Raw genomic sequence first — 56,112 nt, 5'->3', positions numbered from 1 at the left:
GCGGCGATGGGCGACTGGCTCACCTGCTTCCCCGGCTTCGCGATGCTGACCACGGCCGAGCCCGGCGCGGCGCCCCCGCCCGCCGGTCCGGCGGTCAGTGCGGTCTGCGGACGGCTGCGGGAGGGCACCGGCGTCCGGCTGCGGTGGCCGGACGGCGAGCACACGGACGCGATCGGCGGCCCGGTCACCGGCCTGGGCGCCACCCGGAAGGACACCCCATGACCGAACTCGTGCTCGCGGCCGCGGCCGCGAACTTCGACCGGGACCTGGAGCGCTGCTTCGAGCGGATCGGCAACCTGATCACCCAGGCCCGGCGGCAGGGAGCGCGGCTGCTCGCGCTCCCGGAGGCCGCACTCGGTGGCTACCTCGCCGACCTCGACGGCGCGCAGCCCCCGCCGCCGGCGTTCGAGATCAGCTCCCCCGTGATCGCGCGCCTGGCCCGCATGGCCGGCGACATGGTCGTCACCGCCGGGTTCTGCGAGGCCGACGGTCCGGTGCGCTACAACAGCGCGGTCGCGGTCTGCGGGGACGGCGTCCTCGCCGTCCACCGCAAGGTGCACCAGCCGCTGCGGGAGAACGCGACCTACGCCGCCGGCGACCGGTTCGTCGCCTTCGACTCGCCGATCGGCCGGATGGGCATGCTGATCTGTTACGACAAGGCGTTTCCCGAGTCGGCGCGGGCGCTCGCGCTCGACGGGGCGCAGATCATCGTGTGCATGTCGGCGTGGCCGGCGTCGCGGACCGCCCCGGCGCGCAACCTCGCCGACGACCGCTGGAAGCGCCGCTTCGACCTGTTCGACCAGGCCCGGGCGCTGGAGAACCAGGTCGTCTGGGTCTCCTCGAACCAGGCCGGGTCGTTCGGCTCGCTGCGGTTCGTGTCCGGAGCGAAGGTCGTCGGACCCGGTGGGGACGTCCTCGCCGACACGGGAATCGGGCACGGACTCGCGATCGCGCGGGTGGACGTCGCGGGCTCGGTCGAGGGCGCGCGCCGTGTGATGGGGCACCTGCGGGACCGGCGTCCGGACGCCTACGACGTCCCCGCCGCCGCGGTCTGACCCACCGTCATGACGACGATCGGGATCGCCGCGGTCGCGGCTGCCTTCGGGCGCGACCTCGACGCGTGCCTCGAGCGGATCGCGGTGATCCTCGACCACGCGCGGTCCGGGGGCGCGGACCTCGTCGTGCTTCCGGACGCCGCGCTCGGCGGGTACCTGACCGACTTCCGCGGACCTGACTCGGCATCACTCCCGCCGGCGCTGGAGGTGGGCAACCCGTGGCTGCGGAAGGTCGCGGGTCTGGCCGGCCCGACGGTGGTGTGCGTCGGGTACTGCGAGTCCGACGGGGAGCGCCGCTACAACAGCGCGGTCTGCCTGAACGGCGACGGCGTCCTCGGCACCCACCGCAAGGTGCACCAGCCGCCGGGTGAGCAGTCGTTCTACACGGCGGGCGACCGGTTCGACGCGTTCGACACCCCCGTCGGACGGATCGGGATGCTCATCGACTACGACAAGACCTTTCCGGAGGCAGCGCGCGCGGCGGCGCTCGGGGGCGCGCAGATCCTCGCCTGCCTGTCCGCGTGGCCGACCAGCATCACCAACCGCGCACCGCGGATGGTCGACGACCGGCAGTCGCGGCTGTTCGACCTCTACGACCGGTCGCGGGCCGCGGAGAACCAACTGGTGCTGGTCTCCTCGAACCAGACGGGGTCCTCGGGCGGTCTGCGCTTCCTCGGCCAGGCGAAGGTCGTGGGGCCCGGCGGTGACGTCCTCGCCCGGACGTGGAGCAAGGCCGGCATCGCGCTCGCGCAGGTCGACGTGGCCGAGGAGATCGCCGCCGCCCGCCGGACCCTGCGGCACCTGGAGGAACGACGCCCGGAGACGTATCGGCCATGACGCTGTCCGTTGCGCTGCTGACCTACTCGACCCGCCCCCGGGGCGGGGTCGTCCACACCCTCGCGCTGGCGGAGGCGCTGGCGGACCTCGGGGTCGACGTCACGGTGTGGGCCCTCGCCCGCGGCGGCGACGAGACGTTCTTCCGGCCGGTCGACCCCCGCGTCCGGCTGCGGCTGGTGCCGGTCGCCGACCGGGAGGGCGAGGAGTTCGGGGAGCGCGTCGCGCGGTCGATCGAGACGCTGCGGTCGACCTTCGAGCCGGCGGCGTACGACGTCGTCCACGCGCAGGACTGCATCACCGCGAACGCCGCCGGGCGGTGCGTCCGGACCGTGCACCACCTGGACCGCTTCACCACCCCGCAGCTCGCGGCCTGTCACGAGCGGGCGATCGTCGAGCCGTACGCGCACGTGTGCGTGTCCGCGGCCGTGGCCGGCGAGCTCGCGGCGGGGTGGGGTCTGACGGCGACGGTGATCCCGAACGGCGTCGACGCGGCACGGTTCGCGCGGGCGGCGTCCGCGGACCCGGTCGCCGTCGCCGCTCGGAAGCGGTGGCGGGAGCGGTTCGGGCGGTACGTGCTGTCCGTCGGTGGGATCGAGCCGCGGAAGGGCTCGCTGGAACTGCTCGACGCGATGGCGGAGCTGCGCGACGGCACCGGCACCGAGGTGCCGCTCGTGATCGCCGGGGGCACGACGCTGTTCGACTACCAGGCCTACCGGCGCGAGTGGGAGGCCCGGGCGCACGAGCTCAAGATCGAGCCGCACGTGCTGGGTCCGGTGCCGGACGACGAGCTCCCGTCGCTGGTGGCCGGTGCGGCGGTGTTCGCCTTCCCGTCGACGAAGGAGGGCTTCGGGCTCGCCGCGATGGAGGCCCTCGCCGCCGGCGTCCCCGTCGTCGCGTCCGACCTGCCGGTGCTGCGGGAGGTGTTCGGCGGTGCCGTGGCCCTCGCCGACTCCCCCGGCACCTTCGCCGACGCCCTCGACGCGGCGCTGCGATCCCCCGACCCGAGCCGGGTCGCCGCCGGCCGCGACCTCGCCGCCCGGTACACCTGGTCCGCCGCCGCGCACGCTCATCTGAGCCTGTATCAGTCCCTGCTGACTGCGCCGGCGAAGGCGCTCACGCTCGGCGTCCCGTGACCGTCAGCCTGCCGCCTCGGCCTGCTGGGCGCGGAGCTTCGCGAGCTGCCGGGCGCGGATCCGCCGGTTCCACGAACCGGTCGAGAAGAACGGGATCCGCGCGGGCGGCGTGGAAGCGTCGTACACGGCCCACCACTCGGTGAGCAGCAGCTTGTGCTCCTGGACGGTGAGACCCTCAGCGGCCGCCATCGCCTTGCGGAACGTCGGCCGCTCCGTCGGGTCAAGTCGGCCCATCACCTCCGCCAGGGCGGGGGTGACGTGGATCGTCTTCCTCGACCTGCGGAAAGCCATGTCAATACCCCCCCAAACCCGGCCACCGGCCCCGACAGCCCACCTCTGACGATACGCCGCCGCCGGCAGCCCTCCCCAGCCCGGACACCGGCATGACGGATCGTCAGAGATCGTGGCCCCTCCTGACTGCGAGCGCTCCCGCGGTGCCAGTTACGCTCGGCGTGCCGTGACCACCGCTCGCCTGCCCGCCGCCGTCCTCTGGGACATGGACGGCACCCTCGTCGACACCGAGCCGTACTGGATCGAGTGCGAGTACGCGATCGTCGAGTCGTTCGGCGGGACCTGGTCGGACGAGCTCGCGCACAGCCTGGTCGGGAACGACCTGCTGGAGTCCGCCCGGTTCATCGCGGAGGCCGGGGGTGTTCCGCTGGAACCGGTCGAGATCGTCGAGCAGTTGCTGGACGGGGTCATCGAACGCGTGCGCACCCGCATCCCTTGGCGGCCGGGGGCCCGGGAGCTGCTGGAGGACCTGCACGCCCGCCGCGTCCCCTGCGCACTGGTGACCATGTCCTGGCGCCGCTTCGCCGAGGCGATCGTCGACGCGGTGCCCGACCGCTTCGCCGCGCTGGTGACCGGTGACGAGGTCGACCGCCCGAAGCCCTACCCCGACCCGTACCTCGTCGCGGCCCGGCTGCTGGGCCAGAACCCCGCGGACTGCGTCGCGATCGAGGACAGCCCGAAGGGCGTCGCCTCCGCCGTCGCTGCCGGCGTCCCGACCCTCGCGGTCCAGAACGTCGTCCCGCTCTCCCCCGGCCCGGGGCTCACCCTCGTCCACACCCTCGAGGACTGGACCCCCGAGCGCCTCGCGACCCTGCTCCCTCCGCCGGCTCCCGGCCGATAGCGGTCGCCCAGAATCCACAAGGGGTGACACCCCTTACTCCGCAGTAAGGGGTGTCACCCTTTCTTCACACGACCTGCACTGGAGATGACATCTCTTGTGCAGGCCCGACGCGCACTGGAGATGACATCTCTTGTGCAGGTGCCGGTGGTGCTGATGAGGTGTCAGAGACGTTGCGTCGCCGGGGATCCAGGGCCGCGGCGGACCCAGGCGTCGACGAAAACGGACTGTCGGTGGTGCCGTCTAGGTTCATCAGTGATGACGGGGACATCGACAGCAGCAGGGTTACCCACGCCGAGTGCGTGGGGCATCTCGTTGGGCATCGCGCCCGGCGAGGGCGAGTGCGCGTCGATGACCGGGGCCGAGTCGGTCGCGCTGCTGCGCGCCGCCCAGCGGCAGCTCAACGCCGCCCACGCGGTCTGGCTGGGCATGGTGGCCGAGGTCGGGACCCGCGGACTGGATTCCGCTGCCTTGGATTCCGCGGACGAGATCGTGCGCCTGACGGCCCCGGACCGCTGGGGCGCCGACGAGGTCCGCACCGCGCTGCGGATCTCCGCGTACTCGGGCAACGAACTGCTCGACTTCGCCTGGGCGATCGTGCGGCGCTTCCCGAAGTTGCATGCCGCCATGGCTGCCGGCGAGTTGAGCATCGAACGCGCGAAGGTGATCCACTTCTGGGTCCGGGACATGAGCGACGAGCACGCCAACACCGTCATCGACGAGGTCCTCGGGCACTGCTCGATCGACGCCGACCGCCCGTGGACCAGTGAGCAGATCGGGGCCCGGTGCCGCACACTCGGCATCCAGCTGGACCCGGACTGGGCCCAGCGCCGGTTCGCCGAGGCCCACCGGGACCGGCGGGTGATCTCCTGGCGCAACGAGGACGGCACCGCCACCCTCGCCGCGCAGAACCAGGACCCCGCCCGGGTCGCCGGTGCGATCGCCCGAGTCCGCAAGCTGGCTGATGATGCGAAGCGGGACGGTGATCCGCGGCCGGTGGATCACCTGCGCTCGGAAATCGCGCTCAACCTGCTCGACGGCACCTACGCCGACCTCACCGACGGCCAGATCCTGGCCCACCTCGCCACCACCCGCCCCGCCGACGCGGAGATGGGTGAGACCGACGTGCCGGAGCCCGAGCCGGAGGCAGAGCGGGATCCGGCGCCGGCGCCGGCGCCGGTGGCGCGGTCGCCGCACCACGGGGTGCAGGTGACCGCGAAGCTCTCGACCCTGCTCGGGATGGACCGCGACCCCGCTGAGCTCTCCGGGCAGGGACCGGTCCACGCCGAGTACGCCCGCGACCTGGTCCGCCAGCTCTCGGCCGGGCAGTGGCGGTTCGCGGTCACCGGCCCCGACGGGTACGCGGTCTCCTCCGGGCTCGTCGCCGCGCGGCCGGTCGACTGGGAACGGCGCCGGACCAGTGACCACGGCATCGTCGACCTGCTCATCCCCGCCGACCTGCTGCAGGCCCTGCTCGAGCAGACCATCAGCAGCCCCGCGGTCGCGCTCTGGCGCCCGGTCCTGGTCGAGATCGGCCGCCACCACCTGCTCGCGACCGCCGGCGCCGAGAAGGACAACCCGGACGGGCAGCCCGCCCCGGAAGACCCCGACGACGCCCGGCGGCGGTTCCCCCGCCAAGGGCTACGCCGGGACACCCAACTGCGGATGACCACCTGCCAAGGCCCCGGCTGCCGCCTCCCCGCCGCCCGGTCCGAGATCGACCACACCCTCGACCACGCCCGCGGCGGCCTGACCCTCGCGGGGAACCTCGGCCCCCTCTGCGAGCACGACCACGACCTCAAAACCAAAGGCGGCTGGCAACTTCTCCGGCTCGGCCACGACCGAGTCCGCTGGATCACCCGCCTCGGCGCCGTCTACGACGTCGAAATCCCACCCCTGATCGAACCCGAGCGACATCGACCCCGCCCCGCACCCGACGAGCCAGCAGTCTGAGGCTCCCGGGGCGATCAAGGCCGCCCCGGGAGGGCTCAGAGGTCCTAGCTCAGCGGCGGCCCTTCTTGCGGGCCCGGCGCTCGGCGCGGTTGCCGCGGCCGGCGCCGTTGGAGTCGGCGTCGGAGCCGTCGGAGTCCGCACGCTCGGTGTGGATCTCCTCCTCGCCATCGGCGCCGGGAGCGGTGAAGGTCAGCTCGCGCGGACGCTCGGGCGCCTCGAGGCCCTTGGCCAGGAGGTGGGCCTCGCCGTTCATGGACTCGTCGTCCTCGCCGGCGCCGCTCTCGTCGATCTCGACCTCGACGTTGAAGATGTAGCCGACCGACTCCTCTCGGATGGCCTCCATCATCGCCCGGAACAGGTCGTAGCCCTCGCGCTGGTACTCGACGAGCGGGTCGCGCTGGGCCATCGCGCGCAGGCCGATGCCCTCGCGGAGGTAGTCCATCTCGTAGAGGTGCTCGCGCCACTTGCGGTCGAGGACGGAGAGGACGACGCGCCGCTCGATCTCGCGCATGACCTCCTCGCCGACGGCCTCCTCACGCTCGTCGTAGCGGTCGAAGGCGTCGTCCTTGAGCTTCTCCTTCAGCGTCTCGACGTCGCGCGCGTCGACGTTGTCGGGGTCGTCCCAGATCTCCTCGGGGGTGATCTTGACGGGGTACAGCTGGCGCAGCGCGTTCCAGAGCTTCTCGAGGTCCCAGTCCTCGGCGAAGGTGTCCTTGGTCTCCGCGTCGACGTAGGCGTCGATCGTGTAGTCGATGAACTCCAGCACCTGGTCGCGCAGGTCCTCGCCGTGGAGGACGCGGCGCCGCTCCTCGTAGACGACCTGGCGCTGCTTGTTCAGCACCTCGTCGTACTTGAGGACGTTCTTGCGGATCTCGAAGTTCTGCTGCTCGACCTGCGACTGCGCGGACTGGATCGCGCGGCTGACCATCTTCGACTCGATCGGCACGTCCTCGGGGACGTTCAGCCGCGTCAGCACCTGCTCGACGACGCCGGCCTTGAACAGCCGCATCAAGTCGTCGCCCAGCGACAGGTAGAACCGCGACTCGCCCGGGTCACCCTGACGGCCGGACCGACCACGCAGCTGGTTGTCGATACGGCGCGACTCGTGGCGCTCGGTGCCGAGGACGTAGAGCCCGCCGAGCGAGGCGACCTCGTCGTGCTCGGCCTTGGCCGCCTTGGTGGCCGCCTCGAGCGCCTCGGCCCACGCGGCCTCGTAGCCCTCGGGGTCCTCCTGCGCGTTCAGGCCGCGCCGCTCGAGCTCCTCGTGCGCGAGGAACTCGACGTTGCCGCCGAGCATGATGTCCGTACCGCGACCGGCCATGTTGGTGGCGACGGTGACGGCGCCCTTGCGCCCGGCCTGCGCGACGACGGCCGCCTCACGAGCGTGCTGCTTCGCGTTCAGGACCTCGTGCGGGATGCCCTGCCGCTTCAGCAGGCCGGACAGGTGCTCGGACTTCTCGACCGACGTCGTACCGACGAGGACCGGCTGGCCCTTCTCGAAGCGCTCCGCGATGTCCTTGACGACCGCGGTCCACTTCGCGTCCTCGGTCTTGTAGACGAGGTCGGGCTGGTCGATGCGGATCATCGGCTTGTTCGTCGGGATCTGGACGACGCCGAGCTTGTAGATCTTGTCGAACTCGGACGCCTCGGTCATGGCCGTACCGGTCATGCCGGAGAGCTTCGAGTAGAGGCGGAAGAAGTTCTGCAGGGTGATCGTGGCGAGCGTCTGGTTCTCGTCCTTGATCGGGACGCCTTCCTTGGCCTCGATCGCCTGGTGCATGCCCTCGTTGTAACGACGGCCGGCGAGCACGCGACCGGTGTGCTCGTCGACGATCAGCACCTCGCCGTCGACGACGATGTAGTCCTTGTCGCGGCGGAACAGTTCCTTCGCGCGGATGGCGTTGTTCAGATAGCCGATCAGCGGCGTGTGCACCGACTCGTAGAGGTTGTCGATGCCGAGCCAGTCCTCGACCTTCGCGATGCCGGCCTCGTGGACGGCCACGGTGCGCTTCTTCTCGTCGACCGAGTAGTCGCCGGTCTCGGGAACCTTGCCCTCGCGGATCGAGTCCTTCGCGGCCTCGCCCTTGCGCAGCATCTGCACGAGCCGTGCGAACTCCGAGTACCACTTGGTGGCCTGGTCCGCGGGGCCGGAGATGATCAGCGGCGTCCGAGCCTCGTCGATGAGGATCGAGTCGACCTCGTCCACGATCGCGAAGTTGTGCCCGCGCTGGACGAGCTCGTCGGCCGTCCACGCCATGTTGTCGCGCAGGTAGTCGAAGCCGAACTCGTTGTTCGTGCCGTAGGTGACGTCGCAGGCGTACTGCTCACGGCGGACGGCCGGCGTCTGCTGCGCCAGGATCGTCCCGACGGTCAGGCCGAGGAAGCGGTGCACGCGACCCATGAGGTCGGCCTGGTAGCTGGCGAGGAAGTCGTTGACGGTGATGACGTGGACGCCCTTGCCTTCCAGGGCGTTCAGGTACGTCGGACCGGTCGCGACGAGGGTCTTGCCCTCACCGGTCTTCATCTCGGCGATGTTGCCCATGTGCAGCGCCGCGCCACCCATGATCTGGACGTCGTAGTGCCGCTGGCCCAGCGTGCGCTTGGCGGCCTCGCGCACGGTCGCGAACGCCTCGGGGAGGATGTCGTCGAGGGTCTCGCCGTCGTTCAGACGCTTGCGGAACTCGTCCGTCATGGCGCGCAGCTCGCCGTCGGACATCTTCTCGAAGTCAGGCTCGAGGATGTTCACCTGTTCGGCGATGCCGGCCAGCTTGCGCAAGGTCTTGCCCTCGCCGGTACGCAGCATCTTGTCGAGGAGATTGGGCACCCGCGGAGCTCCTGCCTGGTCGTGCTGCCGAATCGTGCGGTCGAACGTGGAGCCCATCGTAGGCGTCCGGCGATCTCCGCACGTCCGCCGCGTGGCCGGTGCGCCGCAGGTCGGCCGCGGGGGGCGCGGTGGGACGGGTCCGCAGGTGGGGGACGTAATGACCCAGTCGGCGCATTAGCGCCCGGAGGGGACGTGCGCTGAGTTTGAATAGTCTCTGTGACCACTCCCGACCCACACGCACCTCCAGAGCTGCCGCCGGAGCCGATCGAGATCGCGGCCGGCACGCTCCAGCTGCGTCCGTGGGAGCACCGGCTGGTCCCGGAGCTGCTCGCCGCGATGCGGGACCCGGTCTGGCGCGAGTGGGCCGTGGCCAAGGTCCCCGAGACCGAGGAGGCCGCCGGCGCCTGGATCGACGCCCGCCTCCGGGCGTGGCGGGAGGGACGCGTCCTCTCCTTCGCCGTCCAGGACGCCACGACCGCCGAGCTGCTGGGCTCGGTCACGCTCCGCTCGTTCGGGATCTGGCCCCGCGCGGCCGACATCGGGTTCTGGACCGCCCCGGCCGCGCGCCAGCGCGGCGTCGCGGTCGCGGCCGTCAACGTGGTCACCCGCTGGGCCTTCACCTCGCTGGAGCTGAACCGTCTGACGCTCTACCACGCCCTGCAGAACACGGCGGCGTGCCAGGTGGCCACCGCGGCGGGCTACCTGCTGGAGGGCGTCGCCCGCGGGGCGCTCCCCCGCGCCGGCGGGGGCTGGTTCGACATGGAGATGCACGCCCGCCTCGCCGGGGATCCGGCCCCGCGCCCCGCCGCCCCGACCCCGTAACTCCCGGGGCAACCCCCCTGCGTAGAGTGAGCGCCGCACATTCGACGTACGGCTCGAGGAGGGCACCGGTGGCGCACGGCGGTCAGGGACGCCCGATCTCGTGGATCGCGGTCCTCGTCATCTGCGTGGGATTCACCGTGGCCGGGGTCGCGCTGTGCATGGACCCGACCTGGTGGCTGTTCTGGACCGGGGTCGGCATCACCGGCGCCGGCGGCATCTTCGCCCTCGCGGTGGGGATCATGGAGGACTACTCCACCGAGGGTCACTGACAGGTTGTTGTCCCGGGTAACTGTCCCGGGGTAATTGTCGGACCCCTCCGGCAGTATCTGCGGGGTGGACTCCCTCTCCGCCGCTGACGCGCGCCGTCTCGCGCTGCGGGCCCAGGGTCTGCTCGGACCACGGCCCCGCAATCCCGCGGCGGTCCTGCGCGGAGTCGGGGCGGTCCAGCTGGACACGATCTCGGTCCTCGCCCGATCCCACGAGCTGGTGCCCTACGCCCGGCTCGGGCCGGTCGGACGCGCCGCCGTCGAGCGGGCGTTCTGGAGCGGCGCCTGCGTGGAGTACTGGTCGCACGCGGCCTGCATCCTCCCGGTCGAGACCTGGCCGCTGTACTCGTTCCGGCGGCGGCACTTCCGCGACCGCGGGATCCGCTGGCACGAACGCCCGGCCGAGTCGGTGTTCGCGGAGGTCCGAGCCCGCCTCGCCGCGGGCGGTCCGGTGACGACCGGCGACATCGGCGGGGCCAAGAAGGGCGGCCCGTGGTGGGACTGGTCGGGCCAGAAGATCGCCATCGAGTTCCTGCTCGACACCGGTGAGGTGGTCTGCACCCGCCGCGTCGGGTGGCGCCGGGTCTACGACCTGGCCGAGCGCGCGCTCCCGGCCGAGGTGCTGGCCGCCGACACCCTGGACGACGCCGAGTGCCACCGCCGACTGGTGGCCGCCGCCGGCGCGGCCATGGGGGTCGCGACCGTCGCCGACCTCGCGGACTACCCGCGGATCTCCCGGGCGGACGTCGAGGCCGTCCTGCCGGACACCGGGCTGGTCCCGGTCGAGGTGGAGGGCTGGCCGGCCCGCGCCTGGGCCGACCCGGCCGCGCTGGCCCAGCTCGACGCTCGCGGCCGTCACCGCACGACGCTGCTCTCCCCGTTCGACTCCCTGATCTGGGACCGCAAGCGCACCCAGCGCGTCTTCGGGTTCACCCACGCCCTGGAGGCGTACAAGCCGGCGGCGAAGCGGGACTACGGCTACTTCACGATGCCGCTGCTCTCCGGCGGCCGTCTGCTCGGCCGCGTGGACCCGAAGCGGGTCGGCACCACGCTCGCGGCGCAGGCGGTCTTCCTCGACACCTCGGCGGCCGTCGCGCCGATGGCCACCGCGCTCTGGGAGGCCGCGGCCTGGGTGGGCTGCGACTCCGTCTCGATCGACCGGGTCGAACCGGTCGGTCTCGCCGACCGCCTGCACGACGCCCTGCTCGCCGCTGCCTGAGGAGCCGCCGATGTACGAGACCCCCGAGGACCTGACCGCCCTGCAGGAGCTGCTCGACCGGAGCCGGGCCGGCGCCGGCAGCCACCTCGCGGACATCTTCACCGCGGACCGCTGGCTCGACGCCAAGGCGCTGACCGAACGACTGCAGGGCATGTGCCTGCTCTCCCTCGCCACCGTGACCGCCGACAACCGGCCGCTGGTCGGGGCCGTCGACGCGTTCTTCGTCCGCGGCTCGTTCTGCTTCGGCAGCTCCCCCACCTCGGTCCGGGCCCGGCACATCGCCGCCCGGCCGCAGGTGAGCGCGCAGCACCTGCCCGGCGAGCACCTCTCGGTCACCGTCCACGGGCGGGCGATCCCGATCGACTGGACGGGCGGGGACCCCTGGGCCGCTCCGCTGCTCGACGCGTTGCGCGACAAGTACGGGCCGGACAACTTCGGTGACCAGGGTTACCCGTACTGGCGGATCGAGGCGGAGAAGATCTTCGTCTTCCACATGGATCCGGAGCCGTCCGCCGCGCCCTGACCCGGACCGCGTGCCGCGGCCGGGGCCCGCGACCGGCAGAATCGCCCCATGGCCACTCGCTACACGCACACGTTCACCTGGGACGCCCCGCCCGCCGCCGTCCATGCGATGGTGACCGACCCGGGGTACCAGGAGCAGCGGGCGCAGGCCGGCTCCCCGATCAGCGCCGAGGCGTCGGTCACGAAGGCCGCCGACGCCACGACGATCTCGGTCCACCGGCTGATGGCCATCGACCCACCGGGCTTCATCAAGAACTTCGTCGGCGACAAGATCGGCATCCAGGAGACCCAGACCTGGACCAGCCCGACCGAGGCGACCCTGCTCGTGGAGATCCTCAAGCAGCCCGGTGACGTGCGCGGCACGATCCGGCTGGCCGAGTCGGGGGCGTCGACGGTCGTCACCGTCGAGGCGTCGATCGCGGTGAAGGTCCCCCTCGTCGGGGGCAAGGTCGAGGGCTACGTCGCGAGCATCGTCGACCGGCTCCTCGTCAAGGACGAGGAACTCGGCAAGGCCTGGCTCGCCGGCGGGGGTCGCTGACCCCGCACCGCCATCCCTGACGGAAGGTCAGGTGATGTCGAGCAGCTTCTCGCGGACCGCGTAGAAGACCGCTTCCATCCGGGAGTGGAGCTGCAGCTTCTCCAGGATGTTGCGGACGTGGTTCTTGACCGTGTTCTCGCTGATGAACAGCTCGCGCGCGATCTCGCGGTTGTTGCGGCCGCGGGCGACCAGGCGCAGGACGTCGAGCTCACGCTCGGTCAGGCGCGGGGCCGGGACGCGATTGCTGCTGCGCGGGTCCTTCTTGATCAGCGAGGCGAACTCGTTGAGGAGCTTGGACGCCATGGCCGGGCTGATCAGCGACTGGCCCTCGTGGACCGCGCGGATGCCGGTGGCGACCTCCTCGATGGAGATCTCCTTGAGCAGGTACCCCGTCGCGCCGGCCTTGACCGCCTCGTAGAGGTCGCTCTCCTCGTCGCTGATCGTCAGCATGATGATCTTGGCGACGGGCGCGACCTCCTTGATCGCCGCGGCCGCCTCGATGCCCGAGAGCTTCGGCATGCGCACGTCGAGCAGGACGACGTCGGGGAGCAGGTCGGCGGCCTTGCGCACCGCCTCCTCGCCGTCGGCCGCCTCGCCCACGAGGGCGAAGTCGGACTCCTGCGAGAGGACCATCTCCAGACCACGGCGGAACAGCACGTGGTCGTCCGCGATGAGGACGCGGATCGGTTCGTTGGGGGGCCCGGACTGACGCGGGATCTCGGCGCCGCCCACCTCGCTGCCGGGGTCGCTCATGCCCGCAACCTAACCCGGACGGGCCCCCCGTGTGGCCCGATTGGAAATGTTCGGAGTAGCCACACGGGGTGGTCCCGTTCGACTTGACCCGTTGTGTACCGAAAAGTGCCGGGTCGTCAGTTGTCGCGGGTCAGACCCTCCTCAGGTCTGCAGGCGGATGACGCCGTAGTCGTAGCCGTGCCGGCGGTAGACGACGCTCGGGAGGCCGGAGTCGGCGTCCACGAACAGGAAGAAGTCGTGACCCACGAGCTCCATCTGGTAGAGCGCCTGGTCCAGCGTCATGGGTGCGGCCTGGTGGGTCTTCTCGCGAACCACCATCGGGCAGTCGCCCTCGACGTCGAGGCCGCCGTCGCCCCAACTCATCATGTCCTCGTCGACCTCGAGAACGGCGGCCGCGGCCTTCGCGGACGAGCCGTTGGCGGAGGCGAGCGGAGCGGTCGCCATGGCGACCGAGACCGGTGTGCGGGATCCGTGGTGGACGCGGCGACGGTCAGCGGCCTTACGCATGCGCACCTCCAACTTCCCGAAAGCCAGATCCAGCGCGGCGTAGGGGTCCGCGGCTGCAGCCTCGGCGCGAACGGTCGCGCCGCGGGTCATCACGGTGATCTCGACCCGCTCACACACGTCGGTGAGTCGGGGGTTGCGTTCTCTCGACACCTCCACGTCGACACTGATGATCTTGCCGTCCCAGCGCTCGAGCTTGGCGAGCTTCTCCTGGACGTGCCGGCGGAACCGCTCCGAGACATCGGTGCGGCGACCCTTGACCACAATTTCCACGCCTACTCCCTTGCTACAGGCAACGGACGCAAGGCCCGTTGTGTTCGGGGATGCGACTAACCCACCGCTCTCGGTGGGTGGTCGGGGGGAAACCCCCCGACTGAGATGACACCTGCCCGGCCGACCTGGTCTTCTACCCCACATTCGCCTGCTGAGGGTCTCGCAGCCAGAGCCACTACTCCCCTTCTCCCGGGACGAAAGCCATCTGGACTTTCGGCGGGGCAGGACTTACTTCTAAACCGCACCGTGATCGGACGACGAAGAGTCGCCTTACGTGGGCCGCTTCGCCTGCGGCTGGCCTCGGCTAGCCGGCTTGCACCGGCGCAACCACGGACCCGGGCAGGTGCCATGCAGACGACGGTAACCCGTGTCCGCTCCGGTGCACAGGGTGAATCGTCGTCGGCGTGATTTGCTCAGGCTCGCTTAAGGACCGCCGCCACGACAGCCCCGCCCAGAACGGGAATTCCGGCCTCGCGCAAGGCTCGTGCGGCCTCGCTCAACGTCGCGCCGGTGGTGAGGACGTCGTCGATCAAAACGACCGCCGCGCCCGGCATCGCGGCGGACGCACCGCGCCGCGCGACCAGTGCGCCGGCCAGGTTTCGAGCGCGTTGCGTCGAGCTCAGGCCGGCCTGGTCGCGTACCGTCCGGGCGTGGCGCAGGAGCGGCAACGCGTGCGCCGTGCGCCCCTGGGCACGCAGTGCCGCCGCGGCGGCGATCGCGGTGCGCCCAACCGGGTCGTGGCCGCGGGAACGTCGCACGCCGGGTCGGCTCGGGACCGGAACCAGCAACAGCGGACCCGGCCCCGCCGGGGCCACCGCGGGCGCCAGCGCCCGCCCGAGCACGGGCGCGAGCTCGGTCCGCCCCCGCTCCTTGTGGGCGAGAACCAGGTTCCGCGCGATGCCCTCCCACTCCGCGAGACAGCGCACCGGCGGCAACCCCGCCGGGTGCACCGGCTGCGGCGGCACGAGGCGCGGAATTCCCAAGCCGGCCAGACAATCCGGACATATCGGCACGACGCTGTCGCCCCCGCACCCCGCGCACGGCGTCGGCAGCACGAGGTCCGCCAGCGTGCTCCGCAGGCCCGCCAGACGCGTCGGCCCGATCCACCGCCCCACGCCCCGAGCCTGCCGCGTTCGACCACCTCCCGGCATCCGGTCGCCGGTGCCTGTGGACAGCCGCTCCTGTGGAAAAGAAAGGGTGACACCCCTTACTGCGCAGTAAGGGGTGTCACCCTTTTTTGACGCGGGCGGGGGCGGGGCTCAGCCGGGATAGGTGACCGCGGTGCCGGGGCCCTCGGGGAGCCAGGCGCCGTCCTCGCGGAGGCGGTAGATCTGCTTCTTCGTCGCGGCCATCAGCGGCTGGCCGTAGGCGGCGGAGACCTCGGTGATGCCGGGGAGCGTGCCGGCGAGGGCGCGGACAGGTCCGCCGAGCTGGACCTCGAACGGCTGGAGCTGCCCGTCCGGGAGCGAGCCGAGGACGACGAGGCGGCCGGAGTCCATCCAGTCCACCGAGCGGAGCCCGGTCAGCTGGCCCGCCATGCGCCGGGGGCCGGAGATCTCCAGCCCGTCGGTGTCCTCGGTGGACTGGGCGACGTAGACCTGCGTCCCGCGGACCGTGTCGAGGACCAGGGCGAGCCGGACGCCGTCGGCGGCCACGCGCAGCCGGAGGATCTGCCGCGGCTCGAAGCCGTCGACGCGGACGCGCTGCGGCGGGCCACTGGGCGGGTAGCGGAGCACGACCGTGCCACCGCCCTCCCCGGAGAGCACCCAGAGGTTGCCGTCGCCGTCGAAGGACAGCGAGCGCAGGTTCGTCCCCTTCGCCCGGGAGACCAGACGTTTGGGGTCGTCCGCACGCCCGGTCACCAGCGTCGTGCGGTCGCTCGAGACGCCGGCGAGGAGGCCTCCCCCGGGCGAGACCGCGATCTCGACCAGCTCGGCGTCGGTGGCGATCGGGCCCTGCACCATCTGCTCGCCGGAGATGTAGGCCGAGCCGTCCCGAACGAAGTACGCGGGCGCGGGCGGCGGACGCTGGTCGGCCGGCAGGTACGGGACGACGTCCGCGCGCCGCAGCACGGTGTTGCCGGCCCCGCCGAACGAGAGCGGCGGCTCGGCGAGCGCCCGGACCTCCACCTGCGAGACCTCCGGGTCCTGCATCAGGGTCATCACGATCTGAGCCAACATCAGATCCCGCTGGACACCCTCGATCGGCAGCGACTCCGGCGTCAGGCGCACGAGCGCGACGCCGGAGAGGACGTTGACGGGCTCGGCGAGCGCGGCCCCGGTCGGCACCGCGGTCATCGCGACCGCGTCCAGCCACCGGGACGGCCCACGCAGCAACGCCTCCAGCCGCGCGGTGGGCGAGGTCGAGGCGCGCGGGAGGTAGACCGGGTCGGGCACGAGGACCGACGTGCGGGGCGGGCGCGCGACGAAGTAGTTGTCGACCTTGAGGTACTCGCGTTCGAAGTCCTGGCGTGAGACCAGCAGCCCGGTCGGCGGTTCATCGATGCGCCAGTCGCCGCCGGTGCGGACGAGCTGGAACGTGAACTGGACGCTGCGCTCCCCCGGCTCGGCGGTGTAGACGCCCTGGTCGTCGACGCGGCCGACGGCGACGGTGCTGAGCACGACGCGGTCGCCGCTGCGCTCGCCGAGGGAGAAGCGCGCCTGGTCGTAGATCGTGATGCCGCGCGCGTTCCACCGGGTCGAGCTGGCCGGGGTGAGGAACTTGCGCGCGGTGGCGAAGCCCTCCTCGGTCGTGCCGGACGCCTCGAGGAACCCGGACACGATCGAGATCGGGCTGTCGCCCGGCCGCGGCCCCTGCGCGATGACGCGCACCTCGGCGTCGGACTGCGCGGGCGCGCCTTCGGCCTTGACGATCTGCGGGTCGCCGGAGGTCGGGATCGCGGCGCACCCGGCGACGACCGCGAGGGCACTCGCAGCGGCGGACACCCGCAATGCGAAGTGGCGGCACAGCTCGGACCGGCGGAGCTCAGACATCCGGCCCCCTCCCCGCACGCTGGAGATCCTCGCCGGTCTCGGGCTCGGCAGGCAGCGGCGGGACGACGTGCCGGTCGGGCGGTTCGAGGGGCAGCGGCGAGGTGGTGAGCACGGTCCCGGCGATGCGCGGGACGGTCAGGCGGAACTGCGCGCCGGCCCGCGGTTCGCCCCAGGCCTGCAACCACCCGCCGTGCAGCCGCGCGTCCTCGCGGGAGATCGACAGTCCGAGCCCGGTGCCGCCACTGCGCCGCGCCCGGGACGGATCGGCCCGCCAGAACCGGTTGAACGCCAGCGACGCCTCCCCCGGCCGCAGCCCGACGCCGTAGTCGCGCACGGCGAGCGCGACGGCGGTCTCGTCGGCCGCGACCCGGACGAGGACGTCGCGCCCCTCCCCGTGCTCGAGCGCGTTGAAGAGCAGGTTGCGGACGATGCGCTCGATCCGGCGGGTGTCGACCTCGGCGATGCACTCCGTGTCGGGCAGGTCGAGGCGGAAGCGCGTCGAGTACTGCTCGGTGGCGATCGGCTCGACCGCCTCGACGACGCGGCGCACCACGTCGCGCAGGTCGACGGGGTCGGGCTCGAGCACCGCGGCCCCGGCGTCGAAGCGGCTGATCTCCAGCAGCTCGGTGAGCATCGCCTCGAACCGCTCGACCTGAGTGTGCATCAGTTCCGCCGAGCGGGCGACGGGCGGCGCGAAGTCCTCCCGGGCGGAGTGCAGGACGTCGGCGGCCATCCGGATCGTCGTCAGCGGCGTCCGGAGTTCGTGCGAGACGTCGGAGACGAAGCGCCGCTGGAGGCGCGAGAGATCCTCGAGCTGGCGGATCTGCCGGGCCAGCGCGGAGGCCATCTCGTTGAACGAGGACGCGAGCCGGGCGAGCTCGTCCTCCCCCTTCTCGGTCATCCGCTCGGAGAGGCGTCCCGCCGCGAGCCGCTCGGCGACCTTGGCGGCCGACTGCACCGGCCGGACGACGCTGCGCGCGACGAGGAACGCGATCGCCGCCAGCAGCAACGTCATCGCCGCGCCGCCGAGGATCAGGCGGCCGCGGACGAGGCTGACGGTCTTGGCCTCCTCGGTGAGGGGGAAGACGAAGTACAGCTGGTACGACCCGGTCCCCAGACGCAGCTGCTTGCCGACCGCGAGACCGGGCCCGGCGTCGCGGCCCGGCTCCGGGCAGGGCTCCCCCGGCTCGCCGTAGCAGAGGGCGACGAAGCGCGAGATCGTCTGCTCGGGCCGCTCGGACAGGGCCCGGACGAGCTCCTCGGGGATCGTGTTCACGCCGACGCCGGTGGTCCGCAGACCGCGACCGGCCGGCGTCGAGGTGTCGGTCGCGGGCGGCGGCATCAGGACGATCTCGTAGAGGTCGGTGCGCCCGGCCTGGTTGCGCAGGTCGGTGACGACCTGCGTGAGCAGCTGCCCGACGTCGGCCGAGCTCGCCTGCTCACTGGTCAGCTGCGTGCGGGCGCTCTCGAAGCCGACCTCGGCGCGGGCGAGCGAGGCCGCCACCTTCGCGTCGACGAGGCCGTCGCGGACGCCGGTGAGGACCAACTGCCCGACGAGGACGAGCACGAGCACCGACAGGACGAGCGTCCCCGCGACGACCCGGAACAGCAGGGAGCGGCGCCAGGCGCGCAGCACCCGGCGGATACCCAGGCGGACGCCGGCCCAGATCCGTCGCAGAGCTCCGGCCGCCGCGGCCGTCCCGTACATGCGCTACGCAGGCCCGGCCTTGTACCCCACGCCACGGACGGTGACGACGATCTCCGGGTGCTCCGGGTCGTGCTCGATCTTCGAGCGGAGGCGCTGCACGTGCACGTTCACCAGGCGGGTGTCGGCGGCGTGGCGGTAGCCCCACACCTGCTCCAGGAGCACCTCACGGGTGAAGACCTGCCACGGCTTGCGGGCCAGGGCGACGAGGAGGTCGAACTCCAGCGGCGTCAGCGCGATCGGCTGGCCGTTGCGCTTGACCGAGTGCCCGGCGACGTCGATCTCGAGGTCGGCGATCGTCAGCGACGCCGGCGTGGGGTCCTCCTGGCGGCGCAGGCGCGCCCGTACGCGGGCGACCAGCTCCTTGGGCTTGAACGGCTTGACGACGTAGTCGTCGGCCCCGGACTCCAGCCCGAGCACCACGTCCACGGTGTCGGTCTTCGCCGTCAGCATCACGATCGGGACTCCGGACTCCGCCCGCAGGGCACGGCAGACGTCGATCCCGTCCCGCCCCGGCAGCATGAGGTCCAGCAGGACCAGGTCCGGCTTGAACTCACGGAACGCGGCGAGCGCCTGGTCGCCGTCCCCGCACACGTGGGGCTCGAAGCCCTCGCTGCGCAGGACGATGGTGAGCATCTCCGCCAGGGCCGTGTCGTCGTCCACGACCAGTACGCGACCTTTCATGCGCCCATCGTTGCACCCGAGCCGGGGTTTTGCGCTGGTCAGCGCGCGCGCCTGCGTCCTCATGTCTCCATGACGCGCGCCAGGCCGTTCCGGTTGACCGGGCGTACGACCCCGACCTCGGTGACCAGCGCGGTGACCAGATCCGGGGGCGTGACGTCGAAGGCCGGGTTGAACGCGGCGGTCCCGGGCGGGGCGACGGCGGTCCCCGCGTGGTGGGTGACCTCCTCGGCCGCCCGCTGCTCGACGGGGATGCCGGCGCCGTCCGCGGTGCCCAGGTCGACGGTGGTCCGCGGGGCGACCACGACGAACGGGACGCTGTGGTGGGCGGCGAGCACGGCGAGGGAGTAGGTGCCGACCTTGTTCGCGACCGCACCGTCGGCGGCGACCCGGTCCGCGCCGGTGATCACCAGGTCCACCTGGCCCGACGCCATCAGCGCCGCCGCCGCCGAGTCGGGCAGGACGCTGTGCGGGATCCCGTGGCGCCGCGCCTCGTAGGCGGTCAGGCGGGAGCCCTGGAGCAGCGGGCGGGTCTCGTCGACCCACAGGTGGGCGAGCCGCCCGGCCCGGTGGGCCGCGAGGGCCACCGCGAACGCGCTGCCCGTCCCCCCGACGGCGAGGGCGCCGGTGTTGCAGTGGGTCAGGATGCGGGCCCCCTCCGGCACCAGCGTCAGGCCGTGCTCGGCCATCCCCGCGCTGGCCTGCGCCTCGTCGGCGGCCAGGGCGTCCGCAGCCACCAGTGCGGCCTCGGCCGTGCGGCCGCCGTCCGCCCAGGCCGCGAGGACGCGGGCGACGCCGGTCGCGAGGTTGACCGCGGTCGGCCGGGCCGTGGCGAGGGCCTGCGCGGCCGCGGGGACGTCGTCGCCGCGGGCGGCGGCCAGGGCGACGCCGTAGCCGCCGGCGATCCCGAGCAGCGGCGCGCCGCGGACCGCGAGCTGCTGGATCGCCGTGACCAGGGCCGGCACGTCGGCGCAGACCCGCTCGACCTCGGCGGTCGGCAGGCGCGTCTGGTCCAGCAGCACGACCGCGGGCACGGCGGCGTCGAACCGGAGCGGGGCGGGGGCGCTCATGGGCCCCGATCCTGACACGATGATCACTGCCAGACGGACGGGCCCGGGAGGAGGACGATGACCAGCGAGCCGCCGGGCTGGTCCTCGCCCGCGTCCGGGGAGACACCCGCGTCGGGCGGCTGGTCCGCCCCGGCCCCCACCGCCACGTACGGCGGTCCGGGCTACGGCGCCCCCGGCTACGGCCCGGGCTACGCACCGCGCCCGCTCGAGGTCCGGCCCGGTGTCGTGCCGCTGCGGCCGCTCGGGGTCGGCGAGATCATCGACGGCGCGATCTCCACGATGCGCCGGCACTGGAAGCTCCAGCTCGGGCTGTCGGCGGCGGTCGTCACCGTCGTCTCGCTGCTCCAGGCCGGGGCGCTGTACCTGCTCTACCGGAACACCTCCGGCATCTCGGGCGGCGAGATCACCGGCCCCGAGAGCGAACCGAGCGCGGCGGCGAACGTCGCGCAGGTCGTCACGATCGTCATCGGGCAGCTCGCGCAGATGGTGCTGCTCGGGATCCTGGTGTTCATCGTCAGCCGGGCCGTGCTCGGCCAGGATGTGACGCCCGCTCAGGCGTGGGCGGCGGTGCGCCCGCACCTCTGGAAGCTGATCTGGCTGTCGGTGCTGATCATGCTGCTGATGGGCGTCGTGATCGGCATCCCGATCCTGATCACGATCGCGGTGGCGGTCGCGGACGCCTCGACCCCGGTGATCGTCACGGTCGCGGTGGTCGGCGAGGTGATCGCTGTCCCCGTCGCGGTCTGGCTCTGGGTGCGGCTCGGCGTCGCGGCCCCGGCGCTCGTGCTCGAACGGACCGGGATCGCGGGCGCGATGCGCCGCTCGGCGCGACTGGTCCGGCGCAGCTGGTGGCGGGTGTTCGGCGTCCTGCTGCTCTCGACGGTCGTGTCGACGATCCTCGGCGGCATCATCCAGACGCCGTTCACCTTCGGCGCCGTCCTCACCGGCTTCGACCTCGACGGCACCGAGGCGCCCGGCGTGTGGTTCTACGTCCTGACGACGATCGGCACCTCGATCGCCGGGACCATCACCTACCCGTTCACCGCGGGCGTGGCCGCCCTGCTCTACATCGATCTGCGGATGCGCCGGGAGGCGCTCGACATCACGCTGGTCCGGTCGACCCGGACCGGCGCGGGCCCGCGCGCGTGAGCGGGTTCGCGACCGGCGCCCTGACCGTGCCGGTGGTGCCCGACCCCGCCGCGGCCCGCGAGGCCGCCGAGCGGGAGCTGTCCGACCCGACGTACCGCAGTCAGGAACCCACGCTGTTCGAGCGGATCACCGACGAGATCCTCGACCGGCTCGGCGATTTGTTCAACCGCACCGCGGACAACGCCCCCGGCGGGCGCTGGTCGCTCGTGCTGCTCACGCTGCTGATCCTGCTCGCGCTGTGGGGCCTGCGGGCGCGGCTCGGGAAGCTCACGACCTCCGGTCGGCGCACCGCGGAGGTCTTCGGGACGACGGTCCGCACCGCCGCCGAGCACCACGCCGAGGCCGACCGCGCCCTCGCGGCGGGGGACCTCTCCGCCGCGGTCACCGAGCGGTTCCGCGCGCTGGTCCGCGGTCTGGAGGAACGTGGCCTGCTCGACCCGCGGCCGGGCCGGACCGCCAACGAGGCCGCGGAGGAGGGCGGGCGACTGCTGCCCGGCTGCGCCGCTCCGCTGCGCGCCGCGGCCCGCGTGTTCGACGAGGTCCGCTACGGCGGACGGACCGCGACCGTCGTCGGGCACGACACCGTCGCCGACGCCGATCGCGCCGCCCGGGCCGCCCGCCCGGTGGCGAGGGCCGCCGCCGCCCCCGACACCTGGGTCGCCCCGGGGAGCGGGTCATGAGCGACACCGCGACCGTCGAGAACGCGGTGCCGACCACCTCCGCGGCCCCGGGCGCGCGGACGGTCTGGCAGTCGGTTCGGGTGCCGGTGATCGCGGTAACCGTCCTGCTGCTGGTCAGCGTCGGACTCGCGGTGCTCGCCGGCCGCGGCGCGACCGGTGAGCTGGACGCGGAGTCCTACGAGCCGGCCGGCAGCCGGGCGATCGTTCAGTTGCTGCGCGACGAGGGCGTCACGGTCCACGTCGCGCGGACGGTCGCGGAGGCTCGCGCGGCCGCCGAGGGCGCCACCGTGCTCGTCACCCACCCGGCGCTGCTGCCCGCCGACCGGCTGACCGCCGTCACCGCGGACGCCGCCGGCGTCGTGCTGGTGCAGCCGACGAGCGCCGCCCTCGAGGCGGTCGCCTCGGACCTGGTCCCGTTGGTCAAGGACGACGTCGAGGACCGCGACCCCGGCTGCGCGCTGCCGATCGCGCAGCGGGCCGGGCGGGCCGAGGTCGGCGGCGTCGAGTACGGCCGCTTCGCTCCGCGGCCGGACGCGCCGCCCGTCGCGCTCTGCTACCCGCGCGCCGAGCAGGAGCGGATCCCGTCCGCTCCGCTGGCCCGGGAGGGCCGCGTCACCGCGCTCGGCGCCGGCAACTTCCTCACCAACGACCGCCTCGACTCCGACGGCAACGCCGCCCTGGCCCTGGGCCTGCTCGGCGAGCGCGCGGACCTCGTGTGGTTCCGCCCGTCGCTGGACGACCCGGCCCTGGAGGGCGGGTCGAAGCCGCTGCACGTGCTGCTGCCGGACTCGGTCAAGGTCGCGCTGCTGCAGCTCGCGATCGCCGCGCTGGTCGTCGCCGCCTGGCGCGCGCGCCGGCTCGGGCCGGTGGTCGCGGAGCCGTTGCCCGTCGTCGTCCGCGCGGCGGAGGCGACCGAGGGCCTCGCCCGCCTCTACCGCCGGGCCGAGGCACGGCACCGGGCCGCGACGTCGTTGCGCGACGCGGCCGTCCGCTCGATCGCGCCGCGCTTCGGACTGCCGCCGGTCGGGGCCGACCCGCGCGCGGTCACCGAGGCCGTCGCCCGGCACACCGGCCGGCCCTCGCACGAGATCGGCGAACTGCTCTACGGCGAGGCCCCCGACGGCGACGCCGCTCTCGTCGACCTCGCCGACTCCCTGGACACCCTGGCCGCGCAACTGCGGAACGGGAAAGCGCGGGAAGGTCACCCCCCGAAAGGAACACCGTGACTGAGAACCTCACCGGAGCCTCCACCTCCCCCTCCGCGGAGGAGGTGGCTCGCGCGCACGCCGCTCTGGTGGCGCTCCGCGCCGAGGTCGGCAAGGCCGTCGTCGGGCAGGACGCCGCGGTGACCGGGCTGGTGATCGCCCTGATCTGCCGCGGGCACGTGCTGCTCGAAGGCGTGCCCGGTGTCGCCAAGACCCTGCTGGTGCGCTCGTTCTGCCGCGCGCTGAACCTGCGCACGACGCGCGTGCAGTTCACCCCCGACCTGATGCCCGGTGACGTCACCGGGTCGCTGATCTACGACGCGCGCACCGCGGAGTTCTCCTTCCGTCCCGGGCCGGTGTTCACCAACCTCCTGCTCGCGGACGAGATCAACCGGACGCCGCCGAAGACCCAGGCCTCTCTCCTGGAGGCGATGGAGGAACGGCAGGTCTCCGTCGACGGCACCCCGCGGCCCCTGCCCGAGCCGTTCCTGGTCGCCGCGACCCAGAACCCGGTCGAGTACGAGGGCACCTACCCGCTGCCCGAGGCGCAGCTGGACCGGTTCCTGCTCAAGCTCGTCATGCCGCTGCCCGGCCGCGACGACGAGATCTCGGTACTGCAGCGGCACGTCTCCGGCTTCGACCCGCGCAACCTCGAAGCCGCCGGCGTCACCCCCGTCGCCGGGCCGGCCGACCTCGCCGTCGCCCAGGCCGCGGCCCGAGCGGTGACGGTGCGGGACGAGATCGTCGCCTACGTCGTCGACCTGTGCCGCGCGACGCGCGAGTCGCCCGCCGTGCGGCTCGGCGTCTCGCCCCGTGGTGCGACCGCGCTGCTGGCCGCCAGCCGCGCCTGGGCCTGGCTGTCCGGTCGGGACTACGTGCTGCCCGACGACGTCAAGGCGCTCGCGCGCCCCGCGCTGCGGCACCGTCTCGGTCTGCGGGCCGAGGCCGAGCTCGAGGGCGCGACCACCGAGGGCGTGTTGGACCAGGTGCTGGCCAACGTGCCGGTGCCGCGGTGACGGTCCGGGGGGCCTCTCGATGGCGTTGACCGGACGCGCGGCGCTGATCGCGGTCCTCGCAACCGTGGTCGCGTACGCGGCCGCGACACCGGTCGCCGTGCTCGTCGTGGACCTCGCACTGCTGGCGGCGATCGGGCTCGACCTGGTCCTCGCGGGCCGGGTGAAGGACCTCGCGACGACGCGGTCGGGCACCGGCACGGTCCGCCTCGGTGAACCGACCGAGGTGACGCTGACCGTGGCCAACCGCGGCTCGCGGACGGTGCGCGGCGTCCTGCGCGATGCGTGGCCCCCGAGCGCAGGGGCCACGGTGACCCGGCATCAGATCTCAATCCCGCCCGGGGAGATCCGGCGCGTGGTGACGCCCCTGCACCCCACCCGCCGCGGCGACCGTCCCGCCGATCGGGTGACGGTGCGTTCGGTCGGCCCGCTCGGTCTGGCGGCCCGTCAGGGGGCGCACTTCGCGCCGTTCGTCGTCCGCGTCCTGCCGCCGTTCGCCAGCCGTTGCCACCTCCCGTCGCGGCTGGACCGGCTGCGCGCGCTCGACGGCCGGACCGCGGTGATGGTCCGCGGCCAGGGGACCGAGTTCGACTCGCTGCGCGAGTACGTCGTCGGCGACGACGTGCGGTCGATCGACTGGCGCGCGACGGCCCGGACGTCCGACGTCACCGTCCGCACGTGGCGGCCCGAGCGGGACCGGCAGCTGCTGCTCGTCCTCGACACCGGACGGCTGTCGGCCGGTCGCGTCGGCGACGCCCCGCGCCTGGACGCGGCGATGGACGCTGCGCTGCTGCTGGCCGCGCTCGCCTCGCACGCCGGGGACCGCATCGACCTGTTCGCCTACGACCGCCAGGTCCGGGCCGGCGTGGCCGGGGTCAGCGGCTCGGCCCTGCTGCCCGCGCTGGTGTCGGCGATGGCACCGGTGGAGCCCGCTCTGGTCGAGACCGACATGCGCGGCCTCGCCTCGGAGGTGCTGCGCCGGGGTGGCCGCGGGTCCCTCGTCGTCCTCCTCACCGCGCTGGACCCGGAGCCGGTCACCGCCGGGCTGCTGCCCGTCCTGCCGTCGCTGACGGCCCGCCACCGGGTGCTGCTCGCGTCCGTCGCGGACACCCGGATCGCCGAGCTCGCCGCCGGCCGCGGCGACGTCGACGCCGTCTACGCGGCGGCCGCCGCCGAGCGGATGCGCGGCCAGCGGGCCCGGACCGCGGCCCTGCTCGGGCGGCGCGGCGTGGAGGTCCTCGACGCCCCGCCCGAGGTGCTCCCACCCGCCCTCGCGGACCGTTACCTGGAACTCAAGGCGGCCGGAAAGCTCTGACCGGGGCGCTGCGCATGTAATGCTCGATGCCATGGCTCCCCCGCTGGATCCCGACCGCGTGGTCTCCGCGACCGTCGCCGCCTCGGCCGAGGTCGCCTCGGTGGTGGCCGGGTTCGTCCGGCTCCCCCGCAAGGTCCTGACGATGGTCGAGAAGGCCGACGCGCTGCTCGACCGCGCGGACTCGCTGATGGTCCAGGCCGAGCGTTCCCTCGAGCACACCGAGGGTCTGATGCCGGTTCTCCAGCAGGTCGACCGCCTCGGCCCGGACGTGGCCGAACTGTTACGCGTCACCGACGAGGTTCGACGGGCCGTCCTGGGTATCCCGGGCGTGGGCATGCTCTGGCGCCGCGGCGGTCCCGCCGCCGAGGCCGCCGGAACGGACCAACCCGCGCGGTAGGTTCGCTGCGAATGCGTGCCGACACGGCGTGAGCACCCGCCCCCGCGGGTCGCGCCTGCCTTCGAGAGGACGCCCAGCATGAACTTCCGCACCCAGCTCGCCGCCGCCGCTTCGGTGGTGCTGCTCGTCGGGCTCGCCGCCTGTGGGGACGACGACGACAACGAGACCGCGTCACCGACCACCCCCGACACGGTCAACCAGCCGGTCGGCGGCAGCTCGAGCGGCAGTGCGAGCGACGCCTCCGCGTCCCCGAGCACCGACCACTCGGACCACGCGATGATCACGATGACCGACAACAAGTTCTCGCCGGCGAACCTCACCGTCGAGCCGGGCGCCGTGGTCATGGTCGGGAACGCCGGTCAGGCGACCCACGACCTCAAGGACGAGAAGACCAAGGGCAAGGAGTTCGACAGCGGGGACCTCACGGCCGGCGAGCAGGGCGAGATCACCGCTCCCGACAAGACCGGCGAATACCCGTACTACTGCACGTACCACTTCGGCATGACGGGCACGCTCACCGTCAAGTGACCCCCGCTCCGCCGCCGACCCCGGTCAGCGCCGCCCCCGTCAAAGCCGCTCCCGTCAAAGCCGCTCCCGTCAAGAAAGGGTGACACCCCTTACTCCGCAGTAAGGGGTGTCACCCTTTCTTCACGCAGTGGGGGTGACACCCTTTCCGGCGCCGAAAAGGGTGTCACCCTTTTCGGCGGCGGCGGCGGTGGTCAGTAGGCGCGGCCGAACAGGACCCGCGTGCCGTAGGCGGCGGGGGCGTTGCAGCGGATGCAGGTGCCCTCCTCCGGCTCGCCGTCGTTCGGGATGCACCGCGGGGTCGCGGCGGCGCTGGCGGCCTTGATGTCGTCCTCGCACGCGGGCTGACCGCAGTGCAGGACGCGGGCCCAGCCGGTGTTCGTGGCCTCCAGGAAGGCGTCCCAGGTGTCGACGGTGTGGATGTTCGCGTCGCGGAACTCGGTCGCGCGGGCGAGCATCGCCGCCTGGATCTCGTCGAGGATGCCCGGGATCGCGGCGGCCAGGCCGGCGAGCGGGAGCGACTCCTTCTCACCGGTGACACGACGAGCGACCTCGGCGACGCCGTTCTCCAGGTCGCGCGGCCCGATCGCGATGCGCAGCGGCACTCCCCGCATCTCGTGGTCGTTGAACTTGAAGCCCATGGAGACCTGCGGCCGGTCGTCGACGTGGACGCGGACCTTCAGCGCCTTGAGCTCGGCGACGAGGGCGTCGACGGCCTCCAGCACCGGACCGGCGGCGTCGCCCTTGCCCATCGGCACGATGACGACCTGATGGGGCGCCAGCTTCGGCGGGAGCATCAGGCCCTTGTCGTCGCCGTGGGCCATGATGATCGCGCCGATCATGCGCGTCGACATGCCCCAGGACGTGGTGTGGCAGTACTGCTGGCCACCTGACGATGCGTCAGCGTATTTGATGTCGAAGGCCTTGGCGAAGTTCGTGCCCATGTAGTGCGACGTGCCCGACTGCAGGGCCTTGCCGTCGCGCATCATGCCCTCGATGGTGAACGTCCGCAGGGCGCCGGCGAAGCGCTCGCCCGCGGTCTTCTCCCCCGGGACGACCGGGATCGCGGCCCAGTCGCGCGCGATCTCGACGTAGACGTCGAGCATCTGCAGCGTCTCGCGCATCGCGTCGGCCTCGTCGACGTGCGCTGTGTGACCCTCCTGCCAGAGGAACTCGGTCGTCCGCAGGAACATGCGCGGGCGCAGCTCCCAGCGAACGACGTTGGCCCACTGGTTGAGCAGCAGCGGCAGATCGCGGTGCGAGGCGATCCACTTCGCCATCATCTCGCCGATGATCGTCTCGGACGTCGGACGGACGACCAGCGGCTCTTCGAGCTCCTTGCCACCGGCGTGCGTGACGACGGCGAGCTCGGGCGAGAAGCCCTCGACGTGCTCGGCCTCGCGCTTGAGGTAGCTCTCGGGGATGAACAGCGGGAAGTACGCGTTCTCGTGGCCGGTGTCCTTGATGCGGCCGTCGAGCGCCGACTGCAGCAGCTCCCAGAGCCGGTAGCCGTACGGGCGGATCACCATCGTGCCCTTGGCCGGGCCGCGGTCGACGAGCTGCGCCCGCAGCACGACGTCGTTGTACCAGTCGGAGAAGTTCTCGCTCTGGGGCGTGACCGCCCGTTCGTCCTTCGCGGATCCCTTGGCCATGGGGCCTGAGGCTACTGGCCGCGACGACACGGCCCGGCTCCGGCCCGATTTGCTGGACTTCGGGCGGATTCCGGGGAACGGTGGGCCGACCTAGCTGTTACAGGGGAGGCTGTTGTGACTCGTGGGACTTATACGCGCGTTCTGCTCGCGACCGGGTTGGCGTTCTGCACGCTGCCGGCGTTGGGGGTGAACCCGGCGGCGGCGACGCACGTCGTCTCCCCGGCCGACGAGCCCGGACCCGCCGCCGCCGAGGCCGCACCCGCTGACGCGGCCCCCGCCGCGGCCGCACCCGCGGAGGCCGCCCCGGCTGAAGCCGCCCCGACTGAAGCCGCTCCCGCTGAGACCGTCCCGGCCCCGGAGGCCCCGGCTCCGGCGGCCCCCGCCGACCAGGCTCCGGCCCAGCCCGCACCCGCCCAGCCCGCACCCGCCCAGCCCGCACCCGCCCAGCCCGCACCCGCGACCCCGGCCGGAGAGGCGGCTCCGGCCGAGCAGCCGAAGGGCCTGTCGTCGACCGTGGTCGAGCACGCCTCGACGCTGATCCAGGTCGCCGGGGAGAGCGCGCGCCCGCCGGCCGGCGGCGACGTCGAGTAGCCGCCCGCGCGACCCGCACGCGAGCCCCGGAGCAACGAACGTTCTGCCCGGGGCTCTCGTCCTCCAGGATGAGGACACCCGGACCCAGGAGGACCCGTGAACCCCACCGCGCGCAACGCGTCCCGTCTCGTCGGCAAGGCCGTGCTCGCGACCGGTCTGGTCGTCGGCCTCACCCCGGTGCTCGGCGCGAACCCGGCCTACGCCTGCTCGTGCATCGGGCCCGTCAGCGAGGAGAAGCTCAAGAAGCAGGCCCAGGTCGTCTTCAAGGGCAAGGTGAAGTCGAAGTCCGGCACGGTCGACAGCCCGGGCAGCACCGGCGCCGAGACCGTGACGTACGCGTTCTCCGTCAGCCGCACCTACAAGGGCAAGGTGCGTGTTCCGCAGCTGGTCGCGACGGCGAACTCGAGCGCGACGTGCGGCGTGCGGCTCTCGGTCGGCTCGACGTACATGGTCTACGCGACCCGCGCCGAGCCGGCGAACAAGTCGAAGGCCGCCCGCCGCGCGGCCGACCGCAAGCCGCTGCAGATCAACCTGTGCGGCGGCACGCACAAGATCACGTAGCTCGTGCGCCACGCCCTCGCCCGCCTGGGCCTCGCCGTCGGACTCGCGGCTGCCGCGGTCCCCACCCTCGGGGTGGGGACCGCGCACGCCTGCAGCTGCGCGCCGAGCACCGACGCGGAGGCCTTCGCCCGGGCGAGCGCCGTCTTCACCGGGACGCTGGTCAGCCGCGACCTGCCGAACGGCGGCAACCGGACGCAGTCCTCGATCGACCCGGCGATTCACACCTTCGCCGTCGATCGCGTCTACAAGGGCACGATCACCGACCCCCAACGCGTCGTCAGCTACGCCGAGGGCGCCTCCTGCGGTCTGGAGCTGCGCGGCCCCGGCCCGTTCGTCGTCTTCGCCGGTCGTAGCACGAGCGACGACCGGACCCTCGCCGCGTACCGGGACCTCCCGTCGTCCTTCCGCTGCGACGGCAGCCGCGCGCTCGCCGCGAACGAGACCCTCCCCTTCGGCCGGGGCGCGGCCCCGGCCGCGGCGTCCACCTCGAGCCCGTCGAGCCCGGACACCCCGTCGATCCTCGGCCCGAGTTCCGACGCCGGCGACGACGAGGGGCCCGGGACCAGCACCGCCGTCGCCCTCGGCATCGCCGCCGTCGCCCTGATCGCCGGCGGCATCGTCCTCCGCACCCGCGGCCGCCGCTGACCCTCGGCGCTTCACTCGCCGCAGCCAGGCCTTACTCGCCCGGCCGGGCGAGTAAGCGCTGTCCCCGGCGAGTGAAGCGCGTACCCGGGGGGCGGGGCGGGCGGGCGGCGAGGGGTGCGTCAGGCCACGACGGGGCGGAGGTCGCCGGCGGCGGTGGGGTCGATGTCGCCGGTGTGGCCGGCGCGGGCGGCGCGGCCGCCGAGCACGAAGACGTAGACGAGGAACAGCACCTCGGCGACGACGCCGATCCCGATGCGGGCCCAGGTCGGCAACCCGGACGGGGTCACGAAGGCCTCGAGAATTCCGGAGATCAGCAGGACCACGACGAGCCCGATCGCGATGCCCATCGCGGCGCGGCCCTCGCGGGCGAGGGCGACGGAGCGGGGGTCCGGGCCGGGGTCGATCAGGGTCCACCCGACGCGCAGGCCGGCCCCGGCGGCGACGAAGACGGCGGTGAGCTCGAGCAGCCCGTGCGGGATCAGCAGGCCGAGGAAGATGTCCAGCCGCCCGGCCTCGGCCATCAGACCCAGGGCGACGCCGACGTTCGCCGCGTTCGTCCAGAGCACGAACAGGACGGGCACGATCGTGATCCCCAGCGCGAGGGACATCGCGGCGACCCACGCGTTGTTGGTCCACACCTGCGCCGCGAACGAACTGGCCGCGTGGGTCGAGTAGTACGACTCGAACTCACCGCCCGGACGGGTGAGCGTCGCGATCTCGTCGGGCGCGCCGATCGAGGCCTGGACCTCGGGCGTGCGGGCGACCCAGGCCGCCATCGCGCCGACGACGACGAGGAACGCGGCCGACACCGCCGTCCACCACGGGGCCGCGCGGTAGACCGCGGCCGGGAAGCCCCGGAGGACGAAGTCCGCGACGTCCCGCCGCGCCGGGGTCGACGCGCCCGCGACCGTCGAGCGCGCCCGGGCCACCAGGCTGGAGAGGCGGCCGACCAGCGCCGGGTCCGGCGCCGCCGACTGCAGGATCGACAGGTGGGTGGCCGCGCGCTGGTACAGCGCGACGACCTCCTCGGCCTCGTCCCCGGTCAACCGGGACGAGCGCGTGAGCAGGGATTCGAGACGCGCCCAGTCGCGCGAATGCACGGCGACGAACGCATCGATGTCCACGTCCTAGAGACTAGGACCATGAGCGCGTGGGGGCCGGGGTCCGCTCCGGGATGGGGGCCGGCTCCGTCGGCTCCCCCGCCGGGCGCCCGGGACGTCGTCACCGGCGAGGCCGTCGCGCTCGAACTCCGCCTCGCGAAGGTGCCCAGCCGCGCGCTGGCCCTCGTCATCGACATCGTCCTGATGGCGATCCCCCTGTTCGCGATCGGTGTCCTCGCCGCCGTCGCGGCCGGCAACACCGACGAGGCGCTCGGCGCCGCGATCGTCCTGGTCAGCGTCGTCGGCGTCGTGATCGGCTACCCGGTCCTGTTCGAGACGCTCTCGCGCGGCCGCAGCCCCGGCAAGGCCGTGCTCGGCCTGCGCGTGGTGCGGGACGACGGCGGTCCCGTCCGGTTCCGCCACGCCCTGACGCGGGCGCTGGTCGGCGTCCTCGTCGACTTCAACCCGATCCTCGTCGGCGCGGTCGGCGTCCTCGTCTCGCTCGGGTCGGCGAAGGGCAAGCGGGTCGGCGACATGCTCGCCGGGACGGTCGTGATCCGCGAGCGCGTGCCCACCTCGACGTCCCCGCCGGCGGAGATGCCGCCGCACCTGGCGCAGTGGGCCGCCTCGCTGCCGGTGTCGCGGCTGCCGGACCCGCTCGCGCTCGAGGCCCGGCAGGTCGTCAGCCGCCAGGACGAGCTCGACCCCGAGTTCGCGGTGTCCCTGTCCCGGCAGCTCGCCGACGAGGTCCTCGCCGCGCTCGGCACCACCGCACCCGGGGGGTCGGACCCGGTCTCGGTCCTGTCCGCCGTCCTCGCCGAGCGGCGCAACCGCGAGCTCGCCCGCGCCGGCATCGCCCCCGGCCAGATGGCACCGGGAGCGCCCGCGTGGGGCCCGCCCGCCTGGGGCGCCCAACCGTCCTGGGGCGCTCAACCGTCCTGGGGCGCCCAACCGTCCTGGGGCCAGCCGGGTTGGGGTGCCCCGCAGCCGGGCTGGGGAGCGCCGCCGCCCGCAACTCCCCCCGCAACTCCCCCCGCGGCGGCACCGCCGGCCGTCCCGCCGTCCCCGGCACCGAACCCCCCGGCACCGAACCCCCCGCCACCCCCGGCACCGAACCCCCCGGCGCCGGAGCCCCCGCCACCGCCGGGGCCGTTCGCCACCCCCGGCTGAGTCCGCGCCCGGTCACTCGGACGGCGTAAACCCGCAGGTCAACGCCGAGTTTCCGATTTGTCCACCAAGCGGGTGATGCACCCTCAGCCGATCGGCTGATTTCCCGCGACACACCGCGGAATTTGCCTCCGGGGTGAATCGGATCTGCGTCCTCCGGCGTCTCAGCGCACACGACTCCACGCCAAGGGGCGCGGAACGACGCGGGGGAGCTCAACGATGAGCGAGCAGGTGACGGTGCAGGTGACGCCCGACATGACGGTTGGCGACCTGGCCGAGGTGTTGTTCTGCAGCAGCCTCCAGCCGTCCGACGAGCTGGACGCGGACAAGGTCGCGGCCGCGATCTCGCAGAGCCTGCGCAGCCACCACGGGCAGATCCGGGAGTGCGCCGAGGAGCTGGCCGCCAGCTACGGCAAGGACCCCGAGATCACCTGCCTGCGGATGCGCTGGGCGCGCACCGTCGTCGCGCGGACGTTCCCGACCGCGCGCGTGGCCAGCTAGAAACAAGAGCTCCGTGCCGCCGGGGTGTGGCCCCCCGGCGGCACGGCAACCAGCACCACCACGGCCACACGGCGCGCCCGCCAGCAGCGCCGACCTGGACCGCCGGGAGACCGCCCCCGGCGGTCCGGTCGTTTAAGGCCCTACTCGCGGACCGGCGGGTGGCCGGCGCGGATGAACTGCGCGTCGCGGAAGACGTCGAGCTTGTGGACGACCCCGCACTGGGTGAAGATCTCGAACTCCGCGCCGGAGCCGTCACGCATCAGCGCGTACCAATCCATCATGCTCGGCGAGATGTTCGGCAGCTGCGGGTTGTAGTCCGGCTCGTGCAGCGAGGTGACGAGCCGTCCGGTCGGCCGCACCGTCGCGGCCTCGAGCACCACGCCGTTGTCGAACTCCAGCCGGTACTCACGCGGGGCCATCGTGGCCTCCTTGTGGTAGTACCCGCCGACCAGGGGCGAGAGCGTCGTCGCGTCGGACCACCAGCCCGCGACCGGCATCGGCGCCGGCTCGGGGAGCTCGTGGCTGCGCAGCGCGATGAACGAGAAGACGCTGTCGTCGGGCAGCACTCCCCCGACCAGGTCCCAGCCGGTGTTCCACATCAGCTGCGTCTTGCGCCGGCCCCACCCGCGGTCGCGCCAGCCGAAGCCGGAGAACGGCTGCGGGGCGCCGTCGGCCTTCCACGTCAGCGTGCCCTCGGCGACGACGACCTGCTCGGTGTGCGCGTAGAACTGGCCGTCCTCCGCGGTGCCCTTGGCGTAGTAGCCCTCGAACATCGTGTCCCAGAGCGGCGCGTAGTGCTTCCCACGGACCGTCAGATCGATCGAGACCTCGTCGAGGTCCGCGACCCAGCGCAGCTCGTGGTCGGAGTCCCAGGACAGGTGACCGATCTCGAGCCGGGACATCGAGTTCCCGATCTGCTTGGCGTTCGCGATCCCGTCCTCGTGGCGGACCTGCATCGTGGAGTGGTAGCCCTGCACGGCGGCCACGTTCACCCGGGTGCTCGGCGACCGGTTCGCGCTCACCGTCATGTGCATCGCGAGGTTCGCGTTCAGCTTCGGGTCGCGCAGCGTGAAGAAGAACGTCTCCTTCCACGGCAGGGCCGGGTCGCCCACCGGCTCGTGCAGCAGCTCGTCCTCCGGCCGCGGTGCCCACTCCGCCGGGATGCTCGCGGGCCATCCACCCATGTCCGGGCTCCAATTTTTGAGACGCTGTATCCCAGTAATGCTAGGCCGCGCGGGCCCGCCGGGTCCAGGGTCAGGAGCCCTGCTCCCAGGAGGAGCGGTAGGCGACCTGCTCCGGGGAGGGCTCGTCGAGCCGCACGCCGAGCGAGGCGAGCTTGAGCGCGGCGACCTCGGAGTCGATGTCGGCGGGTACGACGTGGACACCGGGCTCGAGACCGGCGCCGTCGGCGAGCCAGGCGAGCGTGAGGGCCTGGCCGGCGAAGGACATGTCCATGACGGCGGCCGGGTGACCCTCGGCGGCGGCGAGGTTCACGACCCGGCCGGAGGCGAGCAGCAGCAGTCGTCGGCCGTCGGGCTGGGTGAACTCCTCGACCTGTTCGCGCACCGACCGGCGGGCGGTCGCACCGGCCGCGAGGGCGCGGACGTCGATCTCGACGTCGAAGTGGCCGGCGTTGGCGAGGACGACCCCGTCGCGCATGACCGCGAAGTGCTCGGCGCGCAGAACGTCCCGGTTGCCGGTCGCGGTGACGAAGACGTCGCCCCGCGCCGCGGCCTCGGCCATCGGGACGACGGTGAAGCCCTCCATCGTCGCCTGCAGCGCGGCGTTGGCGTCGATCTCGGTGACGAGCACGTGCGCGCCCATCCCCCGCGCCCGCTCGGCGACACCCTGGCCGCACGGCCCGAAGCCGGCCACGACGAGCGTCCGCCCGGCGAGCAGCAGATTGGTGACGCGCATGATCGCGTCGAGCGTCGACTGCCCGGTGCCGTAGCGGTTGTCGAACATCCGCCGGGTGCCGGTGTCGTTGACGGCCACCATCGGCACGCGCAGCCGGTTGTCGCGGGCCATCTGCCGCAGCCGGATGACGCCGGTCGTCGTGCCCTCGGTCCCGCCGCGCACGGCGGGGATCAGGTCGGTGCGCGCGGTGTGCAGCGTCGTCACGAGGTCGCAGCCGTCGTCGAGGACGAGGTGCGGGCCGCCCGCGGCCGAGCCGGCGTCGAGCGCCGCCGCGATGTGCGCGTAGTAGCCGTCACGGTCGACGCCGCGGCGCGCGAAGACCGCGACCCCCTCGGCGACGAGTGCCGCCGCGGTGTCGTCCTGCGTCGAGAGCGGGTTCGACGCCGCGAGCGAGACCGACGCTCCCCCGGCGCACAGCACCCGCACGAGGTTCGCCGTCTCGGCGGTCACGTGCATGCACGCCGCGACCGCGAGGCCGGCCAGCGGTCGCGTCGCCGCGAACCGCTCCCCGACCTGGGCGAGCACGGGCATCGCCCGCGCCGCCCAGTCGATCCGTTCGGACCCCGAGCCCGCGAGCTCGGGGTCCGCAACGTCGTGACGGGTCGTCATTTATGCCTCGTCACCCGAAAGCGCAGAACAGCACCCCGCCCCTTCTCCCGAAAGTGCAGCACAGCACGCGGTTTTTACGTTCGCGGGTGCCATAGTGCGCTTTCGGGGAGAAGGGCGGCCGGCCACGCCGGGGGCGAGGATCAGTAGCGGTAGTGGTCCGACTTGTACGGGCCCTCGACGTCGACGCCGATGTACTCCGCCTGCTCCTTGGTGAGCTTGGTGAGCTTGACGCCGAGGGCGTCGAGGTGGAGACGGGCGACCTTCTCGTCGAGGTGCTTGGGCAGCGTGTAGACACCCAGCGGGTACTCGGCGGTCTTGGTGAACAGCTCGATCTGGGCGATCACCTGGTTGGTGAACGAGTTCGACATGACGAAGCTCGGGTGGCCGGTGGCACAGCCGAGGTTCATCAGGCGACCCTCGGCGAGCACGATGATCGAGTGCCCGTCGGGGAAGACCCACTCGTCGACCTGGGGCTTGATGTTGATCTTCTGGATGCCCGGGGTCCGCGCGAGGCCGGCCATGTCGATCTCGTTGTCGAAGTGACCGATGTTGGACACGATCGCCTGGTGCTTCATCTTCGCCATGTGCTCGGCGGTGATGATCATGAAGTTGCCGGTGGTCGTGACGAAGATGTCGGCGATGTCGACGACGTCCTCGAGCGTGGTGACCTGGAAGCCGTCCATCGCCGCCTGCAGCGCGCAGATCGGGTCGATCTCGGTGACGATGACGCGGGCGCCCTGGCCGCGCAGCGCGTCCGCGCAACCCTTACCGACGTCGCCGTAGCCGCAGACGACTGCGACCTTGCCACCGATGAGGACGTCGGTCGCGCGGTTCAGACCGTCGATGACCGAGTGGCGGCAGCCGTACTTGTTGTCGAACTTGCTCTTGGTGACCGAGTCGTTGACGTTGATCGCCGGGAACAGCAGGGAGCCGTTCCGGAACATCTCGTACAGGCGGTGGACGCCGGTCGTGGTCTCCTCGGTGACGCCCTTGATCTCACGGCCGATGGTCGTCCAGCGGGTCGAGTCCTCGGCCAGCGAGCGCTGCAGCAGGGCGAGGACGACCTTGAGCTCCTCGTTGTCGGTCGAGTCGACCGACGGCACGGCGCCGGCCTTCTCGTACTCGGTGCCCTTGTGGACGAGCATCGTGGCGTCGCCACCGTCGTCGAGGATCATGTTCGGCCCGGCGAAGCCCGAGGCGGCCGGCCAGCGCAGCGCGGTCTCGGTGCACCACCAGTACTCCTCCAGCGTCTCGCCCTTCCAGGCGAACACCGGGACGCCGCGCGGCTCGTCGACCGTGCCCTCGGGGCCGACGACGACGGCCGCGGCCGCGTGGTCCTGCGTGGAGAAGATGTTGCAGGACACCCAGCGCACGTCGGCGCCGAGCTCGACCAGGGTCTCGATGAGGACCGCGGTCTGAATGGTCATGTGCAGCGAGCCCATGATCCGGGCGCCCGCCAGCGGCTGCGCCGCGGCGAACTCCTTGCGCACCGCCATCAGACCGGGCATCTCGTGCTCGGCGAGGCGGATCTCCTTGCGGCCGAATTCGGCAAGGCCCAGGTCCGCGACCTTGAAGTCGTCGGCGCTCAGGACGGGTCGGGTGCTCATCTGCTCTCCATCAGGGATTGGTGTTTCTCCTGCTCCCAGCGCAACCAGTCCGGCGCCGGCACGTGCTCGGGACGGGTGGGGACCTCCTCCAGCCAGCCCTCGACCGCGGCCCGGACCTCGGGTTCGCGGCGCAGCCGCAGCGCGAGCCCCACGTCCTTCAGGTCCAGGTCGTGCTCGGTGAGGAGCTGCCGCAGGGTCCGCAGCCGTTGCAGCTGCTCGGGACCGTAGACCCGGTGACCACCCGGGCTCCGGTCGGGCTCGACCAGGCCCAGCTGTTCCACGTACCGCAGCATCCGCGCCGACCACCCCGTGGTCTTCGCGGCCTCCGCGATCGGCAGCCCGTCCATCGCCGCGAGACTAGCAGGATCGTGTCAGGTTCCGGGCGACCAATCTCCCGACGAGCCGCTGCAAGGCAGAAATCTCACACAATCGTGTCCGGTTACGTCCCACCCGTTGCGCAAGGGGTGTCACCCCTTGTTCGACGCCGCCCCGCGCCGGGCCCGGAAATGGCGCAGGGCGGTTCGATTCTCGATGCCCCCGTGGGATCACCGTGCGAAACGAACCGCCCTGCAACGTTCCGCCGTGCCGGTCAGGTGGCGAGGGCCGCCCGAGGGCCCGGCGTGTTCACAGGCCCAATTCCCTCACCGCCGCGACCGTCGGCCTGGCGGACTGCCGTCCCCCCGAGGGGTTCTGGCGCAGGCTCCCCCGGTGGCTGCGGACACCAGGTCGGCCTTGCGTGTACGAGGTTAGCCTTACCTAAGTAGGACGCGCAAGCCCTGCCGCGGGTCTTTTTTTGGCGGCTCGGACGAAGCCCTACGGCGCCGGCGTCTCCTCGGTCCCCGCCGCGCCTGGATCGGCGTTCGGGTCCGCGCCCGGATCGGCGTTCGGGTCGGCGTTCGGGTCGGCGTTCGGGTCGGCGTTCGGGTCGGCGTTCGGGTCGGCGTTCGGGTCAGCGTTCGGGTCCGGCTCCGGGGTGGGCGACGCGGACGGGTCGTAGTTGATGTTGAGGTCGCCCGCGGCGTCGGCGGCGCGCTGGGCCTGCTCCTCGGCCACCCGGTCGCGCGCGGCCTTGTCCCCGAGGATCCCGACGATCCGGGGCACCAGCCGGTCGATCGCCCACGGCAGCGAGGTCAGGCTGCTGTAGTACAGGGCCTCGGCCTCGTCCGGCCCGAGCTCGAGGACCTTCTTGTTCCGGACGACCTTCATGTTCTGGTAGGCCGAGGTCCGCTTGATCTTGTCCATGGCCGGGCCGCCGTCGTGGCCGACGATCCAGACCAGGACGTCCACGTTGTCGAGGAACGACAGGTTCCCGACGGTGGACTCGATGCTGTACATCTTCCGCGAGACGCCGGTGTAGCGGGTCGCGGCCTCGATGCGCGCCGGGAACTCCATGCCGAGCGAGGTGAAGAACCGGGACATCGGCGCGTACGGGTTCATGATGCGGATCTGCCCGTCCGGACCCGGAGCGGCGACAGCGACACTCGCGTCCCGCAGCTCGGGGTGGGCGTTCTCGGTGTCGACGAACAGCTGGCGCATCTTGGCCACCTGCTGCTGCGCGTAGTTCGGGCGCCCGACGATCTTGCCGAGCGCCAGGACCTCCTCCTGCCAGGAGGAGAAGTAGTCCTTGCTGTCCGAGGAGACCATCGTGATCGTCGGCGCGATCTCGGAGAGCTTGCGGTAGTCCTCGAGCACGATGCCGGCGAACATCGCGACGATCAGGTCGGGGTTCATCGACTTGATGCGCTCGTAGTCGAAAACCTCCTTGCGCACCGGGGTGTTCGACGCCTGCGCGAAGCCGTTCGCGAGCACCGGCCCGTCGTCAACCTCGGAGAGCTTGCCGGTCTTGGAGTCCCGCGTCGGGGGGTACAGCACGGTGTAGTCACCCTGCTTGGCGCTCTCGGGCACCCACGGGAAGTTCAGCCACGGGTGGGCGGCACCGAAGTAGTTCCGCAGCGTCAGCGGCTTGAGACCGAGGCTGATCATCGAGTCCTGCTCGCGCATGCCGAGGACGACGACGCGCTTCGGCTCGGTCTCGATGACGGTGCCGGCCTGGTTCCAGGTGTGCTTGATCCGGACCGGGAACGCACCGCGCTCGACCGGCGGCAGGCCGTCGGTCGAGACCGGGACGGCCGTCACCGTCGGGGAGGCGGACGCCCCCGGGCTCGCGGAGTCGTCGTCGGAACCGCCGCAGGCGGAGGTCGCCAGCACGGCGGCCGCCGTGAACAGCGCCGCGGTGGCACGGCGGGTGGCGGGACGGACGGTCATGGTGGAGCTCCCCCAGCGCAAGTCGGCGAGCGCGGACAGTCGCGACTCGAACCTCATTGTGATCCTCTTCGGTCCCCGTCGCCGAGTGAACGCGGCGACTGCGACCAGTCCGTGATGCACCGGTCCGGGCGGTAACGGTCCGGCCGCCGGGCGGTCAGTGGCCTGGTGAGGACGCCGCGGAACCCGCCCGGCCGGGGTGGGACGCCGAGTAAATGTCCGGTTCGAGGTAGATGACCCGGGCCGTCGGCTCGGCCGCACGGATCCGCCGTTCGGCGGAATCGATCGCGCGCGCGACGTCGGCCGCGGTGTCCGTCGCGCGGACCGCGATCTTCGCCGCGACCAGCAGCTCCTCCGGACCGAGGTGGAGCGTCTTCATGTGGATGATCCGCTCGACCTCGGGCTCGGCGTTCAGCGCGTCCTCGATCCGCGCCAGCGCCTCCGGCGAGGCCGCCTCCCCGAGCAGCAGCGACTTGGTCTCCACCGCGAGGATCAGCGCGACGACGATGAGCAGCGCACCGATCGACACGGTCCCGATGCCGTCCCAGATGCCGTCGTCGGTCAGCAGCGTCATCCCGACGCCGAACAGGGCGAGCACCAGGCCGACCAGCGCCGCGAGGTCCTCGAGCAGGACGACGGGCAGCTCGGGCGCCTTCGCGTGCCGGACGAACGCGACCCACGACGCGTCGCCGCGGGTGTGGTTGGACTCGGCGATCGCGGTGCGGAACGAGAAGCCCTCCATGCCGATCGCGACGACCAGTACAGCTACCGGCACCCACTGCCAGGAGTCGATCGGGTGCGGGTCCTGGATCTTGTGGATGCCCTCGTAGAGCGCGAACGCGCCACCGACGGTGAACAGCACGATCGAGACCAGGAACGCGTAGACGTACCGCTCGCGGCCGAAGCCGAACGGGTGCTCGGGCGTCGCTTCGCGCTTCGCCCGCTTGCCGCCGAACAGCAGCAGCGCCTGGTTGCCGGAGTCGGCGAGGGAGTGGATCGACTCGGCCAGCATCGACGAGGACTTCGTCAGCAGGAACGCGACGAACTTGGTCGTCGCGATGCCGAGGTTGGCGAGCAACGCCGCCACGATCGCCTTGGTGCCGCCGCCCGCACTCATGAGTCCGCCTCCGCCAGCCGGGCCTTCAACGACTCGATCGCGGCGACCGGGGTCGGGTCGACCCCGCCCAGCAGCGCGAGGTACACCGACGCGAAGTCCACCAGCGCGATCAGGCCGGCCAGGCGCGAGACCGGGTCCGGCCCGCTGCCCCGCAGCAGGACCGCGGGGACGCCCGCCTCGGCGGCCGCGATCTGCGACTGCTCGACGCGGGCCACCGACGCCGGGGGCTCGTCGTCGTCGGCCAGCACGACCAGCCGGAGACCGTCGGCGCGGGCGGTCGGGCCGTCGAACGAGACGATCTGGTTGTGGTGGGCCTCGGAGAGGACGCCCGGCATCGAGGGCTGTTTCGCGTTCTCGGCGATCTGGCAGGCGAACCGGTTCGCCACCGTCGCGCCGACGCCGGGCGGCCCCCACAGCACCGGCAGCCCGCCGGCCAGGTGCAGGGCGAGCTCCTTGGCCCGGTTCGAGCTCGTCTCGATCGCGGGTCCGTTGACCGCGGCGACGGCGTCGAGGACGGTCGCGGCGGCGGCAAGGTCGGCCCGGGCGCCGGGCGTGACCCCGACCGCCTCGCCGACCAGCAGCAGCGGCGTCGCGAGCGACCACAGGGAGGCGCGCGGCTGGCGGCCGCCGGCGTCCACGGCGAGGTGCGGGGCGCCGGCGCCGGCGATCTCCAGCGGCGAGTCGGGCGCGCCGATCGTCACCAGCCGCGTCTTGCGTTCGACGGCCGCGGCGACGGCGGCGAGGGTCTCCTCGGTGGTGCCCGAGCAGGACAGGCCGACGACGAGGTCCTCCGGTCCGACCCAGGCCGGCAGGCCGGGCCCCCGGTGCACGACGAGCGGGATCGGGCACGCGGACCCGGCGGCCGCGACGAGCACGTCACCGGAGGCGGCCGAGCCGCCCATCCCCGCGACCACGAGGGCCCGCGGGCGCGGACCGAGGTCGAGGTCCCCGACCATGGCGAGGCCGTCGCGGATCTGCGCGCCCGCCGACGCGACCGCGCCGAGCATGTCCTGCGGGTCGCCGGCCCGCAGCCGGGCGACGTCGTCGAGGAGAGTGGGGTCCGGCGTCAACGCCGGCAAGGAATCTGAGGCCACGTCAGGAGTTGCCCGGCCGGCGCGCCTCATCGACGAGCAGCACGGGGATGCCGTCCCGGATCGGGTAGGCGAGCCCGCACCCGGCGTCGGTGCAGACGAGTTCGGCCGCGGCCTCGTCGAGGCGCAGTGAGTGCCGGCTCGCCGGGCAGGCCAGCAGCTCGAGCAGAGCCGGGTCCAGGGTGTTCGTCATCAGGTCTCCTCCGCGCGCGAAGGCGCGATCACGGCCAGGACCTCGTCCCGGACCTGAGCCATCCGGTCGGGATCGGCGGCCTCGACGTTCAGGCGCAGCAGCGGCTCGGTGTTCGACGGGCGCACGTTGAACCACGCGCCGTCGCCGAGGTCGACGGTCAGTCCGTCGAGCTCGTCGAGCGCGACGCCGTCGCGGTCCTCCCACTCCTTGCGGATCGTCGCGAGAGCGTGGGCGGTGTCCCGGACGCGGGTGTTCAGCTCCCCCGAGGCGGCGTACCGCGCGTAGGAGCCGACCAGCGTCGAGAGCGTGGTGCCGGCCGGGGCGGCAGCCAGCGCGGCGAGGACGTGCAGGGCGGCGAGCATCCCGGAGTCGGCGAACCAGAACTCGCGGAAGTAGTAGTGCCCCGAGTGCTCCCCGCCGAAGATCGCCCCCTGCTCGGCCATCACGGCCTTGATGAACGAGTGCCCCACCTGGGTGCGGACCGTCGTCCCGCCACGACCGGCGACGAGCTCGGGCAGCGCCTTCGAGGTGATCAGGTTGTGCACGATCGTCGCGCCCGGTTCGCGGGTGAGCTCGCGGTCGGCGATCAGCGCGCAGATCGTCGACGGCGAGACCGGCTCGCCGCGCTCGTCGACGAGGAAGCAGCGGTCGGCGTCCCCGTCGAAGGCGAGGCCGAGGTCGGCGCCGTGGCTGACGACCGCGGCGGACAGGTCGCGCAGGTTCGCCGGCTCGATCGGGTTCGGCTCGTGGTTGGGGAACGTCCCGTCGAGCTCGAAGTAGAGCGGGACGATCGCGATCGGCAGCCCGGCGAAGACCGTCGGCACGACGTGCCCGGCCATCCCGTTGCCGGCGTCGACCACCACGCGCAGGGGCCGGGCCCCCGACAGGTCGACGAGCGTCCGCAGGTGCGCCGCGTAGTCCGGCAGGACGTCGCGGGTCTCGATCGCGCCGGCTGCGCCCGTCGCCGCGGGCAGCCCGTCCTCGGCGAAGCGACGGACGTCGGCGAGACCGGTGTCCCGGCCGACCGGCCGCGCTCCGCTGCGGCAGAGCTTGATGCCGTTGTACCCGGCCGGGTTGTGCGAGGCGGTGAACATCGCGCCCGGGCAGGAGAAGTGCCCGCTGGCGTAGTAGACGGCGTCGGTGCAGGCGAGCCCGATGTCGATCACGTCCCGGCCGCGGGAGGCGACCCCGGCGGCGAACGCGGCGGAGAGCTCCGGCGAGGTCTCCCGCATGTCCCGGCCGATCACGATCGGCCCGCCGTCCATGGCGGTGACCTCGGCGAACGCGGCCCCGAGCGCGGTCGCGACCTCGGCGTCCCACTGCTCGGGGACCAGCCCGCGGATGTCGTAGGCCTTGACGATGGCGGAGAGATCGCGGACCGGCACGCGCCGACCTTACCGACGCCCCGCCCGGGATCCGCGGCGGATCGGTTGTGAGCTCAGTCGACTGCTCAGTCCTCGACGGAGCGGAGCACCCGCAGATGCCCGCGGCGGTTGACCTCGACCATCGAGTCCTCGGCGGCCGGGGTGGGGCGGCCGGCCTCGCGAACGAGGTTCGCGAGGGCTTCGAGGTCGTCGGGGCTGGGGCCGGTGTCGACCTGGTCCGGAGCGAGGCGGACGACCTCCCAGCCGCGCGGCGCGGTGAGGCGTTCCGCGTGCTCGGCGCACAGGTCGTAGCAGTGGGGCTCGGCGTAGGTGGCCAGCGGACCGAGCACCGCCGTCGAGTCGGCGTACACGTAGGTCAGCGTCGCCGTCGCAGGCCGGGTGCACGCATTGCGGGAGCAGCGACGACCTTTCACGAGGCGACGGTAGCGCGCGCAGTTCCGTGCGCCCGGCATTGCCCCGTCACGCGCCCTTGTGTCGCCCGCCCGGCCTACGCTTCGGGCATGCGCAAGCGCCTGCTCCGCCGCTCGGGCGAGTCCCGCCCGGCCGACTCCCCCGGGCCGGACGCCGGCACGGCACCGGACGGCGCGACCCCGGACGCGAGCGCGGCGCCCGCGGTCCGGCGCACCCGCCGGGACCGGCGCGGCCGGGGCCTGCGCGGCGGGGCCTGCGCGGCCCGCTGGCGCCGCCGGACAGCCCGCTGTCGATCACCCGGGCGGAGGCGTTCAACATCCTGGTCGAGGACGCCGTCGACCGGCTCGAGGCCCGCTGGCGCAAGGAGCTCGCGGGCGTCGACTTCGCCGTGGCCCCGGTCCCGGGGCCGGAGGCGATCAGTGGCGTCGGGGTCTCCCCCGGCGGCGTCCCGCTCTCCCGGCTCTACCCGGGCGGCGCCGGCCGCCGCGCGCACATCGTCCTCTACCGGCGGCCGATCGAGGCCCGGGCCAAGGGCCGCGCGGACCTCGCGATCCTCGTCCAGGACCTCGTCACCGAGCAGGTCGCCGACCTGCTCGGCCTCACCCCGGAGCAGATCGACCCGGACTACGGCCTCGACTGACCCCGTCCGTCCGTCTCGTCAACAAAGGGTGACACCCCTTACTGCGCAGTAAGGGGTGTCCACCCTTTTTTCACGGCAGGAGGGCCGTCAGGTCGGGTTCGATGCCCGGGATCGAGACGGTGTAGCGGCCGGGGAGGACGGCGGTGACGGTGAAGTCGGCGCCGCTGCCCCGCAGGACGCGGGCCGCGTGGACGGGGCCCGAGCCCGCGGCCGGGGCGAGCAGGATCGAGTAGGCGCCGGCCTTGCCCTTGGGCGTCGGGTCGACGAGGACGGTGCGGCCGGCGGGGACCCGGATCGTCGTCGTGGTCGCCGCGCCGCTCGCGGGCCGGACGGTCATCACGACCTCGGCGTCCGCGCGGGGGGCGACGAGGATCAGCCGCGTGCTCGTCCCGGACGGACCGGACCCGGCGGGGATCGCGGCCGGGGAGGTCAGCGCCGGCGCGGCCGTGCCGAAGGCGATGTCGGCCGCGCCGCCCTTGGCCGAGCGCGTCTGCCGGACCGCGGCGACCACCGGCCGGTCCGAGGTGACGACGAGCGCCGACGCGGCGGTCTCCGCGACCTGCGCGAGGTCGAACTCGGCGACCCGGCCGGCCTTGACCTCGACCTTGTCGAGCCCGGCGGGGACGAAGGAGTTGTCCGGGGTCAGGGCGCGCACGGTGACGATCGCGTCGTTCTCCCCCGGCACGAGCAGCTGCAGGCTGCGGCCGAGCTTGCCGTCGGGCAGGCCCGGGATCACGACGCTGCGGGACGGGCTCGACGCGGGCGCGATCCAGTCGATGCCCCGCGGCTGCACGCCACGTTCGTCGGCGTCGTGGACGACGGCGGAGACGCGGCCGCTACTGGCGCGCACCTCGATGCCGAGGCGGGCGTGGCCGGCGGTCATGCCCTCGAGCGGGATCGAGACGACGCCGAGGGCCGGGACGTCGATGCCGGTCGAGTTCGGCGGCGCCTCGACCGCGCCGGTCTCGTTCCAGAACCGGAGGTCGACGACGGCCGGCACACCCTCGGGGTTGGTCAGGACGAGTCGGTCCCGACGGCCGGCGGCGGTGGCGGCACCGACGAACCAGGACGTCGGCTGCGCGGTGGTGCACGCGACCGCCTCCAGGCCGCGGGCGGCGCCGGAGCGCCCGCTCGTGACGAGTTCCGCGGCCAACCCGGGGGCGAGCACGCCGGTGCCCCGGGCGAGCAGCGGGGTGCTCAGCTTGCTGACGTCCACCGCGGCACGGCCGGGCGAGGAGATCCGGGCGCGCGGGGAGCCGGAACGGCCCAGGTCCGCGAGCGTCGCGGCCCCGGCGCGAGGAGCCGGGGACGGCGAGGCGGCGTCGGCCGCCTGCGCGGCCGCGATGTCCGCCGCGGACTCCGGCGCGTAGAGGGTCACGGAGCTGCGGGCCGAGGACCCGGTCACGACCGGCGCCGGACAGGCGAGTTCGGCACTGCGGACCTCGTCGACGATCGGCGCGATCGACCCGGCCCCGCTGCCGCCGACGACCTGCACGACGAGGGCGAGGACGGCGAGACCGCCGGCCACGGCGAGCGACGCCCGTGGCCCGACGGGACGGACGCGGGCGGAGGCCCGGCGACGCGACTCGCTCACGTCGCACCTCCCACGCGTTCGGCCGCGGCGTGCCGACGGGCGGTCGGGAGCGGGACGTCCTCCTCGTCCTCCCGCACCCGGGTCCCACCCGGGAGCGCGAGGACGACCATGACGAGGAACAGCGTCGCCTGGGAGAACAGCCAGACCCCGCGCAACGGCGAGTTCCACTCCAGGACGAGCCGGCCGCCCTCGGGCGGGACCGTGAAGGCCTGCGCCCACCCGTTCTGGGTCTGGGACTTCAGCGCCGTGCCGTTGACCGCGGCCTTCCAGTGCGAGCTCGACGGCTCGGCGAGCGCGAGCACCCCGCCGCCCGGCGGGAGCTCGGCGTCCACCCCGACGCGGGTGGAGGGCACGGGCACCCCCGGGCCCCCGTCGGCCGGGTAGAACATCACCCGCGCGACCGGGACCTGGAGGCGCCAGAGACCGTCGCCGCCCTGCGTGCTGACCTGCTCGAGGCCGGGCACAGCGTCGAGGCGCCGCGCGAGGTCGGCCGGGACCGGCGCCTTCACGAGCACGTAGCGGATCGCGAAGCTGCCGAGCCGGCTGACGACCTCGTCACCACGACCGGAGACGAGGTCCCCGACGAGCTGGGCGACGCGGCGCTCGGCCGCGGACGGCGGGGACACGTCGGCCGCGCCGAGGCGCGGACCGGAGTCGCGGACGATCGCGTAGGACAGGGAGCCCTCCGCACGGTGCACCCGCAGGGCGAGGGTGCGGGGGCGGTCGCTGGTCTCCGCCTCGGCGGCGACGAACGCGGGGACGAGCACCGGGGAGCCCCGGCCGATCGGGTCGTCCGCCCCCCGGGCGATCCAGGTCAGCCCGCCGACCGCCGGGGCCCCGACGGCGACGAGCGCGACGAAGCCGGCCAGGGGCTGCGCCAGCCCGAACTCGCGCGCAGCGAGGCGCTCGGCAAGCCCGTGCGCGCCGACGACGGCCGTGATCAGCAGACCGAGGGCGGCCAGCGCGAGGGCCAGGCCCGGCCAGGCCGAGATCTCCGTCCCGCCGGCGGGCGAACTGATCTCCAAGCGGGAGACGACGAGCGCGACGACGTAGCCCAGGCACGCGGCGGCGACGCCGAGCGTCGCGACGATCCGGCGGGTCGAGACCGCGAGCCCGACGAGCCCGGCCACCAGGACGCCGAGGCCGACCCAGTCCGGCAGCGGGTTCGGGCCGCCGGCGTCGAAGAGCAGCAGGCGCCAGGTGTCCTGGGCCTCGCCGGCCAGGTCCGGACCGGGCGCGCCCGGCTCACCGAGGAACCGCGACGGGTGCCGCAGCAGCTGCGCCGACCACGGCAGCAACGCGACCGGCGGAAGCGCGACGACGATGGCGAGGCGGGTGAGCAGGTCGCGGTCCCAGGTCGCGGCCAGCCCGCGGGCGGCACCGGCGACGGCGCCGGCGGCGAGCAGCGCGAGGACCCAGGCGAGCGGGACGAACGCCATCATCACCGTCAGCGTCAGTGCCGCGACCCACGTCGCCCGGACGGTGCCGGCCCGCCCGGGAATGCCGACGGTGCGGACGAACGCGAGGGCGAAGGCCGGCAGCAGCACCACCGCGACGGCGGTGCCGAGCCGGCCGGCCGCGACGGCGCCGGAGAGGACGGGCAGCGTCGCGTACGCGGCGGCGCCCCAGACCCGCAGGGCACGGGAGGTGGGCAGCGCACCCGCGGTCAGGTAGGCGACCGCGCCGGCCATCGGCACGCTGCCGACGAGCAGGACCGTCACCGCGAGGTCGGCGTGCCCGCCGAGCAGCGTCCCGACGAACGCGACCGCCGCCAGGTAGGGCGGCGACGCCTCGGAGCTGCCGACCGAGTCCGGGTGCCAGGACCCGGTGTAGGCCGACCACAGGTCGGAGGCCCCGCCGGGGGCCGGGAGCAGGGCGCCGCCGAAGATCCGGCCGCCGGCGAGCAGTTCGCGCCCGGCGAGCAGGGTGAGCGCGAGCAGGCCGAACACGAGCAGCCAACCGGGGCTGCGCATCACCCGCCGCAGCAGGACGCCGCCGGCGCCGAGGTCGAGGTTCTCCATGTCGTCGGCGCCCGGTCCGGACTCGACGACGCGGTGCCGGCCGATCGCGACGCCCTCGGTGCGGCGGCCGCCGACGAAACTGGTGAGCGCGTCGCGCGCGAGCGCGAACTGATGACCGAAGCGGGGGAACAACCGGCGCAGCGACCCGGGGGCGACGCGGTGGTCGGCGCGGCGCTCGCGGCGCATCTCGAGGATCGCGCGCGGCTGCAGCAGCACGCTGCCGATCGCGAGCACCTCGTCGGCCGCCTGCTGCGGGATCTTGGCGACCAGATAGCCGATCGCGCGCAGCAGACCACCGAGGAACAGCCGCGGGATCGCGAACAGGAACCGCCGGGTCGGCAGGTTCGCGAGCAGGACGCGCATCGCGCCGGCGCGGTCGAGCAGGTGCACCCGGCCGGACCCGATGGCGACCTCGCGCCGGGACTGCGCGGACGCCTCCGCGTGGTAGACGACCGCTTCGGGGACGACCGCGACCCGGTACCCGGCGAGCCAGGTCCGCCAGCAGAAGTCGACGTCGTCGCGCATCAGCGGCAGGTGCTCGTCGAAGCCGCCGAGGTCGTCCCAGACGTCCCGGCGGACGAGCATGCCCGCGCTGGAGACGGCGAGCGTCTCGCGCCGGTTGTCGTGCTGGCCCTGGTCCTGCTCGCCGCGCTCGAGGTGCTCCTCGCGGCGGCCGCCGCCGTCGATGGTGACGCCGACCTCGAGCAGCATCCGGCGCCGGTACCAGCCGCGGACCTTCGTCCCCGCCACCCCGAGACCGGGGTCGGCGTCGACGGCTGCGATCAGGTGGGAGAGCGCGTCGGGCTCGGGCTCCGAGTCGTCGTGCAGGAGCCAGATCCAGCGGCGGACCTCGGGCTCACCCGGCTGGTCGGCCGAGGAGTCAGCCGCCGCTCGGTCCGCGGCGGCCAGCGCCGCCTTCACCGCGGCGCCGTAGCCCGTGTCCCGCGGCAGGGAGATCACCGCGGCGGCCGGGACGTACTGCGCGAGCAGTTCGGTCGTCGAGTCCGTGCTGCCGGTGTCGGCGACGATCAGCCGGTCGCCGGGCCGGGTCTGGTTGAGCAGTGCCGGCAGGACCTGCGGCAGCCAGCGTTCGCCGTCGTGGGTCACCAGGACGACAGTCACGTCGTGCCGGGCGTCGGCCGGCGGTGGCGGGTTGATCATGGCGGAACCGCCACCTTAGGGGAGGGCGGGCCCGAACCTCGGGCCCGCTCACCCGTTCCGCCGCTTTTGCGTCAGACCGCGCGCTTCTTCAGACGACGGCGCTCACGCTCGGACATGCCGCCCCAGATGCCGAAGCGCTCGTCGTGCCCCAGCGCGTACTCCAGGCAGTCGTTGCGGACCGTGCAGCCCAGGCACACCTTCTTCGCCTCCCGGGTCGATCCGCCCTTCTCCGGGAAGAAGGCCTCCGGATCCGTCTGGGCGCAGAGAGCCTGCTCCTGCCATGTCATCTCTCGCTCGACGCCCCCGAGCAAGGGGAGGAATACCTCACCCATCGCTGCCTCCTCGACCCTGGAAATCCACCCGTGTGTGGTCGTTCGCCGCTTGGCATACCCGCTGTTCTCGCGGCTATCCGCGGTGAACGACACGAGTGAAATTACACGCCTGAAAATCCGGTCCCGTCAACCCGGACGGTGATATTGACCCGTTCGGTGGGGGATGTCTCACCCGGTGGGTGATCCGGGTGTGGCCATTGGGACGATGACAGGCATGCGCATCACTGTCCTGGCCGGCGGAATCGGGGCCGCCCGCTTCCTCCGCGGACTGCTCGCCCACCTGCACGCGACCGTGCCCGGGGCCGAGGTCACGGTCGTCGGCAACACCGGCGACGACATCACCTTGTTCGGGCTCCACGTCAGCCCCGACCTCGACACCGTGATGTACACGCTCGGCGGCGGCATCCACCCTGACCAGGGCTGGGGCCGCGCGGACGAGACCCGCGCCGTCCAGGACGAGCTCGGTGCCTACGGCGAACCACCGGACTGGTTCGCGCTCGGCGACAAGGACATCGCGACCCACCTGGTCCGCACCCGGATGCTCCGCGAGGGCGCGACGCTGTCCGAGGCGACGGCCGCCCTCTGCGCCCGGTGGCAGCCCGGCGTGACGCTGCTGCCGATGACCGACGACCCCGTCACGACGCGAGTCGACATCGAGGACCCGAACGGAGTACTGCGCACCGTCCACTTCCAGGAGTACTGGGTCCGGCTGCACGCCGAGCCGGCGGCGCTGAAGATCCGCTTCGAAGGCGCCGAGGAGTCGCGCCCCGCGCCCGGCGTCCTGACCGCGATCGCCGAGGCCGACGTGATCGTGTTCCCGCCGTCGAACCCGGTGGTCAGCGTCGGGGCGATCCTCGCCGTGCCCGGCATCCGGTCCGCGGTGGCGGCGGCGACGGCCCCGGTCGTCGGGGTCTCCCCCATCATCGGCGGCGCCCCGGTGCGCGGCATGGCCGACAAGGTCCTCGCCGCGATCGGGGTCGAGACCTCCGCGGCGGCCGTCGCCCTCCACTACGGCCCGGACCTGCTCGACGGCTGGCTGGTCGACACGGCGGACGCCGCCGCGGCCGAGACCGTGGCCGCCGCCGGGATCGCCTCCCGCGCCGTCCCGCTGCGGATGACCGACGTCGACGCGACCGCCGCCATGGCCGCGGCCGCCCTCGAGCTCGTGCGGCGACCCGAGCAGTGACCCGAGCAGTGACCCGAGCAGTGACCGAGCTCCAGATCCGGCCGGTCCTCGGGATCGGCGAGGTGCGGCCGGGCGACGACCTGGCCGCGCTCGCCGCCGCGCACGCCGACCTGCAGGACGGCGACGTGCTCGTCGTCTCCAGCAAGGTCGTGAGCAAGGCCGAGGGCCGGATCCTCCGCGCCCCCGACCGGGAGGCGGCGATCGACGCCGAGGCGGTGCGGGTCGTCGCCTACCGCCGCGGGACGCGCATCGTGCAGACCCGGCACGGGCTGGTCCTCGCCGCGGCCGGGGTCGACGCCTCCAACACCGAGCCCGGCACCGTGCTGCTGCTGCCCGAGGATCCCGACGCCTCCGCCCGCGCCCTGCGCGCCGGGCTCCGGGAGCGCGGGTCGGACGTCGCGGTCGTGATCACCGACTCGCTCGGCCGGCCCTGGCGGCAGGGCGTCGTCGACGTCGCGATCGGCGTCGCCGGCCTCGCCCCGGCCGAGGACCTCCGCGGCGGCACGGACAGCTACGGCAACCTGCTCGAGGTGACGGTCGTCGCGACCGCGGACGAGGTCGCCGCCGCGGCCGAGCTGGTGAAGACCAAGCTCGGCGGGATCCCGATGGCGGTCGTCCGGGGCCTCACACACCTGACGACCCGTGAGGACGGCCCTGGCGCCCGCGCGCTGATCCGCCCGGCGGAGGACGACATGTTCTCCCTCGGTACCGCCGAGGCCCGGCGGACGGCCGTCACCAACCGGCGGACGGTGCGTCACTTCACCGACGATCCCGTCGATCCGGGCGCGGTTGACCGCGCCCTCGCCACCGCCCTGACCGCGCCGGCGCCGCACCACACGACCCCGTTCCGGTTCGTGCGGCTGACCTCGGCGGAGTCCCGGACGCGGCTGCTCGACGCGATGCACGAGGCCTGGGTCGCGGACCTGCGCGCCGACGGCATGACGGAGCATCAGATCGAGGTCCGCACCCGGCGGGGCGAGGTGCTTCGGCGCGCGCCGCTGATCGTCGTCCCCTGCGTCGTCCGGGACGGCGCGCACGCCTACCCCGACGCCGCCCGCTCCGCCGCCGAGCGGGACATGTTCACCGTCGCCGGCGGCGCCGCGGTCCAGAGCCTGCTGATCGCCCTCGCCGCGGAGGGCCTGGGCTCGGCCTGGGTCTCGTCCACCCTGTTCTGCCCCGAGGTCACCCGCACCGCCCTCGACCTCCCCGCCGACTGGGACCCCCTCGGCGCCGTCGCGATCGGCGTCCCCGCCGCTCCCCCGACCCCCCGTCCCGACCTCTCCCCCGACGCCCGGGCCCAGTTCCTCCGCGACCTCTGAGCCTCGCCCAACCTGCGGGATGACGTCCCGGGCGTGGCCCCTGTCGGCCCGGCGCAGGGCTGACAGGCCACCCGTACGGGACGTCATCCCGCAGGAGGGGCGCGTCGTCAGTGGTGGCGGTGGTCCTGGATGGTGAGGCGGGGGCCGTAGCGGGGGTTCGGGAGGCCGGAGAGCTCGATCAGCCGGGTGACGCGGTAGCGGTGGCCGGCGTAGGGCTCGAGGAGCTCGAGCATCCCGGCGTCGTCGACGCGGCGGCCGGTGAGGGCGACGCCGACGATGTGGGGCAGGTGGAAGTCGCCGATCGTGACGGCGTCGGGGTCGCCGTGGGAGCGCTGGCGGCACTCGGCGGAGGTCCAGACACCGATGCCGGGGAGAGCCCGCAGGCGCTGGTCGGCGACGGCGGAGCCGAGGGTGAGGGTCTCCTCCAGCCGCCCCGCGTACCGGCAGGCGGCGAGAACGGCCTTCGAGCGGGCGGGCTCGACGCCCGCGCGGTGCCACTCCCAGGAAGGGATGCGGGCCCAGGTCGCGGCGTCGGGCGGCACCGTCATCCCGGCCGGGGCCGGCCCGGGCGCCGGGTCACCGAAGCGCCGCACCAGCTCGCGCCAGGACGCGCGGGCCTGCCGACCGGTCACCTTCTGCTCGAGGATGCAGGGCACGAGGACCTCGACCACCAGGTCCGAGCGGGTGATCCGCCAGCCCGGGTTGCGGGCCGCGGCGTCCCGCAGGACGGGATGGACCGGGACGAAACCCGCGGCGTCGTCGTCCTCGCCGCACATCCGCGGGATGCGGTCGAGCAGCCACTCGGCCCCGGGCCCCCACGCCGAACCGACGACGGTCGACGTGCCCCGGCGCAGGGCGAGCCGGATCGTGCCCGGCCCCTCCGGGGTGCGGACGGCCCGCCAGATCGCGTTGTCGGCGTCCACCCGGTAGGCCGGGTCACCGGCGCCGCGCCGGAGCGGCCCGAGGGTGCGGTGCAGGTCCAGCGGACGGCTCGACCGCCACTCCCGCTCCGCGCCCGACACACGGCGAGTCTGCCCGACGTCCGGGCTTCCAAGACTCGCTCCGTAGACTCCGGCAGCGAAGTCGGCCACCCGACTGCCCTTGCCGAAGAGACGAGAAGGCTCACACACCGTGGCGAAGAAGAAGCAGACACCCCGCGCGGGAGCGGACCGCAAGGCACGGGTGGAGGAGCTCAAGCGGCAGCAGAAGGCGGCCGAACGCCGCAAGACGTTCCTCTTCGGCGGCGTCGGCATCCTGATCGCGGCCACGCTGATCGCGATCCCGGTCGTCTCGATCGTGAACAAGGACAAGGAGAAGAAGCGGGCGTTCGAGGAGCTCGGCGTCCCGACCGCGCTCGCCGCCTGCGACACGACCCAGACCGACAAGGTCGGGGCGAACGACGGCGACCACGAGAACGACCCGAGCGTCAAGATCGACTACGACACCGCGCCGCCGAGCCACGGCCGGCACTTCGCCGCCCCGGCGACGATCAACAGCCGCGGTTTCTACTCCAAGAGCGACGCCCCGCGCCTCGAGGAGCTCGTCCACAACCTCGAGCACGGCTACAACATCGTCTTCTACGACCCCGACGCCGTCACCGGCCAGCAGCTCGACGACCTCAAGACCCTCGCCGCCAAGTTCCGCGACGACAACGCGACGCGCAAGTTCATCGCGGTGCCGTGGGACGCCTCGCGCGGGAAGTTCCCGACGGGCAAGACGATCGCCATGGCCCACTGGGGCGCCCCGAAGGAGGACGGCGACTACTCGACCTCCACGGGCTACCGGCAGTACTGCGGTCAGGTCTCCGGCGGGGCGATCCGGGCCTTCGTCCAGGCGCACCCGTCCTCGGACTCGCCCGAGCCCAACACGATGTAGTTCGGGCTCCCGTCACCCATCCGGCTGACGTCTCGTCCGATATGCCCGACCCGCCGCGGTGGGGAAGGCCAAACGTGGCGTCAGACCGCTGAATCCGTCGTACGGTTGTCCCGGCGTGGCCGGGAACGGCCGTGCTCGCGGGGATGACGGGGAGGGGTCACGGTGTCGGACCGGACCACGGAGCAGGCGACGAGCTCGGGCGGCAACGTGCCCGCGGCGCGTGGGCAGTCGGCGTTCGAGGATCGCCGGCAGCGTATCGAGGCGCTCCGGGCGAAGAAGCGCCGGTCGGAGCGGATCCGCTCGACGGCGTTCATGCTCGTCATCCTGGTCGGAACCGGGGCGTTCTTCGCCAAGCCGGCCTACAAGTGGGTCGACAAGAAGTTCAACGACCCCCTCGACCGCTCGATCGCGTCCTTCGGCGTCCCCCTCGGTGACGCCGGCTGCGGGAAGATCACGCAGGACAAGGCCAGCGGCAGCCAGGACCACGTCCAGGTCGGGGTGCGCGTCGACTACGCCCACGTGCCGCCGAGCTCGGGCAAGCACTACTCCAACCCGGTCTCGTTCGCCGCGACGCCGTTCTTCACCACGAAGGACAACCCGCCGGTCGAGAACCTCGTGCACAACATGGAGCACGGCTACTCGATCCTCTGGTACGACCCGGAGATCAAGGGCGGCGACCTCGACGAGATCGAGGACCTCGCCAAGCGCCTGCGCGACGACGCGAAGTACCAACAGTTCATCGCGACGCCCTGGGACCCGACCTACGGCGACTTCCCGTCGGGCAAGTTCATCGCGCTGACGCACTGGAGCGCCCCGGACCCGAAGACCGGCCAGGGCTTCGGCCACCGCCTCTTCTGCGAGCGTCTGTCCGGCCAGGCCGTCCAGGACTTCATGGACAAGTACCCCGCCACTGATGCCCCCGAGCGCAACATCCGCTGATCTGCGGGGCCAGGCGGGCGCCTGCTCCGCGCAGACCCGTTAGATTCGTCAGGTGAGTCGAGCCGTGCCCGAGGACCCCTCGCCCGAGGAGCTCGCCGAGCTGCTCGAGATCGCCGAGGACGACGACCTCCGCGATCTCCGACCGGACCCGACCGACTCGCGCGTGGTCGCGGACGCGAAGAAGCGCCGGCGGACGGTCCTGCTCGCCCGCAAGATCGGGATCGCGCTGGTCGGCGGCATGGTCCTCGCGGCGGGCATCGTGATGATCCCGCTGCCCGGGCCCGGGTGGCTCGTCGTGGTCTTCGGGCTGTGGATCCTCAGCTTCGAGTTCCGGTGGGCCGAGCGGCTCTTCGACCAGATCCACGACAAGGTCATCGACGCCGCGCACCTCGCCGCGTCGAACAAGTGGGGTACTGCGCTCTCGGTCCTGTCGGCGTGCAGCATCATCGCCGCCGGGGTGGTCTGGTGGCTCTGGGACGACCTCCCCTACAGCAGCTGGTACTCGGGCCTGGCGCTGAGCGTCAGTGGGGTCGTCGCCCTGTTCACCATCTGGTGGGCCGCGAACGACCTGAAGAAGAAGCGCGCCCGGCTCGCTGCCGGCTCGGGCTGAGTTCCCCGGCGCCGCCGGACGACTGACGCGACGTCAGGCGCCGGGCGAGAACCGGATCGTGGCGTCCGGCAGCACCGCGGAGGCCCACAGCCGCGCGCCCGCCGCGAGTTCGTTGTCGTTGCCCACGAGCGACTGATCGCCGAGGACCGCGTCGGTGAGCGCCGACCGCTCCCCCACGCGCGCCCCGGCCCCGAGCACGCTGCTGCGCACCTCGGCGCCGGCGGCGACCCACACGTTCTCGAACAGCACCGACCCGGAGATGACGGCGCCCGCCGAGATCACGCAGCCGGGCCCGATCACCGAGCCGTCGCCGACCTGGGCGTCCTCGGCCACGAGCGCGTCGGGGGCGATCAGCGCCGGTCCGGGCGCCGCGACGGCCGGCGAGCGCAGGACACCGCGCACCAGGTCCGCCGAGCCGCGGACGAACGCGGCCGGGGTCCCGACGTCGAGCCAGTAGGCGTCCTCGCGGTAGCCCTGGACGCGGCTGCCCGCGGCGAGCAGGCCGGGGAACGTCTCGCGCTCGACCGAGACCGGACGCCCGGTCGGGATCGTCTCGAGGACGTCGCGCCGGAAGATGTAGCAGCCCGCGTTGATCTGGTCGGTGACCGGCTCCGGGGTCTTCTCCAGGAACGCGGTGACCCGGCCGTCGGCCTCCGTCGGGACACAGCCGAAGGCCCGCGGGTCCTCGACGCCGACCAGGTGCAGCGTGACCGCGGCGTCGACCTCGCGGTGCATCCGTAGCTGCGCGGTCAGGTCGTGGCCGGACAGGACGTCCCCGTTGAGGATGACCACCGGGGTGTCCGGGCCGCCGGTCAGCCGGTCGGCGACGTTGCGGATGCCGCCGCCGGTCCCGAGCGGCTCGGTCTCGGTGACGTAGTCGATCGCGAGCCCGAGCTCGCCGCCGTCGCCGTAGTGCTCGGCGAAGACCTCGGCGCGGTACGACGTGGCGAGCACGACGTGCTCGATGCCGGTCTCCGCCAGCCGCAGGAGCTGATGGGTCAGGAAGGGCACGCCCGCGCACGGCAGCATGGGCTTGGGTGTGGTCAGCGTGAGCGGCCGCAGGCG

General features: G+C 73.0%; 55 protein-coding genes (2 of these 55 running past the window's edge). 29 read left to right on the top strand and 26 right to left on the bottom strand.

Translation table 11 applies throughout. The features are described 5' to 3' along the window. The 4 genes in view from ABD401_RS02040 to ABD401_RS02025 are tightly spaced (at most 9 nt apart) and all read left to right on the top strand, a layout consistent with a single transcriptional unit that may run on beyond the window. Positions 1 to 222, top strand: partial view of an MSMEG_0567/sll0787 family protein gene (locus tag ABD401_RS02040; protein WP_344601038.1) — the 3' portion only. Its footprint begins 1,239 nt before the window's first position; 222 of the gene's 1,461 nt are visible here — the last part of the coding sequence; its start codon lies beyond the left edge, outside the window; the stop codon is at positions 220 to 222. After that, the gene (locus ABD401_RS02035) at positions 219 to 1,055 is read left to right on the top strand and encodes a carbon-nitrogen hydrolase family protein (protein WP_344601036.1); all 837 of its coding nucleotides are present in this window, start codon (positions 219 to 221) and stop codon (positions 1,053 to 1,055) included. Before ABD401_RS02040 ends, ABD401_RS02035 begins: the two co-directional genes overlap by 4 nt. Positions 1,056 to 1,064: 9 nt before the next feature. After that, positions 1,065 to 1,892, top strand: coding sequence for a carbon-nitrogen hydrolase family protein (locus ABD401_RS02030; protein WP_344601034.1), 828 nt, complete (start codon positions 1,065 to 1,067; stop codon positions 1,890 to 1,892). A gap of 2 nt (positions 1,893 to 1,894) precedes the next feature. Then, positions 1,895 to 3,025, top strand: coding sequence for an MSMEG_0565 family glycosyltransferase (locus ABD401_RS02025; RefSeq protein ID WP_344601135.1), 1,131 nt, complete (start codon positions 1,895 to 1,897; stop codon positions 3,023 to 3,025). A 3-nt stretch (positions 3,026 to 3,028) separates the two neighbouring features. Here the strand turns inward: ABD401_RS02025 and ABD401_RS02020 are convergent, their stop codons facing one another. After that, positions 3,029 to 3,316, bottom strand: coding sequence for a hypothetical protein (locus tag ABD401_RS02020; protein ID WP_344601032.1), 288 nt, complete (start codon positions 3,314 to 3,316; stop codon positions 3,029 to 3,031). Between the two features lie 166 nt (positions 3,317 to 3,482). Between ABD401_RS02020 and ABD401_RS02015 the strand changes: the two genes are divergently transcribed. Continuing rightward, complete coding sequence (locus tag ABD401_RS02015) at positions 3,483 to 4,157, top strand: HAD family hydrolase (protein ID WP_344601030.1); 675 nt, start codon at positions 3,483 to 3,485, stop codon at positions 4,155 to 4,157. A gap of 348 nt (positions 4,158 to 4,505) precedes the next feature. Continuing rightward, the gene (locus tag ABD401_RS02010) at positions 4,506 to 6,107 is read left to right on the top strand and encodes an HNH endonuclease signature motif containing protein (protein ID WP_344601133.1); all 1,602 of its coding nucleotides are present in this window, start codon (positions 4,506 to 4,508) and stop codon (positions 6,105 to 6,107) included. Positions 6,108 to 6,156: 49 nt separating this feature from the next. Here the strand turns inward: ABD401_RS02010 and secA are convergent, their stop codons facing one another. Then, positions 6,157 to 8,910 (bottom strand): preprotein translocase subunit SecA, encoded by a 2,754-nt coding sequence (gene secA, locus ABD401_RS02005; RefSeq protein WP_344601131.1) that lies wholly within the window; start codon positions 8,908 to 8,910, stop codon positions 6,157 to 6,159. Between the two features lie 237 nt (positions 8,911 to 9,147). On the opposite strand from secA, the gene ABD401_RS02000 reads away from it, so the two are divergent. The 5 genes from ABD401_RS02000 to ABD401_RS01980 all read left to right on the top strand — a co-directional run bounded on the left by ABD401_RS02000 (position 9,148) and on the right by ABD401_RS01980 (position 12,298). Then, entirely contained in the window at positions 9,148 to 9,753 is a 606-nt protein-coding gene (locus ABD401_RS02000; protein ID WP_344601028.1) for a GNAT family N-acetyltransferase, read from the top strand. 68 nt (positions 9,754 to 9,821) lie between these two features. Further along, positions 9,822 to 10,022, top strand: coding sequence for an HGxxPAAW family protein (locus ABD401_RS01995; protein ID WP_344601026.1), 201 nt, complete (start codon positions 9,822 to 9,824; stop codon positions 10,020 to 10,022). A gap of 64 nt (positions 10,023 to 10,086) precedes the next feature. Next, entirely contained in the window at positions 10,087 to 11,238 is a 1,152-nt protein-coding gene (locus ABD401_RS01990) for a winged helix-turn-helix domain-containing protein (RefSeq protein WP_344601024.1), read from the top strand. A gap of 10 nt (positions 11,239 to 11,248) precedes the next feature. Next, on the top strand, positions 11,249 to 11,761 hold the full coding sequence (locus tag ABD401_RS01985; RefSeq protein ID WP_344601022.1) for a pyridoxamine 5'-phosphate oxidase family protein: 513 nt from the start codon (positions 11,249 to 11,251) through the stop codon (positions 11,759 to 11,761). Positions 11,762 to 11,809: 48 nt separating this feature from the next. Then, positions 11,810 to 12,298 (top strand): DUF2505 domain-containing protein, encoded by a 489-nt coding sequence (locus ABD401_RS01980; protein ID WP_344601020.1) that lies wholly within the window; start codon positions 11,810 to 11,812, stop codon positions 12,296 to 12,298. 27 nt (positions 12,299 to 12,325) lie between these two features. Here ABD401_RS01980 and ABD401_RS01975 read toward each other — a convergent pair whose 3' ends face one another. The 7 genes from ABD401_RS01975 to mtnA all read right to left on the bottom strand — a co-directional run bounded on the left by ABD401_RS01975 (position 12,326) and on the right by mtnA (position 20,277). Further along, positions 12,326 to 13,051: a response regulator gene (locus ABD401_RS01975; protein ID WP_344601018.1), complete on the bottom strand. Its 726-nt coding sequence runs from the start codon at positions 13,049 to 13,051 to the stop codon at positions 12,326 to 12,328. 141 nt (positions 13,052 to 13,192) lie between these two features. Then, positions 13,193 to 13,828 carry a ribosome hibernation-promoting factor, HPF/YfiA family gene (gene hpf, locus ABD401_RS01970; protein ID WP_344601016.1) on the bottom strand — a complete coding sequence of 212 codons (636 nt, stop codon included), beginning with the start codon at positions 13,826 to 13,828 and terminating at the stop codon, positions 13,193 to 13,195. A gap of 413 nt (positions 13,829 to 14,241) precedes the next feature. Further along, the gene (locus tag ABD401_RS01965) at positions 14,242 to 14,943 is read right to left on the bottom strand and encodes a ComF family protein (protein ID WP_344601014.1); all 702 of its coding nucleotides are present in this window, start codon (positions 14,941 to 14,943) and stop codon (positions 14,242 to 14,244) included. Positions 14,944 to 15,087: 144 nt separating this feature from the next. Further along, positions 15,088 to 16,821 (bottom strand): LpqB family beta-propeller domain-containing protein, encoded by a 1,734-nt coding sequence (locus ABD401_RS01960; protein ID WP_344601012.1) that lies wholly within the window; start codon positions 16,819 to 16,821, stop codon positions 15,088 to 15,090. Beyond that, a complete protein-coding gene (mtrB, locus tag ABD401_RS01955; protein WP_344601010.1) occupies positions 16,814 to 18,529 on the bottom strand; it encodes an MtrAB system histidine kinase MtrB in 1,716 nt (571 codons plus the stop codon). Before mtrB ends, ABD401_RS01960 begins: the two co-directional genes overlap by 8 nt. Before the next feature lie 3 nt (positions 18,530 to 18,532). After that, the gene (mtrA, locus tag ABD401_RS01950) at positions 18,533 to 19,210 is read right to left on the bottom strand and encodes an MtrAB system response regulator MtrA (protein WP_019878230.1); all 678 of its coding nucleotides are present in this window, start codon (positions 19,208 to 19,210) and stop codon (positions 18,533 to 18,535) included. Between the two features lie 59 nt (positions 19,211 to 19,269). After that, positions 19,270 to 20,277 (bottom strand): S-methyl-5-thioribose-1-phosphate isomerase, encoded by a 1,008-nt coding sequence (gene mtnA / locus ABD401_RS01945; RefSeq protein WP_344601007.1) that lies wholly within the window; start codon positions 20,275 to 20,277, stop codon positions 19,270 to 19,272. Positions 20,278 to 20,334: 57 nt separating this feature from the next. Here mtnA and ABD401_RS01940 point away from each other — a divergent pair, with 57 nt between their 5' ends. From ABD401_RS01940 to ABD401_RS01910, 7 genes are all read left to right on the top strand, one after another. Continuing rightward, a complete protein-coding gene (locus ABD401_RS01940) occupies positions 20,335 to 21,426 on the top strand; it encodes a DUF7847 domain-containing protein (protein ID WP_344601005.1) in 1,092 nt (363 codons plus the stop codon). After that, positions 21,423 to 22,106: a DUF4129 domain-containing protein gene (locus tag ABD401_RS01935; RefSeq protein ID WP_344601003.1), complete on the top strand. Its 684-nt coding sequence runs from the start codon at positions 21,423 to 21,425 to the stop codon at positions 22,104 to 22,106. Before ABD401_RS01940 ends, ABD401_RS01935 begins: the two co-directional genes overlap by 4 nt. Continuing rightward, positions 22,103 to 23,332 (top strand): DUF4350 domain-containing protein, encoded by a 1,230-nt coding sequence (locus ABD401_RS01930; RefSeq protein ID WP_344601001.1) that lies wholly within the window; start codon positions 22,103 to 22,105, stop codon positions 23,330 to 23,332. The genes ABD401_RS01935 and ABD401_RS01930 overlap by 4 nt, the downstream gene beginning before the upstream one ends. Further along, positions 23,329 to 24,327 (top strand): AAA family ATPase, encoded by a 999-nt coding sequence (locus tag ABD401_RS01925; protein WP_425566040.1) that lies wholly within the window; start codon positions 23,329 to 23,331, stop codon positions 24,325 to 24,327. The genes ABD401_RS01930 and ABD401_RS01925 overlap by 4 nt, the downstream gene beginning before the upstream one ends. 19 nt (positions 24,328 to 24,346) lie before the next feature. After that, complete coding sequence (locus ABD401_RS01920; RefSeq protein ID WP_344600999.1) at positions 24,347 to 25,639, top strand: DUF58 domain-containing protein; 1,293 nt, start codon at positions 24,347 to 24,349, stop codon at positions 25,637 to 25,639. Between the two features lie 31 nt (positions 25,640 to 25,670). After that, positions 25,671 to 26,036: a hypothetical protein gene (locus tag ABD401_RS01915; RefSeq protein ID WP_344600997.1), complete on the top strand. Its 366-nt coding sequence runs from the start codon at positions 25,671 to 25,673 to the stop codon at positions 26,034 to 26,036. A 78-nt stretch (positions 26,037 to 26,114) separates the two neighbouring features. After that, positions 26,115 to 26,564 carry a cupredoxin domain-containing protein gene (locus ABD401_RS01910; RefSeq protein ID WP_344600995.1) on the top strand — a complete coding sequence of 150 codons (450 nt, stop codon included), beginning with the start codon at positions 26,115 to 26,117 and terminating at the stop codon, positions 26,562 to 26,564. 191 nt (positions 26,565 to 26,755) lie between these two features. Here ABD401_RS01910 and proS read toward each other — a convergent pair whose 3' ends face one another. Further along, on the bottom strand, positions 26,756 to 28,213 hold the full coding sequence (gene proS, locus ABD401_RS01905; RefSeq protein WP_344600993.1) for a proline--tRNA ligase: 1,458 nt from the start codon (positions 28,211 to 28,213) through the stop codon (positions 26,756 to 26,758). A 114-nt stretch (positions 28,214 to 28,327) separates the two neighbouring features. Here proS and ABD401_RS01900 point away from each other — a divergent pair, with 114 nt between their 5' ends. The 3 genes from ABD401_RS01900 to ABD401_RS01890 all read left to right on the top strand — a co-directional run bounded on the left by ABD401_RS01900 (position 28,328) and on the right by ABD401_RS01890 (position 30,010). After that, the gene (locus ABD401_RS01900) at positions 28,328 to 28,804 is read left to right on the top strand and encodes a hypothetical protein (RefSeq protein ID WP_344600990.1); all 477 of its coding nucleotides are present in this window, start codon (positions 28,328 to 28,330) and stop codon (positions 28,802 to 28,804) included. A gap of 96 nt (positions 28,805 to 28,900) precedes the next feature. Beyond that, complete coding sequence (locus ABD401_RS01895; protein ID WP_344600988.1) at positions 28,901 to 29,365, top strand: hypothetical protein; 465 nt, start codon at positions 28,901 to 28,903, stop codon at positions 29,363 to 29,365. Between the two features lie 3 nt (positions 29,366 to 29,368). Beyond that, positions 29,369 to 30,010, top strand: a complete 642-nt coding sequence (locus ABD401_RS01890; protein ID WP_344600986.1) for a hypothetical protein — start codon at positions 29,369 to 29,371, stop codon at positions 30,008 to 30,010. Positions 30,011 to 30,129: 119 nt separating this feature from the next. Here the strand turns inward: ABD401_RS01890 and ABD401_RS01885 are convergent, their stop codons facing one another. After that, positions 30,130 to 31,134 carry a stage II sporulation protein M gene (locus ABD401_RS01885; RefSeq protein ID WP_344600984.1) on the bottom strand — a complete coding sequence of 335 codons (1,005 nt, stop codon included), beginning with the start codon at positions 31,132 to 31,134 and terminating at the stop codon, positions 30,130 to 30,132. A gap of 18 nt (positions 31,135 to 31,152) precedes the next feature. On the opposite strand from ABD401_RS01885, the gene ABD401_RS01880 reads away from it, so the two are divergent. Then, positions 31,153 to 32,280, top strand: coding sequence for an RDD family protein (locus ABD401_RS01880; protein ID WP_344600982.1), 1,128 nt, complete (start codon positions 31,153 to 31,155; stop codon positions 32,278 to 32,280). Between the two features lie 216 nt (positions 32,281 to 32,496). After that, entirely contained in the window at positions 32,497 to 32,778 is a 282-nt protein-coding gene (locus tag ABD401_RS01875) for a hypothetical protein (protein ID WP_344600980.1), read from the top strand. A gap of 140 nt (positions 32,779 to 32,918) precedes the next feature. On the opposite strand, the gene ABD401_RS01870 is transcribed toward ABD401_RS01875, so the two are convergent. The 10 genes from ABD401_RS01870 to ABD401_RS01825 form a co-directional block, all read right to left on the bottom strand. Further along, positions 32,919 to 33,962 carry a hypothetical protein gene (locus tag ABD401_RS01870; RefSeq protein WP_344600978.1) on the bottom strand — a complete coding sequence of 348 codons (1,044 nt, stop codon included), beginning with the start codon at positions 33,960 to 33,962 and terminating at the stop codon, positions 32,919 to 32,921. Between the two features lie 70 nt (positions 33,963 to 34,032). After that, the gene (locus tag ABD401_RS01865; RefSeq protein ID WP_344600976.1) at positions 34,033 to 35,304 is read right to left on the bottom strand and encodes an adenosylhomocysteinase; all 1,272 of its coding nucleotides are present in this window, start codon (positions 35,302 to 35,304) and stop codon (positions 34,033 to 34,035) included. 140 nt (positions 35,305 to 35,444) lie between these two features. Beyond that, positions 35,445 to 36,911 (bottom strand): adenosylhomocysteinase, encoded by a 1,467-nt coding sequence (gene ahcY, locus ABD401_RS01860; protein ID WP_344600974.1) that lies wholly within the window; start codon positions 36,909 to 36,911, stop codon positions 35,445 to 35,447. Beyond that, entirely contained in the window at positions 36,908 to 37,258 is a 351-nt protein-coding gene (locus ABD401_RS01855) for a MerR family transcriptional regulator (protein ID WP_344600972.1), read from the bottom strand. Before ABD401_RS01855 ends, ahcY begins: the two co-directional genes overlap by 4 nt. Before the next feature lie 466 nt (positions 37,259 to 37,724). Then, positions 37,725 to 39,176 carry an ABC transporter substrate-binding protein gene (locus tag ABD401_RS01850; RefSeq protein WP_344600969.1) on the bottom strand — a complete coding sequence of 484 codons (1,452 nt, stop codon included), beginning with the start codon at positions 39,174 to 39,176 and terminating at the stop codon, positions 37,725 to 37,727. A gap of 154 nt (positions 39,177 to 39,330) precedes the next feature. Beyond that, a complete protein-coding gene (locus ABD401_RS01845) occupies positions 39,331 to 40,290 on the bottom strand; it encodes a cation diffusion facilitator family transporter (RefSeq protein ID WP_344600967.1) in 960 nt (319 codons plus the stop codon). Beyond that, a complete protein-coding gene (locus ABD401_RS01840; protein WP_344600965.1) occupies positions 40,287 to 41,384 on the bottom strand; it encodes an SIS domain-containing protein in 1,098 nt (365 codons plus the stop codon). Before ABD401_RS01840 ends, ABD401_RS01845 begins: the two co-directional genes overlap by 4 nt. Position 41,385: 1 nt before the next feature. Then, positions 41,386 to 41,574, bottom strand: a complete 189-nt coding sequence (locus tag ABD401_RS01835; protein WP_344600963.1) for a Trm112 family protein — start codon at positions 41,572 to 41,574, stop codon at positions 41,386 to 41,388. Beyond that, positions 41,574 to 42,959: a phosphomannomutase/phosphoglucomutase gene (locus tag ABD401_RS01830; protein ID WP_344600961.1), complete on the bottom strand. Its 1,386-nt coding sequence runs from the start codon at positions 42,957 to 42,959 to the stop codon at positions 41,574 to 41,576. Before ABD401_RS01830 ends, ABD401_RS01835 begins: the two co-directional genes overlap by 1 nt. Before the next feature lie 65 nt (positions 42,960 to 43,024). Further along, a complete protein-coding gene (locus tag ABD401_RS01825; RefSeq protein WP_344600959.1) occupies positions 43,025 to 43,411 on the bottom strand; it encodes a DUF3499 domain-containing protein in 387 nt (128 codons plus the stop codon). Between the two features lie 17 nt (positions 43,412 to 43,428). Between ABD401_RS01825 and ABD401_RS01820 the strand changes: the two genes are divergently transcribed. Continuing rightward, positions 43,429 to 44,010, top strand: coding sequence for a metallopeptidase family protein (locus ABD401_RS01820; RefSeq protein ID WP_344600957.1), 582 nt, complete (start codon positions 43,429 to 43,431; stop codon positions 44,008 to 44,010). Between the two features lie 70 nt (positions 44,011 to 44,080). Here ABD401_RS01820 and ABD401_RS01815 read toward each other — a convergent pair whose 3' ends face one another. The 3 genes from ABD401_RS01815 to ABD401_RS01805 form a co-directional block, all read right to left on the bottom strand. Then, a complete protein-coding gene (locus tag ABD401_RS01815; RefSeq protein WP_344600955.1) occupies positions 44,081 to 45,604 on the bottom strand; it encodes a DUF5719 family protein in 1,524 nt (507 codons plus the stop codon). Then, positions 45,601 to 48,786: a glycosyltransferase family 2 protein gene (locus ABD401_RS01810; protein WP_344600953.1), complete on the bottom strand. Its 3,186-nt coding sequence runs from the start codon at positions 48,784 to 48,786 to the stop codon at positions 45,601 to 45,603. Before ABD401_RS01810 ends, ABD401_RS01815 begins: the two co-directional genes overlap by 4 nt. Positions 48,787 to 48,857: 71 nt before the next feature. Then, positions 48,858 to 49,118, bottom strand: a complete 261-nt coding sequence (locus tag ABD401_RS01805) for a WhiB family transcriptional regulator (protein ID WP_344600951.1) — start codon at positions 49,116 to 49,118, stop codon at positions 48,858 to 48,860. A gap of 214 nt (positions 49,119 to 49,332) precedes the next feature. Between ABD401_RS01805 and cofD the strand changes: the two genes are divergently transcribed. Both cofD and ABD401_RS01795 read left to right on the top strand, forming a co-directional pair. Beyond that, entirely contained in the window at positions 49,333 to 50,304 is a 972-nt protein-coding gene (gene cofD / locus ABD401_RS01800) for a 2-phospho-L-lactate transferase (RefSeq protein ID WP_344600949.1), read from the top strand. 20 nt (positions 50,305 to 50,324) lie between these two features. After that, a complete protein-coding gene (locus ABD401_RS01795) occupies positions 50,325 to 51,623 on the top strand; it encodes a coenzyme F420-0:L-glutamate ligase (protein WP_344600947.1) in 1,299 nt (432 codons plus the stop codon). Positions 51,624 to 51,730: 107 nt separating this feature from the next. On the opposite strand, the gene ABD401_RS01790 is transcribed toward ABD401_RS01795, so the two are convergent. Then, a complete protein-coding gene (locus ABD401_RS01790; RefSeq protein ID WP_344600945.1) occupies positions 51,731 to 52,645 on the bottom strand; it encodes a DNA-3-methyladenine glycosylase family protein in 915 nt (304 codons plus the stop codon). Positions 52,646 to 52,754: 109 nt separating this feature from the next. On the opposite strand from ABD401_RS01790, the gene ABD401_RS01785 reads away from it, so the two are divergent. The 3 genes from ABD401_RS01785 (at position 52,755) to ABD401_RS01775 (ending at position 55,047) form a co-directional block, all read left to right on the top strand. Next, entirely contained in the window at positions 52,755 to 53,498 is a 744-nt protein-coding gene (locus ABD401_RS01785; RefSeq protein WP_344600943.1) for a DUF3105 domain-containing protein, read from the top strand. 162 nt (positions 53,499 to 53,660) lie between these two features. Next, complete coding sequence (locus tag ABD401_RS01780) at positions 53,661 to 54,437, top strand: DUF3105 domain-containing protein (RefSeq protein WP_344600941.1); 777 nt, start codon at positions 53,661 to 53,663, stop codon at positions 54,435 to 54,437. Between the two features lie 52 nt (positions 54,438 to 54,489). Further along, entirely contained in the window at positions 54,490 to 55,047 is a 558-nt protein-coding gene (locus ABD401_RS01775) for a PGPGW domain-containing protein (RefSeq protein ID WP_344600939.1), read from the top strand. A 33-nt stretch (positions 55,048 to 55,080) separates the two neighbouring features. On the opposite strand, the gene manB is transcribed toward ABD401_RS01775, so the two are convergent. Further along, on the bottom strand, positions 55,081 to 56,112 hold the 3' portion of the coding sequence (gene manB / locus ABD401_RS01770; RefSeq protein ID WP_344600937.1) for a mannose-1-phosphate guanylyltransferase. It continues 72 nt past the right edge of the window; only the last 1,032 of its 1,104 coding nucleotides appear in the window; its start codon lies beyond the right edge, outside the window — the gene reads right to left on this strand; its stop codon occupies positions 55,081 to 55,083.

It is taken from the genome of Sporichthya brevicatena (assembly GCF_039525035.1).
Classification (GTDB): domain Bacteria; phylum Actinomycetota; class Actinomycetes; order Sporichthyales; family Sporichthyaceae; genus Sporichthya; species Sporichthya brevicatena.
This window is presented reverse-complemented; position numbering and strand designations above follow the sequence as displayed.

What these genes read in the sequence shown, in the direction of transcription:
- ABD401_RS02035 (WP_344601036.1), top strand. Translation starts at nt 219, where the DNA reads ATGACCGAACTCGTGCTCGCGGCCGCGGCCGCGAACTTCGACCGGGAC.
- ABD401_RS02030 (WP_344601034.1), top strand. Translation starts at nt 1,065, where the DNA reads ATGACGACGATCGGGATCGCCGCGGTCGCGGCTGCCTTCGGGCGCGAC.
- ABD401_RS02020 (WP_344601032.1), bottom strand. Translation starts at nt 3,316, where the DNA reads ATGGCTTTCCGCAGGTCGAGGAAGACGATCCACGTCACCCCCGCCCTG.
- ABD401_RS02010 (WP_344601133.1), top strand. Translation starts at nt 4,506, where the DNA reads ATGACCGGGGCCGAGTCGGTCGCGCTGCTGCGCGCCGCCCAGCGGCAG.
- secA (WP_344601131.1), bottom strand. Translation starts at nt 8,910, where the DNA reads ATGCTGCGTACCGGCGAGGGCAAGACCTTGCGCAAGCTGGCCGGCATC.
- ABD401_RS01985 (WP_344601022.1), top strand. Translation starts at nt 11,249, where the DNA reads ATGTACGAGACCCCCGAGGACCTGACCGCCCTGCAGGAGCTGCTCGAC.
- ABD401_RS01980 (WP_344601020.1), top strand. Translation starts at nt 11,810, where the DNA reads ATGGCCACTCGCTACACGCACACGTTCACCTGGGACGCCCCGCCCGCC.
- ABD401_RS01975 (WP_344601018.1), bottom strand. Translation starts at nt 13,051, where the DNA reads ATGAGCGACCCCGGCAGCGAGGTGGGCGGCGCCGAGATCCCGCGTCAG.
- ABD401_RS01960 (WP_344601012.1), bottom strand. Translation starts at nt 16,821, where the DNA reads ATGTCTGAGCTCCGCCGGTCCGAGCTGTGCCGCCACTTCGCATTGCGG.
- mtrB (WP_344601010.1), bottom strand. Translation starts at nt 18,529, where the DNA reads ATGTACGGGACGGCCGCGGCGGCCGGAGCTCTGCGACGGATCTGGGCC.
- mtrA (WP_019878230.1), bottom strand. Translation starts at nt 19,210, where the DNA reads ATGAAAGGTCGCGTACTGGTCGTGGACGACGACACGGCCCTGGCGGAG.
- mtnA (WP_344601007.1), bottom strand. Translation starts at nt 20,277, where the DNA reads ATGAGCGCCCCCGCCCCGCTCCGGTTCGACGCCGCCGTGCCCGCGGTC.
- ABD401_RS01940 (WP_344601005.1), top strand. Translation starts at nt 20,335, where the DNA reads ATGACCAGCGAGCCGCCGGGCTGGTCCTCGCCCGCGTCCGGGGAGACA.
- ABD401_RS01930 (WP_344601001.1), top strand. Translation starts at nt 22,103, where the DNA reads ATGAGCGACACCGCGACCGTCGAGAACGCGGTGCCGACCACCTCCGCG.
- ABD401_RS01920 (WP_344600999.1), top strand. Translation starts at nt 24,347, where the DNA reads ATGGCGTTGACCGGACGCGCGGCGCTGATCGCGGTCCTCGCAACCGTG.
- ABD401_RS01915 (WP_344600997.1), top strand. Translation starts at nt 25,671, where the DNA reads ATGGCTCCCCCGCTGGATCCCGACCGCGTGGTCTCCGCGACCGTCGCC.
- ABD401_RS01910 (WP_344600995.1), top strand. Translation starts at nt 26,115, where the DNA reads ATGAACTTCCGCACCCAGCTCGCCGCCGCCGCTTCGGTGGTGCTGCTC.
- proS (WP_344600993.1), bottom strand. Translation starts at nt 28,213, where the DNA reads ATGGCCAAGGGATCCGCGAAGGACGAACGGGCGGTCACGCCCCAGAGC.
- ABD401_RS01880 (WP_344600982.1), top strand. Translation starts at nt 31,153, where the DNA reads ATGAGCGCGTGGGGGCCGGGGTCCGCTCCGGGATGGGGGCCGGCTCCG.
- ABD401_RS01875 (WP_344600980.1), top strand. Translation starts at nt 32,497, where the DNA reads ATGAGCGAGCAGGTGACGGTGCAGGTGACGCCCGACATGACGGTTGGC.
- ABD401_RS01870 (WP_344600978.1), bottom strand. Translation starts at nt 33,962, where the DNA reads ATGGGTGGATGGCCCGCGAGCATCCCGGCGGAGTGGGCACCGCGGCCG.
- ABD401_RS01865 (WP_344600976.1), bottom strand. Translation starts at nt 35,304, where the DNA reads ATGACGACCCGTCACGACGTTGCGGACCCCGAGCTCGCGGGCTCGGGG.
- ahcY (WP_344600974.1), bottom strand. Translation starts at nt 36,911, where the DNA reads ATGAGCACCCGACCCGTCCTGAGCGCCGACGACTTCAAGGTCGCGGAC.
- ABD401_RS01855 (WP_344600972.1), bottom strand. Translation starts at nt 37,258, where the DNA reads ATGGACGGGCTGCCGATCGCGGAGGCCGCGAAGACCACGGGGTGGTCG.
- ABD401_RS01850 (WP_344600969.1), bottom strand. Translation starts at nt 39,176, where the DNA reads ATGACCGTCCGTCCCGCCACCCGCCGTGCCACCGCGGCGCTGTTCACG.
- ABD401_RS01845 (WP_344600967.1), bottom strand. Translation starts at nt 40,290, where the DNA reads ATGAGTGCGGGCGGCGGCACCAAGGCGATCGTGGCGGCGTTGCTCGCC.
- ABD401_RS01835 (WP_344600963.1), bottom strand. Translation starts at nt 41,574, where the DNA reads ATGACGAACACCCTGGACCCGGCTCTGCTCGAGCTGCTGGCCTGCCCG.
- ABD401_RS01825 (WP_344600959.1), bottom strand. Translation starts at nt 43,411, where the DNA reads ATGCCGGGCGCACGGAACTGCGCGCGCTACCGTCGCCTCGTGAAAGGT.
- ABD401_RS01810 (WP_344600953.1), bottom strand. Translation starts at nt 48,786, where the DNA reads ATGATCAACCCGCCACCGCCGGCCGACGCCCGGCACGACGTGACTGTC.
- ABD401_RS01805 (WP_344600951.1), bottom strand. Translation starts at nt 49,118, where the DNA reads ATGGGTGAGGTATTCCTCCCCTTGCTCGGGGGCGTCGAGCGAGAGATG.
- cofD (WP_344600949.1), top strand. Translation starts at nt 49,333, where the DNA reads ATGCGCATCACTGTCCTGGCCGGCGGAATCGGGGCCGCCCGCTTCCTC.